Raw genomic sequence first — 57,671 nt, 5'->3', positions numbered from 1 at the left:
TGGTTTCCTCATCAGACGTGATAATAGCGGTGCTTTCCACTCCGTATTTGTTTAAAAACCATGCATTTAAGAATTGTCCTCCGAATCCATTTAATATAGCAAGAGGAAGGATCGGGATCAGAAACCATGCTTTTTTTGTCAGATAGGAGATAAGTCCAAAGAACACAAACAGCAGAATCACAGTATAAAAACCATGATGGCTGGTGAAAAACAGAATTTTTGAGATTAAAACCATGTTTTAAATATACTATTATAATCTTTTATGTAAGCGCTGAGATCGCAAAGATATCATTAATATGAATCATTATGATTAAGTAGTACTGATTCGCAGGTATTAATGCGACTGTGAAAAATAATCGTAAAGTCATTAGCTAAACGAAGCGGCCTTGCGAACCTCAATATAATTTTATCATAAAGACCTTGCGAACCCAGCGTTTAAAACTATTTAATGTACGGGTTCAGACAAAGGAATATCTGGGGTTCCACTGTAGAAAACAATAAGAGTGGCTCCTTTATCTCCGGTTTTTCCTCTGTGGGCAACGTTGACCATTTCAGGAAGTGCCTGACCTTTTCTTACCCACTGCGTTTTACCGTCTTCTTTTCTCTCGATCTGAATTTCTCCTTTTTCTACATAGGCTGCATTGATAACAGGGTGCTTATGCCAGTCCAGAGCTTTGTTGGGAGGGACCGCAATTTTCAGAATTGATATTTCAGGCTGTGCTGTGGGATAAGCCGGATATACCGTTCCATCCCACGACTTTGTTGTTTTTAAAAGCGTTACCGATTCAATTTTATCAGAATATTCTGATTGTGGCTCGTTTGAGGAATTGTCACAAGAAAAAACAAGGGAGGATAGTATAGCAACAAAAGCCGTACTTAATAAATTTTTTTTGGTCATAGGTTTCATATTTTTAGATTGATTTTGGTTGGATAATTTGTTATACAAAAATAACAACCTAATTGAAATTTCTCTAGTGTTTGAATTATTTTTTTATGATTTGATTAAAACCCTGTCCCTAAAAAATATTTATCAAAGAAAACATTTGTCATAAGTTTAAAACTTTATTTTTTATATTTTTGCTTTCAAATTAGAAAAAAATGAAAAAAGTATTAGCAATCGCATTTATCGGAGGTTTATTATTAGCAAGCTGCAAAAAAAAGCCAGATCACTCTTTACAGGACAGCAACACAATGATGGAAGAGCCAGAAACAACTACTGTTGTAGATTCTACTGCTAAAACTGCTGCTCCAGCTGCTGCAACTCCGGCTACAACTGCTCCAGAAGCTGCTAAAACAGATTCTACAGCGAAGAAATAATGAAAAAAATACTTTTGGCAGGAATGTTAGGTCTTCTGATCATTTCCTGTTCTAAAAAAGAAAATACAGCAGAAGTGGCAGCTTCTTCTGAAACAGCAGCTGTTTCAGAACCGGCAAAATCTAACCTTTCGGGTGATCAGATCATGGAAACTTTGGATTGCTCAGGATGCCACTCTGTGAATGAGAGAATGATAGGACCTTCTTATAAGGAAATTGCAGGTAAGTACTCTGAAAAGGATACCGAATTGCTGGCTTCCAAAATCATAGAAGGCGGAAGTGGAGTATGGGGAAGCGTGCCTATGGCTGCCCATCCACAGGTATCTAAAGAAGATGCCAAAAAAATGGTGGAATATATTTTAAGTCAGAAGAAATAACATATGTCCGCTGAAAAATCCAGTCTGCACACAAGAAATCTGCATCGTAATCCCTATGATTTTGATCAGCTTATTTCTTGTGTGCCGGAACTGAAACACTTTGTTTTCGTTAATGCTTATCAAACGGTAACCATTAATTTCAGCATTCCAAAAGCAGTGAAACTGCTCAACAAAGCCTTACTCTTACATTTCTATAATATTAAAGGCTGGGATATTCCCGACACCAATCTCTGTCCACCGATTCCCGGAAGAGCAGATTATGTACATTATATTGCCGATCTTTTAGCTGAACAATTGGATAAAATTCCTACAGGAAATTCTGTAAAAGGGCTTGATATAGGAACAGGAGCCAATCTTGTGTATCCTTTAATCAGTCATCAATCTTATGGCTGGGCCATGCTGGGAACAGATATCAATCAGGATTCTTTGATCAATGCCCGGCATATTTTAGATCAAAATCCGGAACTTTTATCTGCCATTCAGTTGAAAAGTCAGCCCGATGCTGATCATATCTTTACAAATATCATTAGTCCTGAAGACAGGTTCACTTTTACCATGTGTAATCCTCCTTTTCATGATTCAGAAGATGCTGCAATGAAAGGGAATATCAGGAAAACAAAGAATCTTAATAAATCAAAGAAAAATAAATCTGTTCTTAACTTTAGCGGTCAGCAGTCTGAGCTTTGGTGTGATGGAGGTGAACTGGCTTTTATTACGAAGATGATTCATGAAAGTGCATTGTTTTCATCACAGGTTCTTTGGTTCACATGTCTGGTTTCCAAAAAAGAGAATCTTAACAAACTTACCAATCTTTTAAAGAAAGTAAATGCCGTAGGGGTGAAGACCATTGATATGGCTCAGGGGCAAAAAGTAAGCAGAATACTGGTGTGGACATTTATTCCTCAAAAGGATAGGGGAAGGTGGTTTGTATAAAAGTTTAAGGTTCAAAATTCAAAGTTTTTAGTTAAGTTACTGGTTGCTGGTTTCTTTTGTTGCAAGTTTATTTCGTTGATGCTTAAAATTAAGGATAGACGTTCTAACTCTATTAAAAAATTCACCATTCACTTACAAAGCAAAATTCACTATTGACAGCATCCCGAATCTTATATCCCAATATCCCGAATCCCGAATCTCAGCACCATTCCTCATCACATTTTAAAATTTCTGAAAAAATCAATTGACGGTCAACTCAAAAATGCCTAAATTTGTACGCTTTTAGAAAAATAAGAAATGCAATTATCAGAACAAGAAATCATTAGAAGAGAAAAGCTGAATAAGCTTACTGAAATGGGGATTAATGCGTTCCCTGCGGATGAGTATACCATTACAGATACTACAGAATCTATAAAACAGGACTTTTCTGAAAGTAAACAGGTAAAGATCGCTGGTAGATTGATGTCCCGCAGAATTCAGGGGAAGGCTTCTTTCGCAGAATTGCAGGATTCTAAAGGAAAAATCCAGGTTTATTTCAACAGAGACGAGATCTGTCCGGGTGAAGATAAAGAATTATATAATGAAGTATACAAACACCTTTTGGATATCGGTGATATTATCGGTATCGAAGGAGAATTGTTTACTACACAGGTAGGAGAGATGACGGTTTTAGTAAAGAACTTTACACTTCTTACAAAGGCTTTGCGTCCTCTTCCTCAGGCTAAAACTGACGAAAACGGTGTTGTACATGACGGTTTTACAGATCCTGAATTAAGATACAGACAACGTTATGTAGATTTAACGGTAAATCCACAGGTGAAAGAAATTTTTGTGAAGAGAACAAAATTGTTCAATGCTATGAGAACTTTCTTCAACGATGCAGGATACTTTGAAGTGGAAACACCTATTCTACAGTCGATTCCTGGTGGAGCTGCTGCAAAACCATTTATCACGCACCACAATGCATTGGATATTCCATTATATTTAAGAATTGCCAACGAATTGTATCTGAAAAGACTGATCGTAGGTGGTTTTGACGGAGTATATGAGTTCTCTAAAAACTTCAGAAATGAAGGGATGGACAGAACGCATAACCCTGAGTTTACCGCTATGGAGATCTATGTAGCATACAAAGATTACAACTGGATGATGGATTTCACTGAGAAATTATTGGAATTCTGTGCTACTCAGGTGAATGGAAATTCAGAATCTACTTTTGGTGAACATTCTATCAACTGGAAAGCTCCTTATCCAAGAGTTTCCATGACAGAAGCGATCCTGAAATATACAGGATTTGATATTACAGGAAAAACTGAGAAGGAATTATATGATTTTGCCAAGTCTATCGGTATTGAAGTAAACGAAACGATGGGGAAAGGAAAATTAATCGATGAGATCTTCGGTGAGAAATGTGAAGGAAACTTCATTCAGCCGACTTTTATTACAGATTATCCGATCGAAATGTCTCCACTGACAAAGAAACACAGAAGCAAAGAAGGATTAACAGAGCGTTTTGAGTTAATGGTATGCGGTAAAGAAATTGCCAACGCGTATTCAGAGCTTAATGATCCTATTGATCAGAGAGAGCGTTTTGAAGCACAGATGACTTTATCTGAAAGAGGAGATGACGAAGCAATGTTCATCGATCAGGACTTCTTAAGAGCATTGGAATATGGTATGCCACCGACTTCAGGATTAGGAATCGGTATGGACAGATTAATCATGTTTTTAACGAATAACGCATCCATCCAGGAAGTATTATTCTTCCCTCAGATGAGACCTGAAAAAGCGGTTCCACAGATTGAGTTGGGAGAAGATGAAAAAGTAATCCTGGAGATCCTTAATTCTCAGGAAGAAGCAATGTCTTTAGCTGAAGTAAAACAAAGAAGTCAGCTATCAGGTAAAAAATGGGATAAAGCTTCCAAAACTTTGACAAAGAACAATATTGTGAAAGTAGAGAAAATTGACGAAAATATTTTGATGAAATTGGCTTAAGATTTCTCGGAAAATATAAATATAAAAGGTACAGAGCTATTCTGTACCTTTTTCTTTTTTCCATTTCCGGAGCTGTGTTCTAAAGTTTTTAAACGGAGCCACGGTATTGATGTGAATCCACTTCCAGACTGGCCACTGAGCCGGTGTAGTTGCCCATTTTCTCTGCCCGGGAGTGAATAATGTTTCATCGTCCAGGCTTTCTATCCAGTTAATGATTTCATCAACCTGATTTCGCAGAAGTTCTCTTCGTTGTTGTAAACTATGAGAACGATATTCATTGTAAAAAGATTGATATAATCCTCCCAGATTATTCCATTTGTATTCCGGAGTAGGAGTTTTTACGCCAATTCCTTTTTGTTCATCAGCTTCCCATTGCAAAAGCAGATGGGTCCAGCCCAATTGATAGGAAATATTTTGTGATGGGGTTTTGTCAACTCCGGGTTGCAGAAGATCTTTTTCGTCTTCTTTTATACCGTTAAATTCCTGATCATAGAGCAAATATCTCTTTTTAATTTCTTCAATGAGTTCTGCTTTATCCTTATAAGTCTGCATATTTTAACTATTTTCTCAGCTTACTGAAAGAAGCCATCAGATAAAATAAAAACGGAAGAATAAATAAAGAACCGAGCATCAAAGCCCATCCCAATGCAGCAATGGTTTTTTCGGGAGCCATATGTTCCAGTAATGAAAGATGTTGCCCGTTTCCTAATAAAATAATATTCGGATTATGCTGATATGTTGCAGCGACTAAAATCATTACCATTTGAAATCCTGCCAAAGCACGTACCGGAAGAAGTTTCTGTCGGTTCAGCGCTCTTAGAATAAGCAATAAGGCAATGGTAGCAAATGCAATGGACATAATACCCAAAGGCTTGGAAAATACCCACATTAGAAGAGGAATATCTGAAATGTACGCGGTCACAAACACCAATATTCCTGTAATCACCACAAAGATCATCGTCTGTTTGGATTTTCTTATCATCAGTAACAGATCTACTTTGTCACGGGTTTCTCTTAATGAAAAGATAGAAGCAAGATAAGCACACAATGCTACAGTGAATAACCCTACAGAAACCCCAAACCAGTTCAGCCAGCTGAAAATATATAAATCCACAAAAGTTACCGCATCAGGATTGATAGAGTGGGAAACCGTTGCCGCGGCGATTAATCCCAAAAAGAAAGGCGTTAAAAGACTCGCATAATAGAAAATCTGCGTATATAAAACCTGCCAGTTATCTTTCACGGCATCATAATGTCTGAAGGTAAATGCCGTTCCTCTTGCAATAATACCTACAAGCATCAAAACCAAAGGAATATGAAGATAGGTAGACATGGTGGTATAGATTTCGGGAAATCCTACAAAAAGAATTACAATCGCAATGATCAGCCACATATGATTGGCTTCCCATACAGGAGCAATAGACTCATACATGATTTCATGGGTCTTATGTCTGGCTTTTTTATTGGTGAAAAGCTCTACAATACCAGCTCCGAAATCGGCTCCTCCCAGAATAATATAAAGACAGATGGAAAGCCAGAGAAAACCTATAACAACGTAGATCATGATTTTTTGTTTTTATCGTTAAACTGAGGGTCGGTAGGATCGTAAAGTTTCGGTACCATTTGAATCTGTCTTCTTAAAAGGAAGATAAGAATCATCGATAATGATATGAAAATAGCCGTAAAGAAGTAGAATGAATATTGTATTCCAGGCATTGGGGTAACAGCATCTACTGTTCTCATAATTCCGTAAATAATCCATGGTTGTCTTCCCACTTCTGTCACTGTCCATCCCGCTTCCAGGGCAATATATCCAAAAGGTGTTGCTATTAAAAAGGTCTTTAACAGCCAGTTTTTACTCAGCCATTCTTTTCTGAAGAAAAAAGAATATAAATAAATAACTCCGATACCAATCATGACCACCCCGAAAAAGATCATGATCTGAAAAGCATAATGAACAACCGCAATCGGAGGCCATTCGTCTCTCGGAAAATCTTTAAGACCCTTTACTTCAGCATTGAAATCATTACTCACCAGAAAACTTAAAACCTTCGGAATTTTCACAGCATATTTTACTTCTTCTTTTTCTTCATCAGGAATTCCCCCGATGATAAATGAGGCTCCTTTTTCAGTTTCAAAATGAGCTTCCATAGCAGCCAGCTTTATCGGTTGCCTTTCAGCTACAGATTTCGCTGCAACATCACCACTTAAAGGTGCTCCGAATGCTCCGATAAGGGCAAAACCTACTGCAATTCTAAATGCTTTGGTATGAAATTCAATATTTCTTTTTCGCATGATCATAAAGGCATGTACTCCGGCTACAGCAAACCCTGTGGCACAAAATGCAGCAACAGTCATGTGAAGAGCCTGCGGAAACCATGCATCGTTGAACATTGCTTTGATTGGATCTATATTAAGATACTGTCCGTTTATATAATCAAAACCCGTTGGAGAATTCATCCATGAGTTGGCTGCCACTACCAGAATTCCGGAAGCAAGTCCGCTTACTCCTACAAGAAATCCACAGAACCAGTGAAACCATTTGTTGAATCTTTCCCAGCCATATAAAAAGAACCCGATGGCAATAGCTTCAATAAAAAAGGCGGTTCCCTCAAGTGAAAAAGGCATTCCGAAAATAGGACCGGCATGTTTCATAAAACCAGGCCATAAAAGCCCCAGTTCAAAAGAAAGCATTGTTCCCGAAACAGCTCCGGTAGCAAAAAGAATAGCTACTCCTTTGCTCCATGCTTTTGTAAGACCTTTATAAACTTCATTGTTGGTTTTCAGATATTTCCAATGGGCAAAAGCCATGAGAAAAGGCATCACCATACCCACACAGGAGAATATGATATGAAAGCCCAGAGAAAGTGCCATCTGGGCACGGGCAGCAATAAAATCATCCATAATATCAACTTTTCAGTAAATAAATTTACGCATAAATTATTGATGTTGAGTATGATTTAAAACAGTTGATATTTCAGGAATACCAATTAATTTTGATTCTTTTATGGATTGCTGTTCTTTATGTTTTCAATAAAAAAATGCTTACATTTTTTGACACTTTTTAACTTTCATACCTCGAAAAAAATCACGATATTTGTAAGTCTTTGCATAGAGCAAGATTTTTAATATTTAATATGAGTCAAAAACAATATACAGCTAGTAGTATTCAGGCATTGGAAGGAATGGAGCACGTTCGTATGCGTCCTTCAATGTACATTGGTGATGTAGGAACAAGAGGTCTTCACCATTTGGTTTATGAAGTAGTAGATAACTCTATTGACGAGGCGTTGGCAGGATACTGCGACACAATCTTCGTTAGCATCAAGGAAGGAAACGGAATTGAAGTAAGTGATAACGGTAGAGGTATCCCGGTTGATTTTCACGAAAAAGAGCAAAAATCAGCCCTTGAAGTTGTAATGACAAAAATTGGAGCCGGAGGTAAGTTTGATAAAGACTCTTACAAAGTTTCAGGAGGTCTTCACGGAGTTGGGGTATCATGTGTGAATGCACTTTCCAATGAAATGGTAACTACTGTTTACAGAGACGGAAATGTTTACCAGCAGATTTATTCTAAAGGAAAAGCACAGACTCAGGTTGAAGAGATCGGACATAGCGAGAAAAGAGGAACAAAGCAGTTTTTCCAGCCGGATGATACCATTTTTACGGAACTGATTTACAACTATGATACATTAGCAAGCCGTTTAAGAGAACTTTCTTACCTTAATAAAGGAATTACAATTACGCTTACTGATGAAAGAGAAAAATTGGAAGACGGTTCTTTCCGCTCAGAAATTTTTCATTCTGAAGGAGGACTGAAAGAATTTGTTGCTTATATCGATGGTAGCCGTGAATCTATCATGGAGCACGTAATTTTCATGGAAGGTGAAAGAGATGATATTCCTGTTGAAGTGGCAATGCGTTATAATACGTCATTCAACGAAAATCTTCACTCTTACGTTAATAATATTAATACTCACGAAGGAGGTACCCACCTAGCTGGTTTCAGAAGAGCTTTAACAAGAACTTTAAAGAAATATGCAGATGAACTGGGACTTCCTGCAAAAGAAAAAGTAGAAATTACGGGTGATGACTTCCGTGAAGGATTAACAGCTGTAATTTCTGTAAAAGTAATGGAACCTCAGTTTGAAGGACAGACCAAAACAAAATTAGGAAACTCTGAAGTTTCCGGAGCTGTTGATAAGATTGTAGGAGAAATGCTTACGAACTTCCTGGAAGAAAACCCCAATGAAGCGAAGATTATCGTTCAAAAAGTTGTTTTAGCTGCCAAAGCAAGACAAGCTGCGAAAAAAGCCCGTGAAATGGTTCAGAGAAAATCTCCGATGGGAGGTTCCGGTCTTCCCGGAAAACTTTCTGACTGTTCATCCAAAGATCCGGCTGAATCTGAACTTTTCCTTGTAGAGGGAGATTCCGCAGGTGGAACAGCTAAACAGGGAAGAGACAGACACTTCCAGGCTATTCTTCCTTTAAGAGGTAAAATTTTGAACGTAGAGAAATCTATGCTTCATAAAGTTTATGACAATGAAGAAATCAGAAATATCTACACTGCTCTTGGAGTTTCTGTAGGTACGGAAGAAGATAGCAAAGCATTGAACATGGCTAAGCTAAGATACCACAAGATCGTTATCATGACCGATGCCGATATTGACGGATCTCACATTTCCACACTTATCCTTACGTTCTTCTTCAGATATATGAAGGAACTTATTGAGAACGGATATATCTATATCGCTCAACCACCTTTATATCTATTAAAGAGAGGAAATAAAAAAGTGTATGCTTATAACGAAAAAGAACGTGAAGAGTTTACATTAGAAATGTCTCCAGATGGAAAAGGGGTAGAAGTACAGCGTTACAAAGGTCTTGGGGAAATGAACCCTGAGCAGCTTTGGGAAACCACACTTAATCCTGAACACAGAATTCTGAAGCAGGTAACTATTGATAATGCTGTAGAGGCTGATAGCGTTTTCTCCATGTTAATGGGAGATGAGGTTCCGCCAAGAAGAGAGTTTATCGAGAAAAATGCGAAATATGCAAAAATTGATGCATAAACCTTTTTGAAAATATAATAAAAAAGCTTCTAATTATTTAGAAGCTTTTTTTATATTTGGATAAACCAAAAAAACAAATAATATGTTAACTCTTTTACAAACAGACCCTTACAATGGGACAGATGCGGTGTCTGGTGCAGCCGCTGCAGGATTAGGGATCGGAACCATGTTCTTCGGCTTACTGTGCTATATCTTTTATGGATACTGTATGTATAAAATTTTCCAGAAAGCAGGGAGGCAGGATGCATGGGCAGCCTTTATTCCAATTTATAATGTGATTGTATTGCTGGAAATCGTGAAGAAGCCAATATGGTGGATCATCCTTTTCTTTATTCCGTTGGTTAATCTCTATGCGTATTGGGTAGTATACGATAGACTTGCCAAAGGATTCTCCAAAGAAACACCCCTTTACACTATTCTGATTTTCTTTTTAGGATTCATTTTTATTCCTGTACTGGGACTTGGAAGTGATCAGTATGATAGTAAACTGGTTCCAAATGATTAAAAAGAAAATGTAAAAACGTAAAGACTTCAGAAATGAGGTCTTTTTTATTGTAGAATTAATTGTACTTCTGTGTATTATTAATTCTACAGCTTTTGAATTACATGAATCATAATTTATTTTAAATTTGAAACGCAGACAATATGAAGTTTTATCGCTTCATGCACAGAATAAATATCTAGAATGAGTATAAATATTCTGTTTTAACTTTTCAGAATTTAATAATGAAGAGTTGATAATGTGTTCATATCCTTATAGGTACATCAAAAAAAGTACTTTTTAAGTATTAGGTTAAGGCTTCACATGTTGAAGCCTTTTTATATTTTTTTTAACAGTTATTAAGATTTTCTTATTTTTGCTTAATTTTAATAACTATGATGAAAATATTAGTTCTTGGGGCCTTCTCTGCTGCCTCATTATATTTTGCTCAAAGCTATCCTGCTTCGGCAATTCCTGAGAATTTGAAGAAAAATGCTAATGTTGTTATCCGAAAAGACTTTACAACAGCTCAGATCAATAAAGTTGATCAGATAAAATATCAGTATAATAAGGTTACTACAGTTTTAAACAAAGACGGTAATGATCAGGCTACAGCCTATATTCCTTATGATAAAGCAAGACGTATTTCAAATGTAAAAGTAACCATTTATGATGAAGCCGGAAAAAAGATCAAAAGTGTTTCAAAATCTGATTTTCAGGATATAGCAAATAATCCTCAGGGGATTTTTTATTCAGATAACAGAGTCTTGGTATATTCTTATACACCGGCTCAGTATCCTTATACCGTTGATTTTTCCTATGAAACTGATGATGAAAATACAGTTTTCATCCCTGACTTTGTGCCGTTTACTGGTATCAAAACATCACTGGAAGAAGCACAGTTTAAAATCATTAATACTTCAGGAATTGAACTTCGCTCTAAAATATACCCGTCAAAATACAATTATACTTCGGTTATAGAAAGCGGCAGTGCAAATGATAAAACCTATTCCTATAAAAACGTACCTGCTATAGATGATGCTTTTATGATACCGCAGCCAGTTAAAATTTTGCCTGCAGTGAACTTTGCGCTGGCAAAATTCAGTCTGGCAGGAAAACAGGGAACTTTAAATAACTGGACAGATTTCGGAACCTGGATCTATAATGACCTTCTGATACCCGTTTCAGCTTCTACTCCTGCAATCAAAGCAGAAGTGGCCTCTTTACAACTCCAGGGATCTGTAGAAGATAAAGTGAAGAAAATTTATCAGTACATGCAGAACAAAAGCCGGTATATTGCTGTGGCTTTAGGAATAGGAGGCTGGCAGCCTATGATGCCGGATGAGGTTCAGAAAAAAGGCTATGGAGACTGTAAAGGACTTACGAATTATATGAAAGTTCTTCTGAATGAAGCAGGAATTCCTTCCAATTATTGTATCATTACTTCCGGCCGTTCGCAGGTTTCCTTTGATCCTGAATTTCCTTCTATGGGTGGAAACCACGTTATCCTGATGGTTCCCACTGAAAAAGGAAACATCTGGCTTGAAAATACTTCTCAGCAGATGGCTTTTAACCATTTAAGTTACAGTACAACTGATAGAAATGTACTGGCAGTGACCCCAAAAGGAATTGAACTGATCAATACACCAGTGTATAAAGCCGAACAAAATAAAGAAAAACAGGTGTTGAGAATTAATCTTAACGAGGATAACAGTATTGCGGGAACAGGAAACTTTTCCTATACAGGAAATCAATATGATTATAATTTAAGGTTTGTAAATCTGAATCCAAAAGAGAAAAATGATGCGGTAAAAGCAAATTTTGACATTTTAAACTTTGAAAAAGTAGAAATGAAAAATTTTACCAATGACAGAGACAACGCTGTTATCACGTATGACCTTGATTTTAAAACGAATAATTTCTCTAAAAAAGCAGGAAGCAGCCTTTTATTCAGAGCTGTACCCATTTTTTCTGATGTGGTTTATAAGACAGACGAGAACCGTGAACTTCCTTTTGAAGTCAATATGTCCTTTGAAGATGAATATGAAATTGCTTTTATGCTTCCTATGGGCTATAAAATTGATGAAACTCCGGATAATTCAAACATCACTTCTGAATTTGGATCATATAAGCTAAGCTTTGTTAAAAATGATAATCAGATAAAAGTAACAAGAAAAATGCAGATCAATAAAGGTCTGTACCCAAAAGAAAAATACAATGACTATATCAGTTTCAGAAAAAAAATTCTGAACATGGATAATTCAAAAATTTTAATAACAAAAATATAACCATGAAAAAATTAATAGTATTGGTCCTTTGCTCTGCCAATGCAATAATGATTAATGCTCAGAAGAAATACGAATTTCTGAATCCTCCGAAATTTAATGATGCAGATTTGTCTAAAGCAAAATCTTTATTGGATGAAAATGCGCCTGCTGAAATTTTGTATAAATCGGCTTACTTTATGGTGGATGCAAGTACAGGAAATCTGCACAAAAGATATTATTACAGAGTTAAGATTTATGATAAAGATAAGGCTGAAGACTGGCTGAATCTTGAAATCCCTATTTATAATGTTGGAACCAACAGAGAATCACTGGGTAAATTCAAGGCTTTTACATACAATCTTGAAAACGGAAACACAGTTCCCGTAAAAGTGGAAAAAAGTTCACAATATAAAAGTAAGGAGAATAAATATGTTACACTGACGAAATTTGCTTTTCCGAGTGTGAAAAATGGATCGGTCTTAGAATATCAGTATGAAATTATATCTCCGTTCCGATTTATGATTCCGGAGGTATTGATAGAATCTGATACTCCTTCACTGAACACAGAATATGTTTTTGATACTCCTATCAATATGGCATACAATGTAAACTATACTGGAGGGCTTACACCTAAATACAGGGAAATGGAGGAAAGAAACCTGTACGGTGCACAATACAAAACTTTTAGATTTGCCTTTGAAAACCTAAAAGGCTTTAAAACTGAAAAATTTGTAAGAAACGATAGAAATTTCAGAACGAAAATCAGTGCAGAGTTGAATTCTACTAACTTCGGTGAGCTTAAACTCTATTCATCATCATGGGATCAGATTGGGAAAAGGCTTTATGAAAGCGATGATTTTGGTGGAGAACTGAAAAGAACAAAACTGGCAAAAGAAAACATGCCGGCAGGAGTTTCAGAAATGAAAACCGATCTTGAAAAGGCAAATGCTATTTTTTCATATGTTCAGAAAACTTTTACCTGGAATAAAGATAAAGGAATTTATACGGAAGACGGGATCAAGAAGCTGTTGGAAACTAAAGTTGGAAATGCAGCAGAAATCAACCTTTTTCTGGTAATGATGCTTCGCGAAGCCGGTCTTAAAGCTGATCCATTAGTGATTTCTACAGTGGAAAATGGATTGATTAATCTGGTGTCTCCCAATATTTCCAATATGAATTTTGTATTGGCTTCTATCAATATTGATAATCAATTGCATATCTATGATGCCACATCAAAGCAATCCTCTCTAGATGAAATACCTCTTAAAAACTGGAATCAATATGGGATTTTGGTCACTAAGGAAAAGACTTTGCAGATTCAAATGACCAATATAAAATCAAGCAATACTTTCCTTACAGTCAATGGTAAGATCAATGACGACGGAAGTATTTCCGGAACCTATTCAGACAGAGATACAGGTGCTTATGCTATGTATGTGAAAGACAGCTATGATGACAATGCTGAGAAATATAAAAAGCGGTATAAAGAAAACTTTTCTATGGACTTTACGGATATTAATTCAAAAGTTTTGGAAAATGGAGATTTTGAAAGCAGTATGAAATTCTCTTCGATGAACCTTATTGATAGAGTAGGAAAGAAAATGATCATCAATCCGATGCTGTTTTTAAACAAAAGTTCCAATGAGTTTGATCAGACGGAAGTCAGACAGTATCCCATCGATTTTGGATCACCAATCACCAAAGTGAAAAAAGTCACCCTTGAAATTCCTGAAGGTTACGTGATTGAGGAAATGCCTAAAGAAAAAAGGATCGTTACCGAAGATAAAGAAATAGCCTATACCTATTCTGTAGAACAAAAAGGAAATAAGCTGGAAGTGACTACCACAACAAAAGTGAGCAGTTCAGATTACCCGAAAGAATATTATCCTGCATTTAAACAAATCTGGGGAGTAGCATCTAAGTTTGAAAATCAGGTCATAAGCCTTGTTAAAAAGTAATATTTAAGAGAACTTAAGCAAGATTTATAAAAAAAATAAAGTTTTTTCAAAAACCATTCACCTTTTGAATGGTTTTTGTATTTGATATCAAAAATTACAATTATGAAAAATACGATTGCTGTTATAGCATTATCTTCTTTCTTAGCAGTGACTGCCTGTAAAAAAAATGAAAAGGCAGGGCCAGTAGAAAAAACAGAAAATAAAACCACCGAAGAGTTTGTGGTAGATTCTGTGAAAGTGAATGATTCTACAAAGATTACAGACTCTTTAAAAGTGAGCTACACTTCAAAACTGTTGGTTTTTCCAACATTGAAAGATAAAAAGCTATTAGACAGTATCTATTTCCAGAATGAAAAAATAAAAGACTTTTCCAAAGCAGGGCTTCAGGCTTATCTTGATAAAGAAAAGAATGATTATTTCAGTTCTATAAAAAATGATAATAAAGATTGGGTTTCAGATGTTACCTATGCTCAGAACTGGTATTCAAGCTCGCATATGAATTTGATGTCCAATGCAAACAATTATATGCATATTCAGTATGTAGGAAGCGGATATGAGGGAGGAGCCCATGACAACTATGGTTTTTCAGAAAGAGTTTTTGATCTTAAAAACAGTAAAAAATTAGAACTGAAAGATATTACTTCAATGCCTAAAAATAAAATTGAAGCAATTCTGATGAAAAATATCGATAAAATCAACAGCGGAACAATGGATGGTGACGGGGAAGTGAAAAACTCGGAAATGCTGCTTGTTGAGAAAATTCCGGCATCCGATAACTTCTATTTTGATGATAAAAACCTGTATTTCCACTACAGTCCCTATGAAATTGCCGCTTTTGCTGCAGGAGATATCACGATTCCTGTTTCATGGGAAGACCTGAAAGGAACATTAAATGCAGAATTTAAAGAAAGAATGAAAATTAAGTAAATTAATGCTTCCAGATCAGGAAGCATTTTTTAATTTTGCGGTAATGGAAAAAGTAGCTTTTATTATTAACCCTTTCTCGGCCAAAAAAAATTATCAACCGTTTTTGAACGAACTTAAAAAAAAGGTTAACAACCCGTTATATTATGTGTCAGAATCTATTCCGGGAACAGATGAATTTATTCAGGCTCATTTTGAAGAGGTAGACATTTTTGTGGCCATAGGAGGGGATGGAACAATTTCTACTGTAGCCAAAAATCTGATTAATACAGAAAAAATTCTGGCTATTTTCCCGGCTGGCTCAGGAAACGGATTTTCCAATGAAACCCAGTTTAGTAAAAATCTGGATGAACTTTTAGCAAAAATAAAAATCAAAAACTCCAGAAAGATTGATACTTTCACGGTGAACGACAGACTTTCTATCAATGTTTCGGGAACGGGATTTGACGGTAAAGTTGTCAAGGAATTTGAAAAAACGAGCCGAGGATTCAAAAACTATATCAAAGTTTCCCTGAAAACCTTCTTCAACTACAAACCTATCAAAGTAAAGTTTTTTGATGAAGAATATCAGCAGTACAACGGAAGGTACCTGATGATGAATATTGCCAATACCCGCCAGTTTGGCAACAACGCTTACATTGCTCCAAAAGCAAGCAAAAGTGATGGTTTGGTAGATATGGTTTTGGTGAAAAAGTTTCCTCTGACCTATTCTGCGCTGTTTGCTTTCAGAATGTTCACCAAAAGGCTGAAAGATGATGAATATGTCACCTATCTTCCTGTTTCCGAAATATCATTTAAAGTCAATACCAAAAACTGGCATCTGGACGGGGAATTCAATAAAATTAAATCACCTGTTCATGTTAAAGTACAGCCGGCGAGTTTAAGTATTTTGATTTAAAGTTGCTGGTTTCTGGTTGTTTTTTGTTGCTAGTTGATGATTGATGAATCTTGATTTCATATAAAATTCACCATTCACTTGCGAAGCAAAATTCACTATTGACCCTAATAAACGTCCTACGATCTGCCACCTGTTTATACTTCCAGCTTTTTCTCCACTTCAGCCGGATGATCCAGACAATATTGAAGCTGTTTTTTATCAAGCTGTTTTTCCCAGTTGGCAACTACTACGGTAGCTACAGAATTCCCGATTACATTTGTCAGCGCTCTGCATTCACTCATAAATTTATCAATCCCAAGGATTAAGGTCATTCCGGCAATTGGAATTTCCGGAACTACAGCCAGGGTTGCTGCCAGTGTTACAAATCCGGCACCGGTAACACCTGCTGCTCCTTTTGAACTCAGCATGGCTACCAGAAGAAGCATCAGCTGTTTTTCAATAGGAAGATGGATGTTTAATGCCTGTGCAATAAAGAGAGAGGCAAGTGTCATATAAATATTCGTTCCGTCAAGATTGAAGGAATACCCTGTAGGGACTACAAGTCCTACAATGGCGCGTGAGCATCCTGCTTTCTCAAGCTTTTCCATAATTCCGGGAAGAGCAGACTCTGATGAGCTGGTTCCCAAAACAAGAAGAAGCTCTTCTTTAAGATAGAAAAGGAGCTTGAAAATGTTAAATCCGTTATACCATGCTACCGCTCCTAACACCAATACCACAAAAAGAGCAGAAGTGATGTAAAATGTGCCGACTAAAAAAATAAGATTTATGACCGAATGAAGTCCGTACTTTCCGATCGTAAATGCCATTGCTCCGAATGCTCCGATAGGTGCCAGTTTCATAAGCATATGAACGATTTTAAATACCGGAGTTGACAGGTCCTGTAAAAAATCGGTTACTTTCTGACTTTTTTCTTTTGTTAAAACTAAAGCTACTCCCATTAAAATAGCAACCAAGAGAACCTGAAGAATATTATCACCCACCAAAGGACTGAATAAAGTCTCCGGAATAATATTCATAATGAATCCTGTAAGCGTTGACTCATGAGCTTTTGCCTGGTATTGCGAAACATCACCTGAAAGGGTAGCGGGATCAATATTTAAACCATGACCCGGCTGTAAGATATTTCCCACCAATAGTCCGATAATAAGAGCCAGAGTTGAAAAGGTGAAAAAGTAGATCATTGCTTTGATTGCAATTCTGCCAACTTTTTTCAAATCGGTCATGTGGGCAATTCCCAAAGTAAGAGTAATAAATATTACCGGAGCAATAATCATTTTAACCAATTTGATGAATCCGTCTCCCAAAGGCTTCATCTTTTCACCTAATTCAGGATAAAATTTTCCCAAAAGAATACCCGCAATGATCGCGATAATCACCTGGAAATAAAGCTGATTGTGTATTTTTTTTGCTTTCAAAGAACAGTCGTTTTGTTTTTTTAAGGGCGAAAATTAAGAAAATTTATCTGAAAACATGACAAAAGTCATTGAAAAGATCTGGCAGTCATTCAATCAAAAAAAGCTCCGGCTTCATTCGTAAAAAGGCAAAAGCCTTTTAGAATGAAGCCGGAGTTCTATTATAATATTGACAGATGGTGTTATTCCACTGCAACAGAATCGTCTCCACGGCCGTCTGCCACTGCATGGATGCTTCCGTTTTCGTCAAGTACAATCATTTCTGTTTTTCCGATGTATTTTATCTTTTCAATGATGTAATTCTTGCTTTTCAGCTCAGAGATTGTGCTCTCAGGAAAGTTGTTTTCTACCGTAATCGTTTCCGGAAGCCATTGGTGATGGAATTTTGGTGTATTTACAGACATATTGGCGTTCAGTTTAAAATCCACAACATTCACAATAGACTGGTACACCGAAGTAGGAATTGTAGTTCCTCCGGGAGTTCCCACTACCATATAAGGCTTTCCGTTCTTAAGGAGAATAGTTGGAGTCATGGAGGAAAGCATTCTCTTGTTAGGCTGGATAGAATTGGCTTCTCCGCCCACTGCCCCGAACATATTCGGCACACCCGGTTTAATAGAGAAATCATCCATTTCATTATTTAAGAAGAATCCGGCTCCTGAAACCAATACTTTACTTCCGTAATAACCGTTAAGAGTTGTGGTTACAGAAGCAGCATTTCCATCCTTATCCAATACGGAAATATGAGTGGTCTGCATAGATTCTTTAGGCTGTTCTATAATTTTGCCAACTTCTGCACTTGGGGTAGCTTTATCAAAACTGAAGCTTTTCCATCTTCCTTTCAGATAGTCATCAGAGATCAGATAAGAAGTTTTATCCTGTATAAAATCAGGATCTCCCATATATTCTGCTCTGTCTGCAAAAGCTCTTCGTTCTGCTTCAGTCATGATCTGGACAGCTTTTGTAGAGTTTTGCTGGTATTTTTCAAGGTTTTCAAAACTTGACATTCTCAGCATCTGGGCAAGAAGAACTCCGCCACTTGACGGCAAAGGCATGGTCACCACATTGTTTCCTTTGTATTCAAATTCCAGCGCTTTTCTCTCTGCAACTTTATAGTTTTTAAGATCTTCCAGGGTGATGATTCCGTTCCCTCTTTTCATCTCTGCTACCAGAAGATCAGCTGTTTTGCCTTCATAAAACCCTTTTGCTCCTAATTTCTGGATCAGTTTCAAGGTTTCGGCAAGGTCTTTTTGGATCAGTACATCTCCTGCTTTCCATGGAGCATCTTTTACAAAAATGATAGAAGATTTATTATGTTTCTGGAATTTTTCCCTTTGGTTATTCAGCATTTCTGCTTCCTTATCTGTAATGGCAAATCCTTTTTCTGCGAGATCAATGGCGGGTTGAATAATCTTTTCCATAGGCAGCTTGCAGTATTTCAGGGTAGCAAAAAAACCAGCTACGCTTCCGGGAATTCCCACAGCCAGTCTTCCGTTTTGGGAAAGATCTGTATCTGCTTTTCCTTTTTTATCAATATACATATCTCTGGAAGCCTTTTTCGGAGCAGTTTCCCTATAATCCAATGTGAATTTTTCCCCATTATTTTTTACGCCTACTAAAAAGCCGCCCCCACCAATATTTCCGGCCTGAGGATACACTACAGCAAGGGCATATTGTGTTGCTGTAACTGCATCGTAGGCATTTCCGCCCATCTTTAAGATTTTGGCTCCAGCTTCACTGGCTAACGGATGTGCAGATACTACAACACCTTTATTTTTTACCTGTGCTTCCTTGATGATATTGAAATTGGTAAACTGAGCCCAGCTAAGCGGACTGACCAGTAAAATCGAAGCAATTAAAATCTTCTTCATATGATTGTTTTTCTTTGAAACAAAATTATTGAATTTTAAGTTAATCATAAGCTGTTATCAATGCATTTGATTTTTTCTATTGTTTTAGGAGAATTTTACCCGTTTGAATTGAATATATCCGTATTCATTATTGGGGGCTGTTTTTAAATACACCTTTTTTATTATGGTTGGCATGTTTTTTTTACTTTTGTACAATTCTAAAAAAAATCTGAAAAATGGAATCCTATACGGAAAGAATACTGATTACAGGTGCCTTGGGACAAATTGGTACCGAACTTACGAACAGACTTGTTGAAATCCACGGAGCGGAAAACGTTGTTGCTTCAGGACTGGACAGATGGCAGGAAGGAATTACTTCTGCCGGACACTATGAAAGAATGGATGTTACCAATACACAATTGGTAAGACAGGTGATTCATGATTACGAGATTACTACAGTGTATCACTTGGCATCGCTTTTATCCGGAACTTCGGAAAAGCAGCCTATTTTCGCTTGGAAACTAAATCTTGAGCCATTGCTTCATTTTTGTGAAATGGCGAAAGAAGGGCTTCTGAAAAAGATCTTCTGGCCAAGTTCTATTGCTGTATTTGGAAAAGGAATTCCAAAACATGAGGTGGGACAAGATGTAGTGTTGAATCCTACAACGGTTTATGGAATCTCCAAAATGGCAGGGGAGAAGTGGTGTGAATATTATTTCGATAAATATGGTGTAGATGTAAGAAGTATCAGATATCCCGGATTGATCTCATGGAAAACTCCGGCAGGGGGTGGAACTACTGACTATGCTGTTGAGATTTTCTATAAGGCAATTGAAGATGGAAAGTATACAAGTTTCATTTCCGAAGATACAGGAATGCCGATGTTATATATGGATGATGCCATCAATGCGACCTTGAAATTAATGGACGCTCCGAAAGAAAGCTTATCGGTTCGCTCTTCTTATAATTTAGGGGGAATGTCATTTACTCCAAAAGAACTGGCAGCAGAAATCAAGAAAGAAATTCCAGATTTTGCTATTGATTATAACCCGGATTTCAGACAGGCAATTGCAGATTCATGGCCAGCCTCTATTGATGATTCTGTAGCTAAAAAAGACTGGGGTCTGACTTATGATTTCGGAATTTCTGAAATGACAAAGGACATGATCAAGAATCTGAAGATAAAACTAGGCAAGGATTAATAATGTAAAGTAATACTTTAATTAATAATTGTTTTAACATTTGATTTTTAGTATTTTACGTAATTTATATAAATTTTAATTTAAATGGTATTATTAACTTTTAACATCACCTGTATTGAAGCTGAAGTAAAAAACGGCTTCCGGATTACTGATGATGAGCGATTGAAAATTATAGAAAATAATACCAGAGCAATTCTTAGAATTTTAGATATTCATGATGTCAAATCAAGTTTTTTCGTAGAGGTTTCTCTTATCGGAAAACTTCAGAATTTAATAAAAGCAATTTCATCCAAAGGGCATGAAATTGCTTTTTATAATAAAGACTCCAACCCTGAAGAAATTGAAAAGGCCAAGAAGAATATTCAGGATCTTCTGGAAAAACAGATCAGGGGAATCCGTCAGAAAGATGTAAAAGTTTCGCAGGAGATTTTGAAGCTGATGGAATTTAATTACGTTTCCAATATCGACAACGCCAATATTCTTTTCCCTTTCAAAAGACTCAAAAGAGATACGGAAATTACAGAAGAGGACGGACTGAGTATTGTCCCGGAAAGTATCTCTCCATACAGTCAGCTGCCTTACAATGATTTTGTATTTCAGATTCTGCCGATGAAGTATTACCAGAATATGGTTTTGGAGACTCTGCAGAATGAGGAATTTGTGCTGATTTATCTGAATACATGGCAGTTTACAGACTTTAAGAAATATCGTTTTGATATCCCTTTTTACCGAAGTTTATTTTCGGGCAAAAAAATGGAGGACAAATTAGATGCCCTCCTTACTTTTCTTAATGACAGGGAAATGGCTACTTCCCGTATGAAAGATTATATTTTTTAGAGAGTAGGTGATAGGTGACAGGGTTACTCTGTCAAATAGTATTGAATGTCTATTGATGTCAATCGTGAATTTTGCTCTGCAAGTCAATGGTGAATTTTGATAGAAAACCAAGATTCAAGAGCCAAGAGCCAAGATAATAACAACCTAATAGAACCAGCAACAAAAAAACAAGCAACCTTAAATTTTGAATTTCAACTAGCTTAGCTCAAAAAGGGTAATCTCCGGCAATACACCCACTCTTCCGGGATATCCCAATACTCCGAATCCTCTGTTTACATACAATAGTTTTCCTTCACTTTCATATAAATCGGCCCATTTCGGGTATCGATACTGAACAGGTGACCATTTTATATTTTTAAGATCTAATCCAAACTGCATCCCATGCGTATGTCCTGAAAGGGTCAGATGGATGTTTGCAGGGTGTTTTTTCACCACATAATCAAAATGGGTAGGGTCATGGCTCATTAATATCTTTGTAGCGGATTCCGGTACGTTTTTTAAAGCGTCATCTATTTTTCCGAATTGAGGGAAAGGTTTTAATCCCCAGTTTTCAACACCCAGGATATATATTTTTTCTCCGTTTTTTTCAATGATTCTATGTTCGTTTCTCAGCATGTCAAAACCTGCTTGTTTTTCATAACTAATCAAAGTATCAAGGTTTTCTTTTTTAGCTGCAGGTGATTCCCAGGATACATAATCCCCGTAATCGTGGTTTCCTAATACGGCAAACTTACCGTCTTTAGCCTGGATTTTTGAAAACAGCGGGATGAAAGGCTTGAACTCATCCGCAACGTTATTCACCATATCTCCGGTGAATAATACCAGATCAGGTTTTTGTTCATTAATCAGATCAATGGCGTGCTGTAATTTGCTGGGATCGGAGAAACTTCCACTGTGAACGTCAGAAATCTGGATAATTTTATATCCTTTGAAGCTTTTCGGAAGATTGTTGAATTTCACCCTTACTCTTCTTACGGTGTGGCGGTATTTACCAAAAGTAATTCCATCTATGAAAAGAGCAGAAAGAACGCCTCCCATTCCTAAGCCTACAATGCTCAGGAATTTTCTTCTTTCCGGGAAGAAGTTTTCCGAAGATTGGGCAAAACCGATCAGGTATCCTCCGGTTCTGAAGATATCATCAATTAATAAAAACAGGACTACAAAAATTTTAGGAAGGATGAAAATTAAAAATAAAGAGATCATAATCTGAGCCCTTACTGTACTTTTGTCTGATCTTTGGAAGTGGGTGACTTCGTAAGCGAAAATTCCATATACGGCTAAAGAGAGTACCCAATATCCGATTCTTATCCATGAATTATCAGTGAGAGTCCTGATAGCCTGGTAAATATACACTTCCAAAAACAGGAAGATTCCGGCGATGATTAAAAAATTCTTTTGCATGTTCTGATCAAAAAAAGCACAAAGAATAAACTTCCCTGTGCTTTTATATTTTTAATGGTTTAAATATTATTTTTTAGGAAATCTATAAACGACAGCATTGATGTTCATTCCGGCACCTACCGAAGTCATTACAATGTTACCTTTTTCTTTAAACGATTGACCCTCCATTTTTCCTTTAATTATTAAATCATACATGGTAGGAATTGTTGCTACTGAAGTGTTTCCAAGATCCTGAATCGTCATAGGAGAGATCGCATGATCGTATTCTTTTACATCATAAAGCCTGTGAAGTCTTTCAATCATGGCATAATCCATTTTGGCATTTGCCTGGTGAATTAAGATTTTATCTATATCTTCAATAGAAAGACCCGCATCTGTAATGGTATCCTTGATAGCATCCGGGACATTTTTAAGAGCGTATTCGTAAATCTTTCTTCCTAACATTCTTACATAAAGGCGCTTTTGATCTGCTTCTTTATTGATAGAAGGCTGGTTTTCAAGGTAGTTTAATTCTGGTCCGTTGTCACAGATTGTGTTGTGGGCAATAATTCCTACATTCTCTTCGTCTGTTGCTTTTACCACTACTGCTCCGGCACCATCGGCAAAGATCATTCTGTTTCTGTCATAAGGATCTGTTACTCTGCTTAAAGTTTCAGCGCCGATGACAAGAATGGTTTTGGCAACCTTAGCTTTAATTAAATTATCAGACAAAATCATTGCTTCCACCCATCCAGGACATCCGAAAACCATATCATACGTTACGCATTTTCTGTTTTTGATCCCCAGTTTATTCTTTACTCTTGCTGCCATTGTTGGCATAAAATCAGCATATCCGTTTTCGGTAACTTCCCCGAAATTGCTTGCGTAGATGATATAATCCAATTCTTCGCCGTCTACTTTTGCATCCTCAAGGGCAATTTTTGCTGCTTCATAACCGATTTGTGAGTTGGAAAGATCATCTTCAATGAATCTCCTGTTTTCGATTTCTGTAATCTCTACAAATTTCGCAATGGTCTCTTCCACAGGCTTTTCAATCTTTACTCCATCCTCTGCATAGAACTCGGAATTCATGAAGTAATCTCTACCAATAACTCTGTTCGGAATATAAGATCCAGAGCCAATAATGATCGTATTCGGCATTCGTTTATATGATTTTTTTAAAGATGCAAAGTTAATAATTAATATTAATAACGGAGAATTAAAAATATTATTAAATTTGCAGAAATTGTACTTTACAATCTATGAAAAACAACTCGTCCTTAAAAGGCTTACTTATTGCAGCTGTGGCATTTATCGTTGCCTTTGGGATCTACTTCCTTTTTTTAGCCAAGAAGAATTATTATGTTGTAGATAATCCTACCCCGAATACGTATTACTTTAAGATCAATAACGGATCTGAAGGAATTATCTCCGCCGGGCAGTATGTGCATGTGGATTTGAATAAAGGGAAAAACTCTATTCAGGTATTTGATCAGAACAAGAAAATGCTTTATGATTCAGCATTTGAAGTAAATAAACTTCGTGGTCTGATTAATATTACCCATCAGGATTACTACGTAAATGATCAGTACTACGGATACAATCTTAAAAAAGATTCGTTACTGGCAAACCTTGATAAAACGGTCATTGACGGAAAGGATTATTACGGAGGAGCGAAACGCTTCAATAAGCTTTACACAGAAGATTTTTATTACAATGTAGATGAAGATTATGATAAAGTGATCAAGAATATCCAGAAAGTGGAATCCCGATCTAAAATCTTCAGAAAGCAGGATTACCTAAATTATTATAAAGAATATTACAAGTTTTAAGTTTTGACAAAAGATATCACCAAAGTTACTCCCTACAATTCAGAGGCTACAAAAAAAAGCCAGGTAGAGGATATGTTCGACAATATTGCACCGAAGTATGACCTTCTGAACCGTGTTTTATCCATGAAAATTGATATTTTGTGGAGAAATAAACTGGTAAAATGGATGAAAAATGATAATCCGCAGGAAGTGCTGGATGTGGCTACAGGAACGGGAGATCTGGCAATTACCATTGAAAAAGGAACCAGTTCTAAAGTAGTTGGATTAGATTTATCACAACAAATGCTGAATGTTGGCGTTATTAAAATAAAAAAACTTAAATTAGACGGCAAAATTTCCATGCAAAAAGGGGATGCAGAAAATTTACCTTTCGAGGACAATAGATTTGATGCTGTTTCCGTTGCATTTGGAGTAAGGAATTTTGAGAATCTTACCAAAGGTTTAGCAGAGTTAAGAAGAGTAGTTAAAGATAACAAAAGTGTTTATATACTGGAGTTTTCAAAGGTTGAGGGTTTCATGGGGCCATTTTATATGTTTTATTTCAAAAATATATTGCCTGCCATCGGCAGATTGGTTTCTAAGGATAATAGGGCGTATACATACCTTCCGGATTCTGTAAATGCTTTTCCTTTCGGGGAGAAGATGAAGCAAATTCTTTTAGATACGGGATTTAAGAAAGTAGAATATAAAAAATTAAGTTTAGGTATAGCCACAATTTATAAAGCAACAAAGTAACCTATGAATAAATTTCTATTAAAAGCACTGGTTTTAACCTCAGTAAATGTTGCCGTTTTTGCAAACGCGCAATTCAGAACCCGAAACAGAATGGATAAGTTGGAAGATTTCGACGAGCAGAAATTCAGCTGGGGGTTTTATTTGAACGGGAACAGACTGGATTACCGCATTGTTTTGCATCCGAAATACGGGATGAATGATAATGAAAACCTTGTTACCTCCAAGGAAAGCTATAGTTTCGGTGCCGGGCTTATTGCAAAATGGAGACTGAATGATTATCTTGATGTAAGAATAGAACCAGGTTTACAGTTTGCTCAAAGACAGTTGACTTTTAATACTCAATCCAATGACATTTATGCAGGCGGTTCTTTAACCAATCCTCCTTTTATGCCATTCCCTTTACAGGAAAAGGATAAAGTAAGAGAAATTAAATCTACATTAATAGACATTCCTGTAATGTTGGAACTTCACGGACAAAGATGGTACAATTCAAGGCCTTACGTTGCAGCAGGGGTAAACTATGTTGTAAACCTTCAGTCTAACTCAAGTTCCACAGATGATAACATGCAGGGGATCTACAGATCAACTACCCACAACTTTGCATGGTCTGCAGAAATGGGAATCCAGTTTTATTTCAACAAATTTAAACTGACTCCAGCCGTAAGAGGAACATTCTTCATGAACAACGAGAAAGTGGCTGATAATGCTACTACACCTCCTTACTGGGCATCTGCAATTTCTACATTACAGACAAGAGCCATAATGTTTGTTCTGAAATTTGAATAAAAAATATTTCATTGAAAAATAGACGGGAGGTGCATTAGCACCTCCTTTTTTGTTGTTATATCAAAATATAGAGTGTTTTATTTTTGTTAGTGTTATTATTTTTTTATTTTTGCTTTTAGTTAGAATATACAAACCTGAAATGCTTCAAGATTTAGAAAACAATTTTTCAGAATTAGAGAGAAAGATTTCGACTCTGCAAAAGAACTATAAAAATCTTACGGAAAATTTAAAAGAATTAAATATTGAGCATGAAGAGTTGAAGAAGAAGTATGATGAGGAAAGAAGAAAGAATCAGGTATTAGCAGAAGAACAAAAAAATATAAAACTTTATTCAGCAATATCAGGAAATCCTGAACACAATAGATTAATGAAAAACCATATCAACAGATTGGTGAAAGAAATTGATTTCTGTATTGCTCAGCTTCAAAACAGTGGATTATAATGGAGGTAAGGAGAATAACCGTCAACATTGCAGGAAGAGTGTATCCGCTGAACGTACCGGCAGCAGAGGAAGAAACTTTGCGTAAAGTAGGGAAGCAGATCGAGAATATGATTAAAGATTTTGAACAGAACTTCGATGTAAGAGATAAACAGGATGCTTTGGCAATGTGTGCCCTGAAACTGGGAACCAATGCAGAAGTAGTTTCTCTGAACTACGAAAAAAATATTAATTCTACCAACGAAAGATTAACGCAGATTAATCAGTCGTTGAATGAAATCGGGAAATAGATTTTTTTTCCTGAAAAATTACTGCCTACAATAATTCTAACACATTAAAGGTAAACTCAACGCTAAACAATTACCGAACAAATGTCCATCGAATGGCGTGCCGGATTTCCGGATTACAGACAGTGGAAATCAGTTCAAATCGTGTTGATTAGGAGTTTACTCTCAATCTCTGGATTATTGTGGGCTTTTTTTATTTAACAAGGATATGAATACAATTAAAACTCAATATAAATTATGATAGAAGTTATAGTCGGTGTTGTTTGTTTAGTAATCGGGGCTGTAGTGGGAATGTTTTTCTCAAAAAGCTCTCTGAATACTAAGGCAAAATTCATCATAGATGATGCTAAGAAAAACGCCGAAAACCTTATAGAAAAAGCTAATGTACAAGCTGAATCCATAAAGAAAGAAAAGAACCTTCAGGCAAAAGAAAAATTCCTGGAACTGAAATCTCAGCATGATGCAGACATTCAGTCCCGTGAAAAGAAAATGCAGGAAGTTGAAAAGAGAACGAAAGACAAGGAGCATAAGCTGAATGATGAACTTAGCAAGACCGGAAAACTTGAAAAAGATCTGGACAAGCAGATTGCAGACTATGCTAAGAAGACCGAAATCCTTGAAAGAAAGCAGCAGGAATTAGATACAGCTAACGCTAAGAAAGTAGAAATACTTGAAAAAATCTCTAATTATACTGCTGATGAAGCTAAAGCAGAATTGGTAGAAACCATGAGAGCAGAAGCAAAAACAAGAGCGCAGGCACATGTTCAGAGCATCATGGAAGAAGCTCAGATGAATGCCAAAAACGAAGCGAGAAAAATTGTTATTCAAACGATTCAGAGAATCGGAACAGAGCAGGCTATCGAAAACTCAGTATCCGTTTTCAATATTGAATCTGATGAAGTAAAAGGTAGAATTATCGGTAGAGAAGGTAGAAATATCCGTGCTCTAGAAGCGGTAACAGGAGTTGAAATCATCGTTGATGATACCCCGGAAGCTATCCTTCTTTCATGTTTTGATCCGGTAAGAAGAGAAATTGCAAGACTATCCCTTCACAGATTGGTAACCGATGGTAGAATTCACCCGGCAAGAATCGAAGAAGTAGTTGAAAAAACCAGAAAACAGATCGAAGAGGAAATCATTGAAGTAGGTAAGAGAACCATCATTGATTTAGGAATCCACGGATTGCACCCTGAACTGATCAAAATCGTAGGTAGAATGAAATACCGTTCTTCTTACGGACAAAACTTACTGCAGCACTCAAGAGAAGTAGCAAATATCGCTGCAACTATGGCTGCTGAGTTAGGATTAAACGTAAAATTAGCAAAAAGAGCAGGTCTTTTACACGATATCGGTAAAGTTCCTGAGCAGGAATCAGAATTGCCACACGCCCTTTTAGGAATGCAGTGGGCTGAGAAATATGGTGAAAACCCTGAAGTAGTAAATGCTATTGGAGCTCACCACGACGAGATTGAAATGAAGTCTTTATTATCTCCGATCATTCAGGTTGCCGATGCGATCTCAGGAGCAAGACCGGGAGCAAGAAGACAGGTATTGGAATCTTATATCCAGAGATTAAAAGACCTTGAATCTGCAGCATTAAGCTTCGATGGAGTATCCAGTGCATATGCGATTCAGGCGGGTAGAGAACTGAGAGTAATGGTAGAGAGCGGAAAAGTGAACGATGAAGTAGCTTCTCAGCTTTCCTACGACATCTCTGAGAAAATCCAGAATGAACTGACTTATCCGGGACAGGTAAAAGTAACAGTAATCAGAGAAACGAGAGCTGTGAATATTGCCAGATAATAATCAGAAAAAGATATTTGATAAAAACCTTTCAAGAAATTGAAAGGTTTTTTATTTTTATCAAAACTTAAAAATGCAAGAACTGTCCATGTCTTCAAAACTGAAGTACATTTTTTCAATTCCCGTTATTATTTCTGCCTTAGGCTATTTTGTAGATATTTATGATCTCCTTTTATTCGGAATCGTAAGAATACCAAGTTTAAAAGCTCTGGGACTTAATCCGGATGCCGACGGAACCTTTATTCTCAACTGTCAGATGGTAGGGCTTCTTATCGGAGGTGTTTTCTGGGGTATTTTCGGAGATAAAAAAGGAAGGCTTTCTGTACTCTTCGGATCTATTTTAGTGTATTCCTTAGCTAATATTGCCTGCGGTTTTCTTCCTTATTTCCCCAAAGAACATTTATTATACCAATATGCCGGTCTGAGGTTTATTGCAGGTATTGGCCTTGCCGGGGAGCTTGGAGCAGGAATTACGCTGGTTTCTGAAAGCCTGCCGAAGAGTTTGAGAGCAATAGGAACCTCGGTTGTTGCCGGTTTTGGATTAATGGGAGCTGTAGTGGCTCAGCTTACGGTAGAACTGGCCGGTGGCTGGAATATCTCTTACATTATCGGTGGAGTCATGGGAATTATGTTGTTGATACTGAGAATAAGTGTATCCGAATCCGGAATTTATAAGAATATTGAGCATAAAAACGTTTCAAAAGGTAATTTTCTATCCTTTTTTACCAATAAAGACAGATTAACTAGGTATTTAAAATGTATTGCTGTAGGATTGCCTACATGGTATTGTATAGGGATTCTGGCTGTTTTGGCCAATCAGTTTGCCCCTGAATTAGGAATTAAAGAGATCAATCCCGGAAAAGCAATTATGTGGGCATATGTAGGGATTTCTGTGGGTGACCTATTGAGCGGATTTATTTCCCATGCTTTAAAATCCCGTAAAATGGCCATCTTCTATATGCTGATCTTTACCCTGATCGGAGTAGCTGTGATGCTGTTCGGTAATACCAATACAGAAACAAAATACTATCTGTTTTGTGTATGGCTTGGTTTCGGAACAGGATATTGGGCCATGTTTGTAACACTGGCTGCAGAGCAGTTCGGGACCAATATCAGAAATACAGCAACGACAACCGTTCCTAATATGGTAAGAGGGCTTGTACCCGTTATGATTTTTGCTTTTGATTCTCTTAAAGGTCATTTTCCGGTGGTGGAAAGCGCAGCCATAGTGGGAGTGGTGGTATTTGGACTTGCATTTTATTCCTCGCTTACTATTTCTGAAACCCACGACCGGGATCTTGAATTTACAGAATAATTTAAACTGTTTAAAAAAATAAAAACAATATTGCTTATTTTAAATATAATAATAACGTTATAATCAATAAATTATTAATTTTTACATTGATTTTTGTTGCACGTAATTAATATTTGTTTAACTTTGGAAGGTAACTAAAACTATATTGTTTAATCAAACTAAATCTCATGAACATTATGAAAAATGCTAAAAAATTAAGAAAGCAAGATCTAAAAAACATCTCAGGAGGAATAAGCGGAAACCCTGATTTATCTCTTTGCGGATGCAGCTGCTCTGGATCAGTAACAGGACCATGGTATTGCGTACAGTATATAGGTTGTCCACAGGTTTATACTTGTGGTGAAGCCGCAATCTAAAGAAAATTATTTCAATACGAAATAAACATTTCCACATTTAATATGCAGAACCCTTTTGATATCAAAAGGGTTCTGCTCATTTTAATGAAGAATGTAAAGAAGGCTGCCAATACTTATCGTAATCCAAAGGAGTACAGCAGTTAGTAAAGGTTTTAGTCCTATTGATTTCAGGGTTTGAAGAGAAAGGGTAGAACCTATGAAAAACAAGGTCAGATTCAGTCCGGATTTTGCTAAAACAGTTATGGAAGTACTGAAACGGTCAAGAAACGGGAAATACGTATTCAGAAGAATGGCTGCAATAAAATACCCAATGAACCAGGGAATTTTTATTTTAGAATCTTTACTTTTGAAAATGAACATCGTAATCAGTGAAACCGGAATGATCCAAAGGGCACGGGCCAATTTTACAGTCGTTGCAATTTTCAGAGCCTCGTCTCCATATTTACTGGCAGCACCCACAACAGAACTGGTGTCATGAATTCCCACTGCACACCAAAGTCCAAACTGTTCCTGTGAAAGATTCAGCAGATGTCCTATGGCAGGGTAAACAAATAATGCAATAGAATTTAATGTAAAAACAATAGCCAATGCAAGGGAAATCTGTTTCGTACTCGGTTTGATAATGGGAGATACTGCGGCAATAGCACTTCCCCCGCAAATGGCCGTTCCTGCGGATAAAAGATAAGATAAAGGCTTTTCCAGTTTAAAGAGTTTTCCAAGGAAATATCCCAATACCATTACGGTAACAATACTTACAACTGTTAACATCAATCCCGTTTTTCCGGCGTGGAGGGCTTCATCCAGCTTCAATCCGAATCCCAGACCGACAATAGAAATCTGCAGCAACAAGTGAATATAATGATGAAGGTGTTTCTCAAATGGATTCCCTATAAAAACAGCCAGACCAAATCCCAATGCAAGAGCTATTGGGGAAGATATAAGCGGAGTAAGGCATAGCAGTGCCAATACAATAAAAAATACTTTCCGTGTCATTTCATTTTGAATGAAATTTTTCATAATGCGAACTTTTAAAATCTGCATCAAAATTCCGGAAAATAGTATTACAAAGTAAATCGTATTTTGTTATATTGAATAACTAAAAGTTATAACTAATGAAAGATGAAAGATGAAAGATGAAAGATCTTGTCGTTAAATTTTACTATTTGCTTGACTATATCAATAGGGTTGGGCTTTAGCCCAGCCAAATAAATTTTAAAAATTCCATTGGCTTTAGCCAAAACTTAAAAAGCTTTATATATTTTTAAAAAATAATAGGATTTTTCTATTGTTAATAGATTTTACATCATAAAGGGATTATTCTGCAAACCTCAAAAAAAGTTTAATCAGTTCAGATTGCTCTCCTTTAGGCAGAATAAAATGAAAATCTCTTTCAATGCTGAAGTTTTTGATGTCAATGACAGTCAGTACATTGTTTTTAAGTTCATTCAGGATCGTGCTGATCGATAGAAATGCCATACAATCCGAGTGAATAAGGTAGTTTTTGATACTCTCACTGCTTCCCAGCTGTATGACGGTATTCAATTCATGAATGCTGATGTCTTTGTCTCTGAGTCTGTTTTGTATAAACTCCAGGGTTCCGGAGCCTTGTTCTCTGAAAATCAGATCCAGATGATAGAGATCTTTTAAATTTAATGTTTTATGAGCAAGAGGGTGATCTGATTTTGCTGCCAAAACAATTTCATCAGGCTTAAAAGTCCTGTATTCAAAATAAGAAGACTGTGATTCTCCTTCAATAATACCCAGATCTATTTTTTCTTCCTTTAAAAGTGTTGAGATCGTTTCGGTATTTCCCGTGAGAAGTTCAATCTTAATATCTTTATAATAAGAATTGAATTTGGCTAAAATTTCAGGTAAAATATACTGTGCAACGGTTGTACTGGCACCGATAATCAGCTTTCCTTTATGCTGCTGGCTGATCTGGCTGATTTCAAATTCCATGTCACGGTAGATACTTCTGATCTTTTCTGCATGTTCGTACAGAATCTTTCCGCTATGAGTCAGTTGGATAGAAGTTCCTTTACGGTCAAATAGCTTGGCGCCTATTTGAGTTTCAATTTCTTTAATGTGTTTGGTAACAGCGGGTTGTGAAATATGAAGCTCTTCTGAAGCCTTAGTGAAGCTTAAACGGGAAGCTACCGTATGGAAAACTTTTAATCTGTAATCGAACATGGGGTAAAATTACGAATTATAGTTGGAAACGGAGAAGGAGGTATTAATGAGTTTGCGGGTGGGAGGGCTTGAGTGCAGCTGGATTTATGTTTTGAGATGCAGGATTCGAGGGTTTTAAGCTGTAGGTAACCAGTAACTATCAACAAAAACAACTAGAAACTAGAAACAAAAAATAACCAGCAACCAAAAACAACCTATAAAAAATCCGAAACCGACTTATCCTGTTGATTCTCGTACCTTCTGTTTTTCGCTTCTCCGATTTTCTGTTGGGTATAAATACTGTTGTGCCCCGAAAGAAGATAAGATACAACACAGGAAATGGCTATGTATACGCCGCATTCTGCCCCGAATAATTCAATTCCCATCAGCATACAGGCCAAAGGAGTATTGGTGGCTCCGGCAAATACAGCTACAAACCCCATTCCCGCCAGTAATCCATATGGTAAAGGAATAAAAAGCGATAAAGCACTCCCTAATGTTGCCCCGATAAAGAACAAAGGAGTAACTTCTCCGCCCTTGAATCCTGCTGAAAGCGTAACAATGGTAAAGATCATTTTTAAAGCAAAATCATACAAAGGAAGCTGCTTCTCAAAAGATTCTACAATCACAGGAATTCCTAATCCGATATATCGGGTAGTACCCATTGCAAAAACCGCCAGAGCAACAGTAATTCCTCCAATAACCGGACGAAGGGGTGGGTATTTAATTTTTGATTTGAACACAGAACCCATCCAGTGGATAATTCTGCTGAAAGCAGCAGCACAGATTCCGAAAATTATTCCTGCCAGAATACTGTATAGAATTGGTAAAAACTCAGTTTTTGGGATAAAATCAATATGATAATGGGTATGTTTTACATTCCAGAGACTGGTAGCCCAGTCCGCCAGAATAGCTGAAGCAAAAGCAGGAAAAATGGCATTGTAACGAATTCTTCCGATCAGAAAAACCTCAAGGCCAAACACTGCTCCCGCCAGTGGCGTCCCGAAAACAGAACCAAATCCGGCAGCAATAGCGGCAATAATCAATATTTTTCTTTCATTTCTGTCAAGTTTAAAAGGTTTGGTAAGCTGATCAGCAATAGCACCTGCCATCTGAAGCGCTGTTCCTTCACGGCCTGCAGATCCTCCGAAGAAATGGGTTGCCATCGTTCCGAGATAAACAAAAGGTGCCATTTTAAACGGAATAATCCCTTTCGGCTCATGAATGGTATCAATCAGCAGGTTGTTTCCCGCTTCCACATCTTTTCCGAAGTAATGATAGAGTAGCCCTATCAGAAATCCTGCCACAGGAAGCAAAGCAATCAGCCAGAGATGACTTTCCCTGAAATTTGTTGCCCATTCCAATGATTGCAGAAATCCTGCAGAAGCTGTTCCTTCTAAAGCTCCAATAATGATACTGATACACAGCCACTTTAAAATATAGGGCAGAGCAGGGAATTTTCTGAAGAAAAAATGCGTGTGGAAAACAACTTTTTTGCCTAATGTTCTTTGGTTTTTTGACATAATAATCCTGATTAGTTATTTGTTAATAATCTTTTAATCAGGCGTCATCAGCTTTTGTAAAGCGGTTGGGTAAGGAAGAACACCATTTCCTTTTGTTCATGCAAATATATGAATAAAGATAAAAGATAAAAGATAAAAGATAAAAGATAAAAGATAAAAGATCTTGTCGTTAAAATTCAATAGAGGTGGGCTTTAGCCCGCCAACATCAATTTAACATTTTGCACTGGCTTTAGCCCAAACTTAAAGATAAATCAGAGTTTTAATAGATTGAATAATGAACAGCCTTATCAATCTCAAGCGGGTTATTGTATTTTCTTATCACTTCCTGCATGCTTTTGGTCTGTGTATTCAGCTCATCTAGGGTACGGATTTCTTTTCCGTTGATGTTAATTTTCAGGTCGGTATTGGATTTGCTGAAATTGTTTCTTTCAAAGGCAAAAGGATCATTGTAAAACTCCATGATCAGTTTATATTTCTGCTTTTCATTGATAGAAATGGCTTTATTTCCGAAATTCGATTCAATAAAATTATCGGTAGGATAGGTCTCTTTCAGCTCCTGACTTTTGATAAGATGATAAATGAAATTTTTCTTGGTATCATAAATTTCAAATACCAAACCGGGAAGTCCTGAAAATTTAAAAGGACCTTCATTAAATGGGATCTCTTTATTGAACCAGGCAATCCAGCTTCTTCCACCAAACTGAGCTGTTGCTTTTTGTAATGTATATTGCTGAACCTGTCTGGTTTCATTGGAAATATTCCATTTTATTTTATCGTTGGTTGTAAAGGAGTAATATCCAAATTTTATATTGATAAAGTTTTCATTTTCAGTAGTGTTTATCTTTCTTTTTACAATCTGTCCGGTCATGTCAACATGTTTGTTGTCCATATTTCCGAATTTTTTATTCAAAGAATCTGCGATGAGAAGGTTTCTCCCGTAAAATCTCACCTCTTTTGAATTAATATCTAAAATCATGTTGAATTTCTGATATTCAGATTCAGTAGAGTCCATTTTTAATTGAAGCTCATAAATAAACCGATGGGTTTGTGAGCTCAAAGAAGTAATAATCAATAAACAAAAGAGTTGAAGAGCTTTTCTCATGATTAAATATTTTCAGATTTCAGGTTTCATTAAAAATAAGAATTTTCAAGAATATACTTTTTACTGATCTTTATGCTGTCAAAAATATCTTTATCGCTGGAATCCTGTTCCAAAAACCAATGTTTCAGTCCTGCTTTTTCTCTGGCTTCAAAAATTTTTTCAAAATCAAGGGTTCCGTTTCCGATTTCTGCAAAGTCTTTGGTTCCTGCTTTCATATCTTTCACATGCCACAATGGAAATCTTTTCGGATATTTTTCAAAATAAAGTAACGGATCTAGACCTGCTTTTGAAATCCAATATAAATCTAACTCCATCTTAACTCTATCTGATGAAGTATTTTCTAAAATGAAATCATAAAAATTATTCTTTTCATCCATCTTTAGAAATTCAAAATCATGATTATGATAAGCCAGCTGAATTCCGTTCTGTTTGGAAAAATCTCCTGCATTTTCAAGAATACCAGGAAGCTTTTTATAATTTTCAAAGGTTCTTTCCGCTTCGGGAAGGTAGGAGCAAACGGCATATGTTGAACCAATAATGTTAAGATCGTCCAATGTTCTATTCCAGTTTTTCAAAAGAGTTCCATCTTTAAGGTCTGTAATTCCGGTTTGATGATGTGAACTGATCACCTTTAAACCATGAGCAGACAAAATCTGTTTAAATTCTTTTGCAGTTTTTCCGAAAAATTTTCCGTCATAACCATAAATTTCAAATGATGTAAAACCAAGTTCTGCCAGTTTCTCAAAAGTCTTCTCGAGATTGTTTGAAATGGAATCACGAACAGTGTACAATTGAATGGCTAATGGTTTTTTATTCATATTGAAATTTGAAATTCCACAGGAATACAATCCCAAAAATCCCAATGAAGAAAGTCTAATGAAATCTTTTCTTTCCATTATAAAAAAGGTTTCATCTCATCCTCAATCTGTGTTCTTAGTTCCATCAGACGTTTTGCATATATTTCCTGCTGTTTTTCCTCTTCGGTTGTTGGAATCCACTTGGGTACAGGCAGTTTTTTACCATTTTCATCTACGGCCACAAAAACGATGATACAGTGGGTTTTTTTCTCAAAATTCGGCTGTTTCAGATTTCTTGAAAAAACATTGATGGCGATATGCATACTTGAAGTTCCGGTGTAGATTACCTGGGCATCTACTTTTACCACCTCACCAATTTTAATAGGGTCATAAAAACGGATTCCGCCGACATATACTGTGACAGAATAATTACCACTCCAGGTTGTCGCACATGCATAACCGGCCTGGTCAATCCACTTCATCACACTTCCTCCATGTACATTTCCTCCGTAATTCACGTCTGAAGGCTCCGAAATAAACTGAAAAGTAATAGGCTTGTTCTGCATCTTTATAAAATTTGAATAAAGTTATTTAATAATTTCCAAAGTTTTAGATTAAATCCTACTTTTGAAAGACGAAACCTTTCAATGAATAGGAATTTTAACAAATAACAGATTTAGAAACCGTAATGAAGAAAGTATTTTATCTCAACACATGTGATACCTGCAGGAAAATTTTAGCCCAATTTGATCTTACAGACTGGGAACTTCGCGAAATCAAAAAAGTGCCGATCGCGAAAGAAGAATTGGCAGAAATGTATAAAAAGACAAAATCATACGAAGCCCTGTTCAGTAAAAAATCTACTCAGATCAAATTAAGAGGATTAGATGTAAAATCTTTAACAGAAAAAGATTTTAAAGATCTTTTATTGGACCATTATACTTTTCTGAAAAGACCAGTTTTTATTACAGATAAAGAGATCTTTGTAGGAAATGATAAGAAAAATGTTGAAGAATTGCAAAAGTTCTTTGGGGTAAACGAATAAATAAGACTTTAAATAGTTGATCTATCCGGCTCAATAATGAATTCATTATTGAGCCGGATATTTTATTATATGTGTTGTAAGTATTTGATTTTTAATGCTATTTATTGCTATATTTATAATTGCCAAAAATTTATAATATGAAAACAAACTTTTCAAAAACAAAAAAACTGACCAGATCAGAATTAAAAGAGGTGAGTGGAGGAATTGCTTTCATCCCGCCTTGCAGTATTTTATGTGGACCTGCAGGCGGAGTGATTTCCAATACACCAGGCGTAGGAGATGCCTGTAGCCCGGACAGAAAAGTCTGCTGTATCTGTTATTAAATGTAAAAAAGAGGCTGTGATGGTCTCTTTTTTTGTTTTTAAAGGTTAAATCCTAACTTTACCATTCTTAATTTTACTATTTAAATGAAACAGATCCGGACCTATTTTGAGAAATCCGTTACAATGTCTGATCAGGATTGGGAGTTATTTTCATCAAAACTTGAAAGACACAAGTTTTCCCGGAAACAACATCTGATCACTGCCGGAAAAACGGAAAATTATCTTGCTTTTATAGAAAAGGGAAGTGTAAGGTTTTATATTCCGGGGGAAGAGGATGATTTTACATTTTCCTTTTCGTTTGCCGGTGAGTTTGTAAGTGCTTACGACTCTTTTCTTACACGGAAACCATGCAGTTATCATATTCAGGCGCTTGAAGAATCTGTGCTTTGGCGTATTTCATATCAGGATCTCAATACAGTCTACGAGAAAACAGCAATAGGAAATAAGATCGGAAGACTTGCCAGTGAAGGACTTTATCTGGATAATTTTAAAAGAGAAATATCATTGCTGACACAAACCGCCGAAGAACGGTACCTTGCCTTGTTTTCTGAACAGCCGGATATTTTAAAGTACATCCCCTTGAAATATATTGCCTCTTATATTGGCATCACTCCACAAGCCCTCAGCAGAATCAGGCGTAGAATTTCTTAACCTGGGTTCATTGTTTTGCCTGAACGGATGGCAGAACTTTGCAAAAAAAAGAAATGCCTGAAGCTATTTTACCAATCGTTCTGATTATCTCTATGATCATTTTTAAACTGACCCGTAAAGAGTATGAGTTTGCTCTTTCGGCAAGAATCGCTATGGCGGTGATGCTTTTAACTGCCGGAATTGCCCACTTTGTATATACGCAGGGAATGGCTTTGATGATTCCTGGAATAATACCTTATAAAAAAGAAATGGTTTATGTAACCGGTGTTCTGGAAATTATCGGAGCTGTAACCCTGTTGATTCCTGGATTTCAGAAAACCATAGGCTGGCTGCTCATTGTGTTTTTTGTTCTCATTCTTCCGGCTAACCTATATGCTGCATCGGAACATGTGAATATGAAATCGGGTGACTTTTCAGGAAGCGGACTGTCTTATTTATGGTACAGAATTCCACTTCAGCTGGTTTTTATAAGCTGGGTTTATTTTTCCTGTATCAGAATTCCTGTAAGGATGAAATCTGGATTTGATGTATAAAGAAAAAAGGATGTCTCAAAGCAGAGAACATCCTTTTTTGTCAATATTTTTTGAACAATTATACAAAAGGAGCTTTTACCACTTTTGCAGGAATGTTCTTGTTTCTTACCTGAATAAAGATCTCAGATCCTAATTTAAAATGAGGTTTGTCCACATAAGCAAGACCCAAACCGATCTTTTTCATTGGAGACTGTGTTCCCGAAGTTACTTTTCCGATTACATTTCCTTCAGCATCTACTACAGGATAATCATGTCTTGGAACTCCTTTGTCTGTCAATTCGAAACCAACTAATTTTCTTCCAACACCTTCTTCTTTCTGTTTTGCGAAAACATCTTTAGAAACGAAATCTTTATCAAACTTAGTGATCCATCCTAGACCAGCTTCAATAGGAGATGTAGTATCATCAATGTCATTTCCGTAAAGACAGAATCCTTTTTCTAATCTTAAAGTATCTCTGGAAGCCAATCCACAAGGAATAATTCCTTCTTCTTTACCGGCATCCATTACCGCGTCCCAAAGTTTTTCGGCACTTCCGTTATTGAAATAGATCTCAAAACCACCGCTTCCAGTATATCCGGTATTTGAAATGATCACATTATTTTCTCCTGCAACACTTCCCACTGTAAAATGGTAGTAAGGGATTTCTGAAAGATTTACCTCTGTAAGCTTTTGAAGAATTTCAGTGGCTTTAGGCCCCTGAACTGCCAATAATGACATCTCATCAGAAGCATTGGTCATTGTAGCCCCGAAAGTATTGTATTTTGAAATATGATTCCAGTCTTTGTCAATATTGGATGCATTTACAACCACGAAATATTTGTCATCTTCCATTTTGTAAACGATAAGGTCATCTACAATTCCTCCGTTTTCATTCGGAAGACAAGAATACTGAGCTTTTCCATTTTCAAGAGCATCTACATTATTAGTAGTTACAAACTGTAATAGATCTTTTGAACCCGGCCCTTCGATGAAAAACTGTCCCATGTGGGAAACATCAAATAATCCTGCTTTTTCTCTTACTGCAAAGTGCTCTTCTGTAACCCCTGAATATTGAACAGGCATTTCAAAACCTGCGAAAGGTACGATCTTAGCTCCCAAAGAAACATGTTTGTCGTACAAGGCTGTTTTCTTCATATTTAATTTTTATTTCTTTATTTTAAAACTGTTAAAAGTCTCATTGAATTGGGTCATGTAGTTTCCGTTCCAGAATTTCTGGCCACAGTTGATGGAAACTAAATATAAGTTTTTGTCTTTTTGAAAAACTTTGGTTATCCAGAACAGCTTCTCTTTTTCATCAAAGTGTTCATATAGATATTCTGTATATCCTTTCTGGCCCCTTTTATCTTTTACTTTGTCCTCCTGATCTTGTGAATGATAAAGTGCCAGAATGAATTTTTTAACTTCTTCTTTTGAAAGTGCTAAATCATGATATTCCGAAATAGTAATAGCCCCGATCTGGCTGGTAGGAAAAATATTGATGATCTCACTGTCATTCGTAGATTTCCAGCCGTCAGGAACGTTAATAGAGTAGTTGGAATTCTCATATATTTTTGCTTTTTGGGCAAAAAACAGACTTCCCGTTACAATTGCAGAAAAAAGCAATATTTTTTTCATCATTAAAAATGGTGTTTATATTCTTCGAGGATGATTTTGAACCATTCTGTAAAGTCTTCGGGATGTTCCGAGATTTCTCTATCCAGATTTTCCGGAGAAATAAATCTTACCTCTTGCACTTCTTCTTTATTCAGATTGAAATCAGCTTCATGGTTTCCCACAAACACATGATCCAGTTCGTGCTCCCAAAGGCCACCACCCACATCTGCTTTATAAATAAAATTGAATTTTTCTGAAAGTTCTGTTTCAATTCCGAGTTCTTCCTTTAATCTGCGTATTGCACCTTCCTTATAAGTTTCCCCATCTCTTGGGTGTGAGCATACGGCATTGGTCCACTGATTGGGAGAATGATATTTTCCCGAAGCCCTTTTCTGAAGAAGCATTTCTCCTTTACTGTTGAAAAGAAATACAGAAAAAGCACGGTGCAACAGGCCATTGATGTGAGCCTGCTGTTTTTCCATCAGCCCTAAAACTTCATCTTCAGGATTTACTAAAACGACAAATTCTTCCATTCCTACAAATGTAAGAGTAATAAATGTATTTTGGAAATTTTTAGATAAACATCATGCTTTTTGTAAATCATGTTGAAAAGACAGAGAATATTAATGAGCAAATCTGCAAATTACTTTTACTTTTTTTATGTGTTCCTATATATTACTCATAAAAAGAAATATCAAAACGAAAAATTTTAACTATTTGTATTGAAATGGTTGATAAAATATTGATATTATTCTTTAAATAGTAGTTTTTATAGTATATTTTTAACATAAACTAAGATTAATGTGCCGGATAGTTGTAAAAACGCTAACTTTGTTACTTAATATTTAGTAATGGAATTAGAATACATTGAACACATTAGCCCTATTCTAAAGGATGGCGTAAAAAATTACTTAATAGATATCGACGGAACCATTACTGATGACGTTCCCAACGAAGAACCGGAAAGAATGGTTACCTGCGAACCTTATCCCGATGCATTGGAAACTATCAACCGATGGTATGATGAAGGGCATCAGATCTGCTTTTTTACTTCAAGAACCGAAAATCTGAAACAAATTACCATAGACTGGCTGGATAAGCATGGTTTCAAATACCACAGCGTACTTTGCGGAAAACCAAGAGGGGGGAATTATCACTGGATAGACAATCACCTGGTAAGAGCTACAAGGTACAAAGGAAGATTTACAGATTTGGTAGAAAAGCAAGTAACCATTGAAGTATTCAAAGAAGACGGCGAATAAAAATATAATTCAAAGATTTAAAGATTAAATGGGAACCCGTTCCTTTAATTTTTAAATCTTTCATTTTTTAATATACTCGATATTTTATGAAAGTTTTAGCAAACGACGGCCTGGATCAATCCGGAATAGATGCATTGACAGAAAAAGGCTTTGAGGTGATTACTGCAAAAGTTCCACAGGAATTTTTGGTAGATTATATTAACGAGCACAAAATCCGCACTCTGTTGGTGAGAAGTGCTACGCAGGTAAGAAAAGATATTATTGACGGATGCCCGTCTCTCGACATTATTGGAAGAGGTGGAGTGGGTATGGATAATATTGATGTTGATTATGCAAGAGAAAAAGGAATCCACGTGATCAATACTCCTTCAGCTTCTTCGGAATCGGTGGCTGAACTTGTTTTTGCCCATTTATTTTCCGGAGCAAGATTTCTTCAGGATTCCAACAGAAAAATGCCTTTGGTAGGAGATACCGAATTTGCAGGCCTTAAAAAAGCATATGCTGCCGGTATCGAGCTGAGAGGAAAGACCATTGGTATTGTAGGAATGGGAAGAATCGGGCAGGAAGTGGCAAGAATAGCTTTAGGACTTGGGATGAGAGTGGTTGCAGCTGATAATAATGTAGGAAAAGCCAGCATCAAAGTCAAGTTTTATAACAACCAGTTTATCAATGTTGATATAGAAACAGAGCCCTTACAGGAGGTTTTAAAACATTCAGACTTTATTACGCTGCATGTTCCGGCTCAGAAAGACGGCTATATGATTGGTAAGAATGAATTTGAAATCATGAAAGACGGAGTGGCTGTTGTCAACTGTTCCAGAGGTGGAGTTATTGATGAAGCTGCTTTAATTCAGGCATTGGATTCAGGTAAAGTAAGATTTGCAGGATTAGATGTTTTCATTAATGAGCCAACACCTTCTAAAGAGATCCTGGGTCATTCTAAAATCTCTCTTACCCCTCACACGGGAGCTTCTACTCTTGAAGCACAAGACAGGATAGGACTTTCCCTGGCTGAGCAGATTTCAAGTATTTTACAGATTCAATAATCTGGAATGATATAGCAAAAGCACCTCCATGGAGGTGCTTTTTTATTTTTAAACTGTTGTGAGAGTATAGATTATATATTCTTGCTTTTCAACAAATCTCTGATCTCTGTCAGTAATTTTTGATCTTCAGTAGGTCCTGCAGCTGCCGGAGCTTCTTTTTTGTTCACTTTATTGGCGAATTTAATGATCCAGAAAAGAACCATGGCAATACAAAGGAAACTGATTACGGCTGAAATAAAATTCCCATAAGCAACCCCATTCCATGAAAGTTTTGCAATGTTTTCTGCACCTGCTGCTTTCAATGCAGGATTCAGTATCAGAGGAGTGATTACATCTTCTACCAAAGACGAAACAATTTTACCGAAAGCTGCCCCAATGATCACACCGACAGCCAGATCGAGAACATTCCCCTTAAAGGCAAATTCTTTAAATTCTTTTACAAATCCCATAATTTATATTTTTTTTTAATTAGTATATACACAAAAATATAATTTAAAAATGTAAAAAACACTACTTTTTATAGTTTTTTATTCCCAAAACATTGAGTTTTATGATGAATTCATAGAATGAGGTTTAATGAATATTTTAGCATTATACAGATACTTTATTTCATTCATGAGGTCTTCATGTTTTTATTATTGAGGTGGCATCATAATGAAAAATCTTTTGTAATTTGCTTAAAAGATTGTTTTACTTATGAAAATTTTTACTGCAGAACAGATTCGCAGCTGGGATCAGTTTACGATTTCCCATGAGCCGGTTTCATCCATACAACTGATGGAACGAGCTTCGATGGCGGTGGCGCACTGGATTTCGGAACATTGTAAAAATCATAAAAAACTGGCTGTATTTTGTGGGAACGGAAACAATGGAGGAGATGGCCTGGCGGTAGCAAGAATACTATACCTGAAAGGTTTTGATGTAGATGTATTTGTAGGGGAGTCCAAACGGAAATTTTCGGAAGATGCTTTGGTGAACCTGAAAAGACTTCGTGATATATCAGGAATTTCGGTCAGAAAATATGATCCGGGCGAGCACTATAATTTTGATGATAAAACAATCATCATTGATGCTCTTTTCGGAACAGGTTTGTCCAGACCGTTAGAAGGAGAGTACAAAGAACTTGCAGAGCAGCTGAACGCTCAAAAAAATATTAAAATATCCATCGATGTTCCTTCCGGGTTATCTGCAGATGAAATATTTGACAATGATCCTGTTATTCTGAAGTCTGATTATACCCTGACTTTCCAATGCTGGAAAAGAACATTCCTTCATCCCGAAACCGGAAAATATACCGGAAAAGTAGAAGTACTGGATATTGATTTAAGCAAAACCTATTCTGATACGACGGATGCAGAATACTTTATTATCAGTGATCAGTTGATAGAATCCATATTCAAGCCCAGACATGAGTTTTCCCATAAAGGAAGCTTTGGAAAGGCTGCAGTTATAGGAGGGAGTTACGGAAAAATGGGAGCCGCTGTTCTGGCTACACAATCAGCTTTGAAAACAGGCGCAGGCCTGACCTTTACGCTGGCACCGGAGTGTGGATATGAGATACTGCAGACCTCATGTCCGGAGGCTATGTTTATAGCAGGTGGAAAGCGGTTTGTAACAAACTTTGAGGTACACCAAGACTTTACCTGTGGCATAGGACCGGGATTGGGAACTCATTCGGATACTGAAAAAAGTTTTTTAAGCTTTCTGAAAAATTATACTAACCCATTGATTCTGGATGCCGACGCATTGAATATTATTTCTGAAAAATCAGAAAATCTGAAATTGATCCCCAAAAAATCAATCATTACTCCCCATCCCAAAGAGTTTGAAAGGCTTTTCGGAAGTACAGAAAATTCTTTTAAAAGGCTAGACCTCGCCAGAGAAAAAGCAGAAGAGCATCATATTTATATTGTATTGAAAGATCATCATACACAGGTTGTTACTCCGGAAGGAAATGTATTTTACAATATAACCGGGAATGCAGGTCTTGCGAAAGGAGGCAGCGGAGATATCCTTACCGGAATTCTGACCTCACTTTTAGCGCAGGGGTATTCTGAAGAAGAAGCCTGTATTTTAGGGGTGTGGCTCCATGGAAGATCGGCTGATCTTGCTTCGGAAAGACATTCAAAAGAATCTATGCTTCCTACAGATGTTATTGGTGAATTCGGAAATGTTTTCGGGGAGCTGAACAGGAAAGTTGTGAAGAGTTTGTAAAAGAATGAGCTGAATGGCTTTTAAGATAAACCTAAAAGGAAAAGGCAAATCTGTACTACTACAGATTTGCCTTTTTATCTTTAAAACTAGAGTTTTTCGATTTCCAGTGTGTGCTTACGCTTTTTCAATATATTCAGGTTTTTCATTTTCTTCAGGAGTGATCTTAAATTTCTTAGAAATGATCATGATAACAACTCCTGCAATCATAAACGGAATAGAAAGTACCTGGCCTGTATTCAGACCTCCAATCTGGATGAATTCGTCACCTTGCGGCTCTTTAAGGAACTCAACAAAAAATCTGATGGCCCAGAGAATAATAAAGAACAAACCGAATAACCATCCCTGCTGATATTTTTTATCTGTTTTTCTGTAAAGTGTCCATAATAAAATGAAAAGAAGAACATATCCTGCGGCTTCAAATAGCTGGCTTGGATAACGGGGTACGGTAAGACCATATTCACTGCTCTGTTGTGGGAAAAGCAGGGCAAAAGGTGAGTTTGGATCTGCAGGCTTACCAACGATTTCAGAATTGAAAAAGTTCCCCATTCTTACAAATGCGCCTCCCAGAGCAACTACAATTCCTAATCTGTCATATACCCAGAACGGATTTTTTTTGATGATTTTAAACGAATAATAAAGGGTAGTAAAAATCAAAGCGATAGTAGCGCCATGACTTGCCAGTCCTGAAAATCCAGTGAATTTAAAACCGTTTTTTGTGCTTATGGGTAAAAATACACTCCAGAAATCTTCTTTAAATAATTCCGGCTGATAAAAAATAACATGTCCTAATCTTGCGCCGAGGATCGTCCCGATTAAAGTCCATGTGAAAAGAGGTTCCAGGTATCTTTGGTTAATATTGTCAATCTTAAAGATTCGGGTCATTAAAACATATCCGAAACCAAATGCAAATACAAACATCAAACTATAAAAATGAAGGGTAAATGACCCAATATGAATTCCTTTGGAAGGATCCCATATTTTAAAAGAAGTTTCAAGCTCTACTTTATCAGAATCTGTGATAGGTTTTGCAGATTTTACCGCATATTTGAACGTTGTAACATTCTCTTGGTTAGCAGGAACATTAATCAGCTTAAAGTTTTTATCAAAAAACTGGTATTTGGAATCTTTGAATCTTGCCAATGCTGAAGCTGCATAATTATAATAAGAAGGTTCAAGGCTGGATCCGTTAAGGATAACCACAACGTTATTATTAATGGCTCTGTCCGGAAAAGCGGTCAGGTCTCCCATTTCTGTGGTAGAATAGATTTTTACCGGAACATTGCTTCCGTTGATATCTAAAGTTCCGTCTGATAAACCTCCAGGGTATTCCTGTGCAAAAAGAAGCTGCGTTGTAAACGCAAACAGCACAAGATAAATTCTGAAAAAAATAGTATTCATTATTCTATTGATTTAATAGTTTTATTATTGACATTTATGTTTGGGTGGAACGGGATCATAACCGCTGCCTCCCCATGGATGGCATCTCAGAATTCTTTTAAATCCCAGCCAGAAACCTTTAAATATCCCATGAACACGAAGCGACTCGATCATATAATGAGAACAGGTAGGTTCGTAACGGCAGTTTTTGGGAAGTAAGGGCGAGATGAACCATTGGTAAAATTTTATCAAAATTACCAGCGGAAATGTAATGATTTTATTGAATGTAAGTTTCAAAACAATGCAAAAATAGGGTAAAAAAATGAAAATTAGTTTAATTTTGTTATAAGTTTCGGAGATCAAAAATCCGGAACATTGATCTTAAAAATAGAATTACTTTGAATCAAAATATCCCATTAGCTGAAAAATTAAGACCCAAAACCCTGAACGATGTGTTGGGGCAGGAACACCTTACCGGCGATAAAGGAACAATCAGAAAAATGATTGAAAATAACACCCTGAATTCGCTGATTCTCTGGGGACCTCCCGGAACCGGGAAAACAACATTGGCTGAAATTATTTCAGAACAGTCGGGAAGGAAATTCTACAAACTTTCTGCTGTTTCTTCCGGAGTAAAAGATGTTCGTGATGTGATTGATGATGCCAAGAAGCAGAATCTGTTTTCGGGGAAATCTCCCATCCTGTTTATTGATGAGATTCACCGTTTCAATAAATCCCAGCAGGATTCATTGCTGCATGCCGTAGAAAAAGGCTGGATTGTTCTGATAGGAGCAACTACAGAAAATCCGAGCTTTGAAGTGGTTTCTGCTTTGCTTTCAAGGAGCCAGGTCTATATTTTAAAAGCCTTGAGCTATGAAAAGCTTGAGGAATTGATTGATATTGCTTCTGAAAGATATAATAAAGATGAAGAGACTGATTTTAAAATCCTTGAGAAAGAAGCTTTCATTCAGTATTCGGGAGGTGATGCCAGAAAGCTAATCAATTCTGTAGAATTGGTTCTGAATCAATATAAAAATTCAAATACCACGGAAATCATCAATACTGATGTTCTTGAAGTTCTTCAGGAAACAATGGCGCTGTATGATAAAAACGGTGAGCAGCATTATGATATTATTTCAGCCTTTATCAAGTCAATGCGTGGAGGTGATCCTAACGGGGCTGTTTATTGGCTGGCAAGGATGATTGCCGGAGGAGAAGATATTAAGTTTATTGCCCGTAGAATGCTTATTCTGGCTGCTGAAGATGTGGGACTGGCCAATCCGAATGCGCTGGTGGTTGCCAACAATTGTTTTCAGGCAATCAATGTAATTGGGAATCCTGAAGCGAGGATTATATTAAGTGAAACAGCCGTATATCTTGCGGTTTCTCCTAAAAGCAATTCTGCTTATATGGCCATTAATGATGCGCTGGCTTTGGTGAAGCAAACCGGAAATCTGCCTGTACCGCTTCATTTGAGAAATGCTCCTACAAAACTGATGAAAGATCTGGACTATGGAAAAGAATATAAATATGCCCATTCTTACGAAGGGAATTTTGTAGAACAGGATTTTCTACCTGAGGAAATCAGGGATGTGAAATTGTATGAACCCGGTAACAATTCTACGGAAAAGAAGATTTACGAGGAACTTAAGAAAAAATGGAACAATAAATATTAAAAATAAAGAAGGATGCTGAAAAACGGCATCCTTTTTATATTATTCAGGTTATTCGGTAGTGTAAATAAATAGTGTTTTCTTACCGTTATGATCTTTTGTTTCTGCTCTTTTCTTGATCTCGGGATAGATCACTGTGCTGGTATCTGTAAATTCATAACCTTCAATAAATACCGGATTGTCTGCCGGAATATTATATTGTATGTTGATGTCGGATAATGGCATTCTGTCAAATATATTTTCTCCGTTTTTGAATTTGTACTCAGTCACCCCTTTTGTAAAAACAGAACTGTATTTTTTTAAACTTTGGGGAAAACTTGCCGGAGTATTGTATACTTTAGAAACCTGCAATACGTTCTTTTTCGCATTGAACAATTCTACTGTTCCGACAGCGTTGTCAGCAACTGCAAACTTCACGGCAGGATTTTTTTGCTGTGCAAATAAAGTGGCAGATGAGAGTAATAAAAAAGAATAGAGTAATTTTTTCATAATCAGAATATGTAACTGTTAAAAACGTGATAAATATAGTTATTTTTTATAAAATGTGAATGAAATCTTAGTTTGTTTTACATTTTATTTATAATAAAAACTTTTATCTTGATTATCAGTCTGTAGTTTCCTCGCTTTTGCCTTTTTTATCAACCATATTTCTGATGATATTTTTCAGCCGTTGGAAGGCAAAAGAACTTAATAATAAGATAATTCCCAGGGCAATAAAGGCACTGATTCTGGAAATATTATCCATTTGCCATACATCATAACCATAAAGTTTTAAAACCATGAGGCCTATCAATGCAAAACCAACCTTGTTATATTCCTGAATATTCTTTTTCAATCCCATATAAATAAAGATACTGGCAAGAACAGTCCATATAATTGGAAGGTAAAGAATATTGAAATGTGCGCTTGCTTCATAAGAATGAGGAATATCATTGGAAACCATTAAAACATAGGAATGATGGAGCTCACAGCTTACGGAAATGATAAGTGCCAAAGATAAGATCCAGTAAGAAATTCGTGCTTTGTGAAATTCTGATGAAGGAATAATCCTGGAACATACATATATAAAAGGAATCCACTGAAGCAGATGCAGTACGTAAAAACTTAAATGGAGCTTTTTTGTTAAAACAGCCGTAATAACTGGTAGTGTAGAAACTGATGTATTAAGGGTTATCAGAACGAAAAACAGATAGATCAGAATGGCCTGAATATCACCTCTGATAGACAGTGGTTTTCTGAAAAGCAATAATACAAAAAGATAAAAAATACTGAATAGCAGTCCTATGCTGACAATTGCTGACCAGGGCATTTCTGAAACATGATACGTGATCTCAAGAAGAAAACTGATATAAATAACTCCATAACTGATCACGGTAATGAGATCTTCAAAAAAGGTATTGACTTTCTCCTGTGAATCTATTCCTTTATTCCTTAATAAATATAAATTGATCATTATGGAAATGATGGTAAACGAACTGGTAATAAATGGAGGATTGAATATGATATTAAAATTTGTTGCTCCCAGATACTCTGTCCAGGTAACAATCTGAGCAATCATAACCAATGGAAAAAGGATATAAAAGAAAGTCTTGAAAATTTTATGACCTGTTTTTTTCCAGATGAAAAGCAGCAGGGTAGTTTCTATTGCCCAGATACTGGTGATGAGGTGGGTTTTAAACTGAATGGCTACGGCAATGGTGATAAGGCTGGTAACCAGTCCGGCAAATACAGAATATGCAGCGCCGGAGTTTTTCCGTCCATATTCTCTGAAAAGCAGAATAGAATTGACTGCGGCAAAAATAAGGGGAAAAATAATTGGAGGTTCATACCCTAAAGTATCAAAAATGTAGAGCAGTCCCAGAACACTCGAAAAATTAGCAAAAGCAAGTATTAAAATATCAGATGTTGAAAGTATACCTTTCCTGATGTAATCATGCAGGGCAAAAAGATAGAAAATTACATAACTGATCATGTAAAAAGTAATGCTTAAAAGTTCCGGGCTCTCATTCGTCCAATAAAAGAGATAGGCAGTTGTAAAAATATAGGCAGCCCAGCCCACGCTTTTCCAGTGCTGAAGAAAAGAGACGACCAGCATTCCAATATTTAAAAGAGTCAGGTAAATAAAAAGGAAAGGGTAGTTACTTTGCCCGGTACTGATCATTAAAGGGGCACTAAAGCCTCCTATTAACGAGAAAATAATTAAAACTTCACTTTTATAATAGTAGGATAGAATAATAGAGGCGGCCGTAATGAGTGCGGTGGTAACAAAGGCTGTATTCTGTGTAAAGAGATGATATTCCCGGAAAGCAATGGTGGCTGTAAAATATAACACAGTAATTCCGCCTCCGGTAATAATAGATGCAAATGCTGTATAGTTCTTTCTGAGGAAGTGCCCTATAATAATAATTCCTGCTCCGGTACAAAAACCTATACCTGCTCTTGCTGTTTTTCCGATCCAGTTTTTATCAATAGCGTACTTTACAAAATAACCGATTCCCAAAACAAGGGTAAAAATACCAATGATGGTAAGTGCATTTTGTTTTAAAAAATCAAAAACAGGAGTCAGCCAGTCTTTTTGAGCTGGTGTTGGGATTTCTTCATTTTCTCCTCCATTTTTTATTGCTTCAGGAACAGTTTGATGAGATTGTACTTGCTGAGGTACGATAGTTTCTTCTGCTGAAATCTTTTGATGAATCACTTCAGATTGAGCCGGGGCCTTATTGATTTTATGATTAAGGTCCGAGATTTCCTTTTCAAGTCTTCTGATTTTAGTATTCAGATTGTTGAAAATGATGAAGATTACTATAAGGATGATGACAGCAACAAGTTCATTCATTTCATTAGTTTTATCAAATATAAAGAAATGTTTGAGAAGCTAATTAAAAAATTAACCCATCACAGTATAAGTGATGGGTTAAATGGTATAGATAACTAACAATATGTTTTACTAGTTTGATATTTTGTAAATGGAGAATGAAGCAATACTGGATCCTAATAAGCCTACGTCCAATGCTGTTGATCCTACAAGACCAAATGAAACTTTGTCTCCTGCCTGGAAGGAATAGATTGAATTAATAGAAGTTTCGGCAATCGTCAGGCTTAATAAAATTAGGTTAGCACCACTGAACGGACGGCTATCTATAGTAGTTGCTACGCCAGCTCTTGTTCTTACAATACCAACTCCTGGGCTATTGGCCAGTATTGAAGCTTGTAATCCGGATCCATAACGAAATGCAAAGCCTACGGCATAAACACCTGTGGATGGAATTGTATAGGTATTATCTGTGTCGCTGAATAAGCTTGCAGATCCTAAGGATCTTTCTGCTGCTAAGAAGTTAACAGCTCTGAATCCTGAAGGAAAAAGGCCAAGGCTTAGAAGGCTGATTCCTGCTGTCTTCTTTGCAGCATAAACAGTGGTGTTTGTATCAGATGCTGCGATTAATAATGCTGGGTCTACGGAGTAAACCTGAGTGCTTCCCTGGTTAATTGCTAAAACCTGATAGCCAGGTAATGCTGTAGCTGCGGGCGTATCTCTAACTTTCAGTGTTCCATTAACATCTAAAGTTGCAGTTGGAGCAGATGTGTTGATACCAACTTGTGAAAATAAAGGTAAGGTTGCACATGCCAACATTAAGCTGTAAAGTTTAGTTTTCATGATCAAGATTTTTAATTAGTTGCTTAGCAAATATACAACAAAAATCGCTTCCAGCATTGTGAAATTTATAATTTTAATATTAATATGATGTAATATATTTAAACATATGTTTATATTTTCAATAATATTATTACATAATTTAATTACGAGTTATTATATTTATACGGTTATTAACCGTCTGTTTATAAGGGATTTAAGGAATCGTATTTATCTCCGTTGTGTGGGTTATTTTTATGGTAAAAGAAAGGTCTCGGAGACCGGATATTTCTTTGTAAAAATTGTTTTTTTTCCGGATTTTAGTAGGTTTAAAAGCAAAAACACTGCTTTAATGGCAGTGTTTTTTAGTGTATTTATTGACTTTTTTTAACTTTCCAAGAGGAATTCTTTGTAGTTTCCAAGAAAATCAACATTCGCATTGATAGATTCAAGCTCTTTGAGAGCATTTCCATGTAAGACTTCTTCCCAAGGTCCTTCCACATTGATAAAGAAGAAATAATTACCCAGCCCGGTTTTTAATGTTCTGGATTCAATTTTGCTGAGGTTCATCTTTCGCCATGCAAAAACCGATAAAACCTGATGTAAACCACCGGGATGATCTTCCGGAAGAGTGATCAGCATGCCTGCTTTTTCTCCTAAAGTTTCAAGATTGTTATTTTGGTACGTGCTTTTTTGTTTGGAGATAATGATAAACCGGGTATGGTTCTGTTCGAAATCCTGAATATTGCGGTTGATGATTTTCAGTCCATATAAATTGGCCGCGAACTGGTTGGCAACTGCAGCAATGGCAGTTTCTCTGTTCTCTGAAACAAATTTTGCGGCAGCAGCTGTAGAAGAGAAATCCTGCTTCGGGATCTCCTTATAATTCGTATCCAGAAAATGGAAGCTCTGTGCCAGAGCCTGTGGATGTGAATATATTCTTTCAATATTCTCTATAGAGTTTTCCGGGTGAATCATCAGGTGATGTGCAATAGGCATTACCGCTTCTGCTTCAATCTTAATAGACGGGGTTTTATATAAATAGTCCAGCGTCATAGAAACTGTTCCTTCAATAGAGTTTTCCAATGGTACAACAGCTTTTACTGCTTCTCCGTTTTCAACAGCCTTAAAACAATCCAGAATACTGGCTTGTGGTAATAGCTCTTCATCAGGAAACAGCTGCGCTGCGGCAAGCTGGGTGAAACTGGCATGAGGTCCCAAAAATGCAATCTTCATAATATAATATATAAGGGATGATTAAAATAAAGGTACAAAGGTATTCATAAATAGAGTTCAAAGTTTAAGGTTTTGGGTTTTATGTTGCTGGTTGCTTGTTTTTTTGTTACAGGTTGTCCGTTTTTGGTTGAACCGTTATTCCCGTTATTGACTGAATGTCTTTAGCCTTGGTTTTTATTATGTTGTCTTTATTAAAAATTCACCATTCACTTGCGAAGCAAAATTCACTATTGATTTTTCCTTTATAACTGCTCACTAAAAATTCCTTCTTCCTGCAAGCTAATCCTTACCATGTTATTCTTTCCAATTCTTCTCTATCATTTCCATCAGAAAATCTGGACACTTAATGATCTTATTGGTTTTTGCATCCAAAAAGAATAGAGTAGTAGACGCTTCTGTTATTTTAATATGCTCTTCATTGTAAATTTCATATTCAAACTCGATCCTTACTCCCGGAATTTTTTTAACATAAGTATGAATTTCTAATTTTTGATCATACAAAGCCGGTCGGATATACTTAATTTTATAGTCGGAAACAGGAAGCCAAATTCCTTGGTTTTCAATTTCATCGTATGAAATTCCTATGCTTCTGAAGAGCTCAACTCTCCCCACTTCGAAGTATGTAGCATAGTTGCCGTAGTATACGTATTTCATGGGGTCTGTTTCTGCGTAACGTACTCGTATTGAGTGTGTTGTGTGTATCATTTTAGGGCCTAAATTATACATACAAATATATTTTTAAATAATCAATACCTGCAATATTTTTTTTTGAAAAGAAAAAATTGGACCTTTGTCTTCCTTCTAAACACAGTACAAACAAAGAATAATCGGGGCATAAAAAATGGATGACAATTTAATGATGATTTGGCAGAAATGCCTTCAGTTTATGCGTGATAACCTGAACGCAGCTGAAGACAATTCTGACCTGAAAAAACTTGAAAAATCTTTCGATATGTTATTCGATAAGGTTCAGCCGCTTTCATTAGTAGCCAACAACCTTACGTTGATCGTACCGAGTGATTTTTACAAGGAATATATAGAGGACAATTACCTGTCCTTACTTTCTGCTGCCCTGAAGAAAAATATTGGAAAAGGAGTGAAATTATGGTATTCTGTGATGGAAAACAGACCAAAAGGTGAAGAAAAACCAGTTACCATGAACATCAAGGGACAAAGTGTTCCTACTCCAAAAACACAGGAAACAATGCCACAAGGATTCTCTGCTAATATTGTAAATCCTTTCGTAGTTCCTGGAATAAGAAAAGTAAATATAGATTCTAACCTTAAGCCTGACTACTCTTTTGATAGTTATGTAGAAGGAGAAAGCAATAAATTTGCAGCCACTGTTGCCAGATCCATTGCGAAAAGACCTGGAGCAACTGCCTTCAACCCGTTATTCTTATATGGAGGTTACGGAGTTGGAAAAACACACTTAGGACAAGCGGTGGGGCTTGAAGTAAAAAATCAATTCCCTGATAAAGTAGTCCTTTATCTGTCTTCTGAAAAGTTTATCCAGCAGTTTATCTCTGCTGCCAAGGCGCATAAGCAGACAGAATTTGCGAATTTCTACCAAATGGTGGACGTACTGATTATTGATGATATTCAGTTCTTATCAGGAAAATCAGCAACTCAGGATAGTTTCTTCCATATTTTTGATCATTTACATCAGAACGGAAAACAGATCATCCTTACTTCAGATAAAGCTCCTGCTGATATTATGGATATTCAGGACAGAATTGTTTCCCGTTTCAAATGGGGACTTTCTGCAGAAATCAAATCTCCGGATCTATCTACAAGAAGGCAAATCATTGAGGATAAACTAAGCAGAGACGGAATCGTTCTTCCGGGAGATATGCTTGACTTTCTTGCTGTGGAAACGAAAACCAATGTAAGAGAACTTATCGGAGTAATTAACTCTGTGATCGCTTACTCTACCGTATACAAAAGAGACCTGAGTCTTGAATTGCTTAAAGAGACCATCAACAGAATTGCTGCCAACCAGAAAAAGATCATCAATATTCCTTATATCCAGGAAGTTGTATGTGATTATTTTGGAATCAAAAAAGAACAACTGCTGTCGAAAACAAGAAAAAGAGAGATTGCGTTGCCAAGACAGCTTGCCATGTACTTCTCTAAAGAATTTACCAATTCCACATTCACTAAAATTGGTGAAGAAATGGGAGGTAAAGACCACTCTACAGTAATGTATGCTTGTGATACGATTAAAGACGTATCAAAAATTGATAAAGAAATCAAAAAGTACGTAAAAGACCTTACAGAAAGAATCAAACAATAACATTGTTGAACAAAATAAATTGAAATGAAGGATAGTTTTATTCTTCATTTTTTATTTAGTTTTGTTGGGACAAAAGACTCTTTTAAATAGATTGAATATGAAAATATTAATGGTTTGTCTGGGAAATATATGCAGAAGCCCTTTAGCAGAGGGAATTATGAAAACAAAGGTGCCGGGAAGCTTTGTGGTAGATTCAGCCGGAACCATTTCAATGCATGAAGGGGAGCATCCAGACAAAAGAGCCGTTAAAATTGCCGCCAACCATAATATTGACATCTCAAAACAAAGATCTAGGCCCATTACCAGAAAAGATTTTGAAACCTTTGATAAGATCTACTGCATGGATATTGATGTATTGCAGGATGTGGTTTCTAAAACCAGGAATGAAGAAGAACGACAGAAAATATCTTTATTTCTGGAAGTGTTGGGAGACCATGAAAACGCTGAGGTTCCGGACCCTTATTGGGGAGATATGAGCGATTTCGAAAAGGTCTTTCAGCTTTTGGATCGGGGATGTGACGCTATTAAGAACCAAATACCCAAATCATAATCATGAAAAAATTGCTGTTACTGCTATTAGTAAGTTTTAATTTCTCTTTTGCCCAAACCAAAGATGAAACAGAGATCCGTAAAGTAATGGATGACTTTATGGGGTGCATTAAGTCCAGAGATGAAGCCAAATACCTCTCGTTATTTCAGGAACCCGTACTTTGGACCGGAATTTACAAAGACAGGACACAGGCCAAACGCCTTGAGAAAAATCCTAAGGCAGATTACTACTTTGCAGATAATTATAAAGATTTTATCAAAAGTTTTAAAGATGAAAAATCTGAAGAAAGATTTGACAATATTAAGATCATTGAAGATGGAGCAGTAGCTTCTGCCAATTTCGACTACAGCTTTTGGTACGATGGTAAAATGGAAAACTGGGGAAAGGAGATCTGGACACTCATGAAGATCAACGGAACCTGGAAAATTACCTCCGTTACCTTTTCCATGGACCTTACAAAATATTTCCCGCAGCCTTCATTAAACGAAAGAACTAAAAAATAATACAATGCTTTTTTTACTCCCTGCTTATTTATCAGAAAACACTTCTATCAACCACTTTTCACCTGTTTTGAAGGATTATATCATGCAAACGGATTATTTCTTCGTGGAAAATGAGAAAACAGCAAGAAAGGTTGTTAAATTTTTTGCCCCGGAAAAAAAGCAGGCCGATCTGAAATTGTTTTTATTAGACAAATACACAGAAAATGCAGATATCAAAGAAGCTCAGGAGCTGATGCTGAAAGGGCAGGACTTCGGATTATTGTCAGAGGCTGGATTGCCTTGTATTGCTGATCCGGGAAATCTTATTGTGAAATGGTGTCATGAGAAAAACATCAGAGTAATCCCTATCTCAGGTCCTTCATCTATTATACTTGCCTTGATCTCCAGTGGATTCAACGGGCAGGAATTTACCTTCCATGGATATCTTCCTATTGATAAAGGAGAGAAAAAGAAACAGATTATGAATCTTGAAAGCCTTGTTCAGAAAACCGGATACTCCCAGATTTTCATGGAAACACCATACAGAAATAACCAGCTTTTTGAAGATTTATGCAAATTCTTATCACCGAATACAAAGCTTTGTATTGCTGCCAATATCAATGATCCGGAACATGAGTTCATCAAAACAAAATCAATAAAGGACTGGCAAAAACAAAAGCCGGAACTTCATAAAATTCCTGCGGTATTTGTGTTGGGTAAATAAATTTTAAGCATAACAAATCTGTTATATTGAACCGGCTGGAAGTCGATTATTATAATCAATTTCCAGCCGGTTTTCTTTCTTTTGATTGTTCACTCATTACTCAAATTGAATATATTTCAATAATTTGTGATTAATATCATCTTATTTTTCGTATTTTATGGTGAAGAATATTCTAAATTTATATTTAAATATAATGTTTTATTGGTTTTTATTTCATATGTAGATTAATAATATTAACTAATTTGTTTTATTTAATTTAAATTTTGTTTAAAAATTTATAATTTAAACTGTTTTCATAAATTTAAACTAATAACTTTTGTATTTATATTATTATTGAGAATACAATAGGTTAAAAATTCAGTTTTATATAAAATTGATTCAGTAAACTCAACACCAAATATTTAAATATGATTACACGTAAAATTTTTTTTCCGGTATTGCTGATGCTGGCCATACTGGTACCTTCTTTACTTCATCTGTCTGCACACGGATATGTACTAAGTCCTGCTTCAAGAGGATATCAGGGCAGTTTGGATAAGGCTGCACTCGGCTATTCTGTAGCATTTGGAAAATATGGCTCAGTAATTAATGAGCCCGGATCTCTGGAAGCGCCAAAAGGTTTTCCTGTATCCGGACCTATAGACGGAAAGATTGCTTCTGCTAATGGAAGTATTGGCGGAGACACTACACTGGATATTCAAACAGCTGACCGATGGAAGAAAACCAATATCACCACCGGTGTGAATGCCTTTATCTGGAAATATCTGGCGTATCATGCAACCGCAAAATGGCATTATTACATGACAAAGCAAGGCTGGGATCCTAATCAGCCTCTTTCTCGTCAGAATCTTGAACTCATTGGTACAGTTGTACATAATGGTACACCGCCGCAGGATAATGTTTCTCATCAGATTACAGTTCCTGCCAACCGTACAGGTTACCATATCATTTTAGCAGTTTGGGATGTAGCAGATACCACTAATGCATTT

Annotated in this window: 59 protein-coding genes and 1 riboswitch (2 of these 60 running past the window's edge); of the genes, 33 read left to right on the top strand and 26 right to left on the bottom strand. The window is 36.4% G+C overall.

Annotated features, from left to right (window positions below; genetic code table 11):
- Both FW781_RS14170 and FW781_RS14165 read right to left on the bottom strand, forming a co-directional pair.
- A protein-coding gene (locus tag FW781_RS14170; RefSeq protein WP_149388018.1) for a hypothetical protein crosses the window boundary here: on the bottom strand, positions 1–235 show its 5' end (the start). It extends 407 nt beyond the left edge of the window; the window shows 235 of its 642 coding nt (coding positions 1–235); its start codon is at positions 233–235; the stop codon falls past the left edge of the window.
- A gap of 210 nt (positions 236–445) precedes the next feature.
- A complete protein-coding gene (locus FW781_RS14165) occupies positions 446–898 on the bottom strand; it encodes a cupin domain-containing protein (RefSeq protein ID WP_149388017.1) in 453 nt (150 codons plus the stop codon).
- Between the two features lie 200 nt (positions 899–1,098).
- Here FW781_RS14165 and FW781_RS14160 point away from each other — a divergent pair, with 200 nt between their 5' ends.
- The 4 genes from FW781_RS14160 to lysS all read left to right on the top strand — a co-directional run bounded on the left by FW781_RS14160 (position 1,099) and on the right by lysS (position 4,619).
- A complete protein-coding gene (locus tag FW781_RS14160) occupies positions 1,099–1,317 on the top strand; it encodes a hypothetical protein (protein WP_149388016.1) in 219 nt (72 codons plus the stop codon).
- Positions 1,317–1,691, top strand: coding sequence for a c-type cytochrome (locus FW781_RS14155; RefSeq protein ID WP_149388015.1), 375 nt, complete (start codon positions 1,317–1,319; stop codon positions 1,689–1,691). The genes FW781_RS14160 and FW781_RS14155 overlap by 1 nt, the downstream gene beginning before the upstream one ends.
- Positions 1,692–1,694: 3 nt before the next feature.
- Positions 1,695–2,624, top strand: coding sequence for a 23S rRNA (adenine(1618)-N(6))-methyltransferase RlmF (gene rlmF / locus FW781_RS14150; RefSeq protein ID WP_149388014.1), 930 nt, complete (start codon positions 1,695–1,697; stop codon positions 2,622–2,624).
- A 297-nt stretch (positions 2,625–2,921) separates the two neighbouring features.
- Complete coding sequence (lysS, locus tag FW781_RS14145; RefSeq protein ID WP_149388013.1) at positions 2,922–4,619, top strand: lysine--tRNA ligase; 1,698 nt, start codon at positions 2,922–2,924, stop codon at positions 4,617–4,619.
- Between the two features lie 36 nt (positions 4,620–4,655).
- Here lysS and FW781_RS14140 read toward each other — a convergent pair whose 3' ends face one another.
- Genes FW781_RS14140 through FW781_RS14130 form a run of 3 tightly spaced genes read right to left on the bottom strand, consistent with a single transcriptional unit; the run spans position 4,656 to position 7,523 of the window.
- Positions 4,656–5,171, bottom strand: a complete 516-nt coding sequence (locus tag FW781_RS14140) for a ClbS/DfsB family four-helix bundle protein (RefSeq protein WP_149388012.1) — start codon at positions 5,169–5,171, stop codon at positions 4,656–4,658.
- Positions 5,172–5,178: 7 nt separating this feature from the next.
- Complete coding sequence (locus FW781_RS14135) at positions 5,179–6,183, bottom strand: cytochrome d ubiquinol oxidase subunit II (protein ID WP_149388011.1); 1,005 nt, start codon at positions 6,181–6,183, stop codon at positions 5,179–5,181.
- Positions 6,180–7,523 (bottom strand): cytochrome ubiquinol oxidase subunit I, encoded by a 1,344-nt coding sequence (locus tag FW781_RS14130; RefSeq protein ID WP_149388010.1) that lies wholly within the window; start codon positions 7,521–7,523, stop codon positions 6,180–6,182. Before FW781_RS14130 ends, FW781_RS14135 begins: the two co-directional genes overlap by 4 nt.
- A gap of 233 nt (positions 7,524–7,756) precedes the next feature.
- Between FW781_RS14130 and gyrB the strand changes: the two genes are divergently transcribed.
- The 6 genes from gyrB (at position 7,757) to FW781_RS14100 (ending at position 16,219) form a co-directional block, all read left to right on the top strand.
- On the top strand, positions 7,757–9,691 hold the full coding sequence (gene gyrB, locus FW781_RS14125) for a DNA topoisomerase (ATP-hydrolyzing) subunit B (RefSeq protein ID WP_149388009.1): 1,935 nt from the start codon (positions 7,757–7,759) through the stop codon (positions 9,689–9,691).
- A gap of 82 nt (positions 9,692–9,773) precedes the next feature.
- Positions 9,774–10,196, top strand: coding sequence for a DUF5684 domain-containing protein (locus FW781_RS14120; RefSeq protein WP_149388008.1), 423 nt, complete (start codon positions 9,774–9,776; stop codon positions 10,194–10,196).
- 371 nt (positions 10,197–10,567) lie between these two features.
- On the top strand, positions 10,568–12,460 hold the full coding sequence (locus FW781_RS14115; protein WP_149388007.1) for a DUF3857 domain-containing protein: 1,893 nt from the start codon (positions 10,568–10,570) through the stop codon (positions 12,458–12,460).
- Positions 12,461–12,462: 2 nt separating this feature from the next.
- Positions 12,463–14,397: a transglutaminase-like domain-containing protein gene (locus FW781_RS14110; RefSeq protein WP_149388006.1), complete on the top strand. Its 1,935-nt coding sequence runs from the start codon at positions 12,463–12,465 to the stop codon at positions 14,395–14,397.
- Between the two features lie 102 nt (positions 14,398–14,499).
- On the top strand, positions 14,500–15,324 hold the full coding sequence (locus FW781_RS14105; protein WP_149388005.1) for an RsiV family protein: 825 nt from the start codon (positions 14,500–14,502) through the stop codon (positions 15,322–15,324).
- A 4-nt stretch (positions 15,325–15,328) separates the two neighbouring features.
- The gene (locus tag FW781_RS14100; RefSeq protein ID WP_394349730.1) at positions 15,329–16,219 is read left to right on the top strand and encodes a diacylglycerol/lipid kinase family protein; all 891 of its coding nucleotides are present in this window, start codon (positions 15,329–15,331) and stop codon (positions 16,217–16,219) included.
- 134 nt (positions 16,220–16,353) lie between these two features.
- Here the strand turns inward: FW781_RS14100 and FW781_RS14095 are convergent, their stop codons facing one another.
- Entirely contained in the window at positions 16,354–17,634 is a 1,281-nt protein-coding gene (locus FW781_RS14095) for a dicarboxylate/amino acid:cation symporter (protein WP_149388004.1), read from the bottom strand.
- A 179-nt stretch (positions 17,635–17,813) separates the two neighbouring features.
- Positions 17,814–19,502 carry a gamma-glutamyltransferase gene (gene ggt, locus FW781_RS14090; RefSeq protein WP_149388003.1) on the bottom strand — a complete coding sequence of 563 codons (1,689 nt, stop codon included), beginning with the start codon at positions 19,500–19,502 and terminating at the stop codon, positions 17,814–17,816.
- 215 nt (positions 19,503–19,717) lie between these two features.
- Here ggt and FW781_RS14085 point away from each other — a divergent pair, with 215 nt between their 5' ends.
- Both FW781_RS14085 and FW781_RS14080 read left to right on the top strand, forming a co-directional pair.
- On the top strand, positions 19,718–20,683 hold the full coding sequence (locus tag FW781_RS14085) for an NAD-dependent epimerase/dehydratase family protein (RefSeq protein ID WP_149388002.1): 966 nt from the start codon (positions 19,718–19,720) through the stop codon (positions 20,681–20,683).
- 84 nt (positions 20,684–20,767) lie between these two features.
- Entirely contained in the window at positions 20,768–21,520 is a 753-nt protein-coding gene (locus tag FW781_RS14080) for a polysaccharide deacetylase family protein (protein WP_149388001.1), read from the top strand.
- Between the two features lie 195 nt (positions 21,521–21,715).
- On the opposite strand, the gene FW781_RS14075 is transcribed toward FW781_RS14080, so the two are convergent.
- The gene (locus tag FW781_RS14075) at positions 21,716–22,921 is read right to left on the bottom strand and encodes a metallophosphoesterase (RefSeq protein ID WP_149388000.1); all 1,206 of its coding nucleotides are present in this window, start codon (positions 22,919–22,921) and stop codon (positions 21,716–21,718) included.
- A gap of 66 nt (positions 22,922–22,987) precedes the next feature.
- Positions 22,988–24,061 carry a 3-oxoacyl-ACP synthase III family protein gene (locus FW781_RS14070; protein WP_149387999.1) on the bottom strand — a complete coding sequence of 358 codons (1,074 nt, stop codon included), beginning with the start codon at positions 24,059–24,061 and terminating at the stop codon, positions 22,988–22,990.
- Between the two features lie 101 nt (positions 24,062–24,162).
- Between FW781_RS14070 and FW781_RS14065 the strand changes: the two genes are divergently transcribed.
- The 8 genes from FW781_RS14065 to FW781_RS14030 all read left to right on the top strand — a co-directional run bounded on the left by FW781_RS14065 (position 24,163) and on the right by FW781_RS14030 (position 30,453).
- A complete protein-coding gene (locus tag FW781_RS14065) occupies positions 24,163–24,732 on the top strand; it encodes a hypothetical protein (RefSeq protein WP_047376865.1) in 570 nt (189 codons plus the stop codon).
- 3 nt (positions 24,733–24,735) lie between these two features.
- Complete coding sequence (gene ubiE / locus FW781_RS14060) at positions 24,736–25,467, top strand: bifunctional demethylmenaquinone methyltransferase/2-methoxy-6-polyprenyl-1,4-benzoquinol methylase UbiE (RefSeq protein WP_149387998.1); 732 nt, start codon at positions 24,736–24,738, stop codon at positions 25,465–25,467.
- 3 nt (positions 25,468–25,470) lie between these two features.
- A complete protein-coding gene (gene porT / locus FW781_RS14055) occupies positions 25,471–26,253 on the top strand; it encodes a type IX secretion/gliding motility protein PorT/SprT (protein WP_149387997.1) in 783 nt (260 codons plus the stop codon).
- Between the two features lie 139 nt (positions 26,254–26,392).
- Positions 26,393–26,695: a hypothetical protein gene (locus FW781_RS14050; protein ID WP_047376863.1), complete on the top strand. Its 303-nt coding sequence runs from the start codon at positions 26,393–26,395 to the stop codon at positions 26,693–26,695.
- Complete coding sequence (locus FW781_RS14045) at positions 26,695–26,982, top strand: cell division protein ZapA (RefSeq protein ID WP_034695967.1); 288 nt, start codon at positions 26,695–26,697, stop codon at positions 26,980–26,982. The genes FW781_RS14050 and FW781_RS14045 overlap by 1 nt, the downstream gene beginning before the upstream one ends.
- A 234-nt stretch (positions 26,983–27,216) precedes the next feature.
- Positions 27,217–28,782 (top strand): ribonuclease Y, encoded by a 1,566-nt coding sequence (rny, locus tag FW781_RS14040; RefSeq protein WP_047376862.1) that lies wholly within the window; start codon positions 27,217–27,219, stop codon positions 28,780–28,782.
- A 73-nt stretch (positions 28,783–28,855) separates the two neighbouring features.
- A complete protein-coding gene (locus tag FW781_RS14035) occupies positions 28,856–30,097 on the top strand; it encodes an MFS transporter (RefSeq protein ID WP_149387996.1) in 1,242 nt (413 codons plus the stop codon).
- 167 nt (positions 30,098–30,264) lie between these two features.
- Entirely contained in the window at positions 30,265–30,453 is a 189-nt protein-coding gene (locus FW781_RS14030) for a hypothetical protein (RefSeq protein ID WP_149387995.1), read from the top strand.
- Between the two features lie 81 nt (positions 30,454–30,534).
- Here FW781_RS14030 and FW781_RS14025 read toward each other — a convergent pair whose 3' ends face one another.
- The 6 genes from FW781_RS14025 to FW781_RS14000 all read right to left on the bottom strand — a co-directional run bounded on the left by FW781_RS14025 (position 30,535) and on the right by FW781_RS14000 (position 36,611).
- Positions 30,535–31,470, bottom strand: a complete 936-nt coding sequence (locus tag FW781_RS14025) for a YeiH family protein (protein WP_149387994.1) — start codon at positions 31,468–31,470, stop codon at positions 30,535–30,537.
- Between the two features lie 297 nt (positions 31,471–31,767).
- Positions 31,768–32,643 (bottom strand): LysR family transcriptional regulator, encoded by an 876-nt coding sequence (locus tag FW781_RS14020; RefSeq protein ID WP_149387993.1) that lies wholly within the window; start codon positions 32,641–32,643, stop codon positions 31,768–31,770.
- Between the two features lie 194 nt (positions 32,644–32,837).
- Positions 32,838–34,145 (bottom strand): voltage-gated chloride channel family protein, encoded by a 1,308-nt coding sequence (locus FW781_RS14015; protein WP_172625728.1) that lies wholly within the window; start codon positions 34,143–34,145, stop codon positions 32,838–32,840.
- Between the two features lie 31 nt (positions 34,146–34,176).
- A riboswitch (Fluoride riboswitch) is annotated at positions 34,177–34,244 on the bottom strand.
- 161 nt (positions 34,245–34,405) lie between these two features.
- Positions 34,406–35,248 carry a GLPGLI family protein gene (locus tag FW781_RS14010; RefSeq protein ID WP_149387992.1) on the bottom strand — a complete coding sequence of 281 codons (843 nt, stop codon included), beginning with the start codon at positions 35,246–35,248 and terminating at the stop codon, positions 34,406–34,408.
- A gap of 29 nt (positions 35,249–35,277) precedes the next feature.
- Positions 35,278–36,144 (bottom strand): sugar phosphate isomerase/epimerase family protein, encoded by an 867-nt coding sequence (locus FW781_RS14005; RefSeq protein ID WP_149387991.1) that lies wholly within the window; start codon positions 36,142–36,144, stop codon positions 35,278–35,280.
- Positions 36,144–36,611, bottom strand: a complete 468-nt coding sequence (locus FW781_RS14000) for an acyl-CoA thioesterase (RefSeq protein ID WP_047383407.1) — start codon at positions 36,609–36,611, stop codon at positions 36,144–36,146. The genes FW781_RS14005 and FW781_RS14000 overlap by 1 nt, the downstream gene beginning before the upstream one ends.
- A 122-nt stretch (positions 36,612–36,733) precedes the next feature.
- Between FW781_RS14000 and FW781_RS13995 the strand changes: the two genes are divergently transcribed.
- The 4 genes from FW781_RS13995 to FW781_RS13980 all read left to right on the top strand — a co-directional run bounded on the left by FW781_RS13995 (position 36,734) and on the right by FW781_RS13980 (position 38,597).
- Positions 36,734–37,090 (top strand): arsenate reductase family protein, encoded by a 357-nt coding sequence (locus FW781_RS13995; RefSeq protein ID WP_149387990.1) that lies wholly within the window; start codon positions 36,734–36,736, stop codon positions 37,088–37,090.
- Positions 37,091–37,227: 137 nt separating this feature from the next.
- Entirely contained in the window at positions 37,228–37,413 is a 186-nt protein-coding gene (locus tag FW781_RS13990) for a hypothetical protein (RefSeq protein WP_149387989.1), read from the top strand.
- Positions 37,414–37,497: 84 nt separating this feature from the next.
- A complete protein-coding gene (locus tag FW781_RS13985; protein ID WP_149387988.1) occupies positions 37,498–38,064 on the top strand; it encodes a Crp/Fnr family transcriptional regulator in 567 nt (188 codons plus the stop codon).
- Between the two features lie 53 nt (positions 38,065–38,117).
- Positions 38,118–38,597, top strand: coding sequence for a DoxX family protein (locus tag FW781_RS13980; RefSeq protein ID WP_149387987.1), 480 nt, complete (start codon positions 38,118–38,120; stop codon positions 38,595–38,597).
- Between the two features lie 58 nt (positions 38,598–38,655).
- Here the strand turns inward: FW781_RS13980 and gcvT are convergent, their stop codons facing one another.
- The 3 genes from gcvT to idi are packed head-to-tail and all read right to left on the bottom strand — an operon-like array spanning position 38,656 to position 40,724.
- Positions 38,656–39,732 carry a glycine cleavage system aminomethyltransferase GcvT gene (gene gcvT / locus FW781_RS13975; protein WP_149387986.1) on the bottom strand — a complete coding sequence of 359 codons (1,077 nt, stop codon included), beginning with the start codon at positions 39,730–39,732 and terminating at the stop codon, positions 38,656–38,658.
- A gap of 9 nt (positions 39,733–39,741) precedes the next feature.
- A complete protein-coding gene (locus FW781_RS13970; protein ID WP_149387985.1) occupies positions 39,742–40,215 on the bottom strand; it encodes a hypothetical protein in 474 nt (157 codons plus the stop codon).
- The gene (gene idi, locus FW781_RS13965) at positions 40,215–40,724 is read right to left on the bottom strand and encodes an isopentenyl-diphosphate Delta-isomerase (protein WP_149387984.1); all 510 of its coding nucleotides are present in this window, start codon (positions 40,722–40,724) and stop codon (positions 40,215–40,217) included. Before idi ends, FW781_RS13970 begins: the two co-directional genes overlap by 1 nt.
- Positions 40,725–41,042: 318 nt before the next feature.
- Here idi and FW781_RS13960 point away from each other — a divergent pair, with 318 nt between their 5' ends.
- Entirely contained in the window at positions 41,043–41,453 is a 411-nt protein-coding gene (locus FW781_RS13960) for an LNS2 domain-containing protein (RefSeq protein WP_149387983.1), read from the top strand.
- 86 nt (positions 41,454–41,539) lie between these two features.
- Positions 41,540–42,499 (top strand): D-2-hydroxyacid dehydrogenase, encoded by a 960-nt coding sequence (locus tag FW781_RS13955; RefSeq protein ID WP_149387982.1) that lies wholly within the window; start codon positions 41,540–41,542, stop codon positions 42,497–42,499.
- A 71-nt stretch (positions 42,500–42,570) separates the two neighbouring features.
- On the opposite strand, the gene mscL is transcribed toward FW781_RS13955, so the two are convergent.
- Positions 42,571–42,948 carry a large conductance mechanosensitive channel protein MscL gene (gene mscL, locus FW781_RS13950; protein ID WP_149387981.1) on the bottom strand — a complete coding sequence of 126 codons (378 nt, stop codon included), beginning with the start codon at positions 42,946–42,948 and terminating at the stop codon, positions 42,571–42,573.
- 247 nt (positions 42,949–43,195) lie between these two features.
- On the opposite strand from mscL, the gene FW781_RS13945 reads away from it, so the two are divergent.
- The gene (locus tag FW781_RS13945) at positions 43,196–44,713 is read left to right on the top strand and encodes an NAD(P)H-hydrate dehydratase (RefSeq protein ID WP_149387980.1); all 1,518 of its coding nucleotides are present in this window, start codon (positions 43,196–43,198) and stop codon (positions 44,711–44,713) included.
- Positions 44,714–44,827: 114 nt separating this feature from the next.
- Here FW781_RS13945 and lgt read toward each other — a convergent pair whose 3' ends face one another.
- Both lgt and yidD read right to left on the bottom strand, forming a co-directional pair.
- Positions 44,828–45,691, bottom strand: a complete 864-nt coding sequence (lgt, locus tag FW781_RS13940) for a prolipoprotein diacylglyceryl transferase (RefSeq protein WP_149388279.1) — start codon at positions 45,689–45,691, stop codon at positions 44,828–44,830.
- Between the two features lie 444 nt (positions 45,692–46,135).
- Entirely contained in the window at positions 46,136–46,387 is a 252-nt protein-coding gene (yidD, locus tag FW781_RS13935) for a membrane protein insertion efficiency factor YidD (protein WP_047423501.1), read from the bottom strand.
- A 101-nt stretch (positions 46,388–46,488) separates the two neighbouring features.
- Between yidD and FW781_RS13930 the strand changes: the two genes are divergently transcribed.
- The gene (locus FW781_RS13930; protein WP_149387979.1) at positions 46,489–47,766 is read left to right on the top strand and encodes a replication-associated recombination protein A; all 1,278 of its coding nucleotides are present in this window, start codon (positions 46,489–46,491) and stop codon (positions 47,764–47,766) included.
- Between the two features lie 48 nt (positions 47,767–47,814).
- On the opposite strand, the gene FW781_RS13925 is transcribed toward FW781_RS13930, so the two are convergent.
- From FW781_RS13925 to FW781_RS13905, 5 genes are all read right to left on the bottom strand, one after another.
- Positions 47,815–48,252, bottom strand: coding sequence for a hypothetical protein (locus FW781_RS13925; protein WP_149387978.1), 438 nt, complete (start codon positions 48,250–48,252; stop codon positions 47,815–47,817).
- Between the two features lie 115 nt (positions 48,253–48,367).
- Positions 48,368–50,599, bottom strand: a complete 2,232-nt coding sequence (locus FW781_RS13920; protein WP_149387977.1) for a DUF2339 domain-containing protein — start codon at positions 50,597–50,599, stop codon at positions 48,368–48,370.
- 111 nt (positions 50,600–50,710) lie between these two features.
- Complete coding sequence (locus FW781_RS13915) at positions 50,711–51,418, bottom strand: hypothetical protein (RefSeq protein ID WP_149387976.1); 708 nt, start codon at positions 51,416–51,418, stop codon at positions 50,711–50,713.
- 363 nt (positions 51,419–51,781) lie between these two features.
- Positions 51,782–52,630 carry a prephenate dehydratase gene (gene pheA / locus FW781_RS13910; RefSeq protein WP_149387975.1) on the bottom strand — a complete coding sequence of 283 codons (849 nt, stop codon included), beginning with the start codon at positions 52,628–52,630 and terminating at the stop codon, positions 51,782–51,784.
- Positions 52,631–52,924: 294 nt separating this feature from the next.
- Positions 52,925–53,335, bottom strand: a complete 411-nt coding sequence (locus FW781_RS13905) for an acyl-CoA thioesterase (RefSeq protein ID WP_149388278.1) — start codon at positions 53,333–53,335, stop codon at positions 52,925–52,927.
- Positions 53,336–53,471: 136 nt separating this feature from the next.
- Between FW781_RS13905 and dnaA the strand changes: the two genes are divergently transcribed.
- From dnaA to FW781_RS13880, 5 genes are all read left to right on the top strand, one after another.
- Positions 53,472–54,926, top strand: a complete 1,455-nt coding sequence (dnaA, locus tag FW781_RS13900; RefSeq protein WP_047376841.1) for a chromosomal replication initiator protein DnaA — start codon at positions 53,472–53,474, stop codon at positions 54,924–54,926.
- Between the two features lie 97 nt (positions 54,927–55,023).
- Positions 55,024–55,476 (top strand): low molecular weight protein-tyrosine-phosphatase, encoded by a 453-nt coding sequence (locus FW781_RS13895; protein ID WP_149387974.1) that lies wholly within the window; start codon positions 55,024–55,026, stop codon positions 55,474–55,476.
- Positions 55,477–55,478: 2 nt separating this feature from the next.
- Positions 55,479–55,979 (top strand): Cif family virulence factor, encoded by a 501-nt coding sequence (locus FW781_RS13890; RefSeq protein ID WP_149387973.1) that lies wholly within the window; start codon positions 55,479–55,481, stop codon positions 55,977–55,979.
- 4 nt (positions 55,980–55,983) lie between these two features.
- The gene (locus tag FW781_RS13885) at positions 55,984–56,682 is read left to right on the top strand and encodes an SAM-dependent methyltransferase (protein ID WP_149387972.1); all 699 of its coding nucleotides are present in this window, start codon (positions 55,984–55,986) and stop codon (positions 56,680–56,682) included.
- A gap of 407 nt (positions 56,683–57,089) precedes the next feature.
- A protein-coding gene (locus tag FW781_RS13880; protein WP_149387971.1) for a lytic polysaccharide monooxygenase crosses the window boundary here: on the top strand, positions 57,090–57,671 show its beginning. The gene runs 1,218 nt beyond the window's last position; only the first 582 of its 1,800 coding nucleotides appear in the window; its start codon is at positions 57,090–57,092; its stop codon lies beyond the right edge, outside the window.

Origin of the sequence: Chryseobacterium panacisoli (assembly GCF_008274625.1) — a bacterium.
GTDB classification, from domain to species: Bacteria; Bacteroidota; Bacteroidia; order Flavobacteriales; family Weeksellaceae; genus Chryseobacterium; species Chryseobacterium panacisoli.
This window is presented reverse-complemented; position numbering and strand designations above follow the sequence as displayed.

What these genes read in the sequence shown, in the direction of transcription:
- FW781_RS14165 (WP_149388017.1), bottom strand. Translation starts at nt 898, where the DNA reads ATGACCAAAAAAAATTTATTAAGTACGGCTTTTGTTGCTATACTATCC.
- FW781_RS14160 (WP_149388016.1), top strand. Translation starts at nt 1,099, where the DNA reads ATGAAAAAAGTATTAGCAATCGCATTTATCGGAGGTTTATTATTAGCA.
- FW781_RS14155 (WP_149388015.1), top strand. Translation starts at nt 1,317, where the DNA reads ATGAAAAAAATACTTTTGGCAGGAATGTTAGGTCTTCTGATCATTTCC.
- rlmF (WP_149388014.1), top strand. Translation starts at nt 1,695, where the DNA reads ATGTCCGCTGAAAAATCCAGTCTGCACACAAGAAATCTGCATCGTAAT.
- lysS (WP_149388013.1), top strand. Translation starts at nt 2,922, where the DNA reads ATGCAATTATCAGAACAAGAAATCATTAGAAGAGAAAAGCTGAATAAG.
- FW781_RS14140 (WP_149388012.1), bottom strand. Translation starts at nt 5,171, where the DNA reads ATGCAGACTTATAAGGATAAAGCAGAACTCATTGAAGAAATTAAAAAG.
- FW781_RS14135 (WP_149388011.1), bottom strand. Translation starts at nt 6,183, where the DNA reads ATGATCTACGTTGTTATAGGTTTTCTCTGGCTTTCCATCTGTCTTTAT.
- FW781_RS14130 (WP_149388010.1), bottom strand. Translation starts at nt 7,523, where the DNA reads ATGGATGATTTTATTGCTGCCCGTGCCCAGATGGCACTTTCTCTGGGC.
- gyrB (WP_149388009.1), top strand. Translation starts at nt 7,757, where the DNA reads ATGAGTCAAAAACAATATACAGCTAGTAGTATTCAGGCATTGGAAGGA.
- FW781_RS14120 (WP_149388008.1), top strand. Translation starts at nt 9,774, where the DNA reads ATGTTAACTCTTTTACAAACAGACCCTTACAATGGGACAGATGCGGTG.
- FW781_RS14115 (WP_149388007.1), top strand. Translation starts at nt 10,568, where the DNA reads ATGATGAAAATATTAGTTCTTGGGGCCTTCTCTGCTGCCTCATTATAT.
- FW781_RS14110 (WP_149388006.1), top strand. Translation starts at nt 12,463, where the DNA reads ATGAAAAAATTAATAGTATTGGTCCTTTGCTCTGCCAATGCAATAATG.
- FW781_RS14105 (WP_149388005.1), top strand. Translation starts at nt 14,500, where the DNA reads ATGAAAAATACGATTGCTGTTATAGCATTATCTTCTTTCTTAGCAGTG.
- FW781_RS14100 (WP_394349730.1), top strand. Translation starts at nt 15,329, where the DNA reads ATGCTTCCAGATCAGGAAGCATTTTTTAATTTTGCGGTAATGGAAAAA.
- ggt (WP_149388003.1), bottom strand. Translation starts at nt 19,502, where the DNA reads ATGAAGAAGATTTTAATTGCTTCGATTTTACTGGTCAGTCCGCTTAGC.
- FW781_RS14085 (WP_149388002.1), top strand. Translation starts at nt 19,718, where the DNA reads ATGGAATCCTATACGGAAAGAATACTGATTACAGGTGCCTTGGGACAA.
- FW781_RS14080 (WP_149388001.1), top strand. Translation starts at nt 20,768, where the DNA reads ATGGTATTATTAACTTTTAACATCACCTGTATTGAAGCTGAAGTAAAA.
- FW781_RS14075 (WP_149388000.1), bottom strand. Translation starts at nt 22,921, where the DNA reads ATGCAAAAGAATTTTTTAATCATCGCCGGAATCTTCCTGTTTTTGGAA.
- FW781_RS14070 (WP_149387999.1), bottom strand. Translation starts at nt 24,061, where the DNA reads ATGCCGAATACGATCATTATTGGCTCTGGATCTTATATTCCGAACAGA.
- FW781_RS14065 (WP_047376865.1), top strand. Translation starts at nt 24,163, where the DNA reads ATGAAAAACAACTCGTCCTTAAAAGGCTTACTTATTGCAGCTGTGGCA.
- porT (WP_149387997.1), top strand. Translation starts at nt 25,471, where the DNA reads ATGAATAAATTTCTATTAAAAGCACTGGTTTTAACCTCAGTAAATGTT.
- FW781_RS14050 (WP_047376863.1), top strand. Translation starts at nt 26,393, where the DNA reads ATGCTTCAAGATTTAGAAAACAATTTTTCAGAATTAGAGAGAAAGATT.
- FW781_RS14045 (WP_034695967.1), top strand. Translation starts at nt 26,695, where the DNA reads ATGGAGGTAAGGAGAATAACCGTCAACATTGCAGGAAGAGTGTATCCG.
- rny (WP_047376862.1), top strand. Translation starts at nt 27,217, where the DNA reads ATGATAGAAGTTATAGTCGGTGTTGTTTGTTTAGTAATCGGGGCTGTA.
- FW781_RS14035 (WP_149387996.1), top strand. Translation starts at nt 28,856, where the DNA reads ATGCAAGAACTGTCCATGTCTTCAAAACTGAAGTACATTTTTTCAATT.
- FW781_RS14030 (WP_149387995.1), top strand. Translation starts at nt 30,265, where the DNA reads ATGAACATTATGAAAAATGCTAAAAAATTAAGAAAGCAAGATCTAAAA.
- FW781_RS14025 (WP_149387994.1), bottom strand. Translation starts at nt 31,470, where the DNA reads ATGAAAAATTTCATTCAAAATGAAATGACACGGAAAGTATTTTTTATT.
- FW781_RS14020 (WP_149387993.1), bottom strand. Translation starts at nt 32,643, where the DNA reads ATGTTCGATTACAGATTAAAAGTTTTCCATACGGTAGCTTCCCGTTTA.
- FW781_RS14015 (WP_172625728.1), bottom strand. Translation starts at nt 34,145, where the DNA reads ATGTCAAAAAACCAAAGAACATTAGGCAAAAAAGTTGTTTTCCACACG.
- FW781_RS14010 (WP_149387992.1), bottom strand. Translation starts at nt 35,248, where the DNA reads ATGAGAAAAGCTCTTCAACTCTTTTGTTTATTGATTATTACTTCTTTG.
- FW781_RS14005 (WP_149387991.1), bottom strand. Translation starts at nt 36,144, where the DNA reads ATGGAAAGAAAAGATTTCATTAGACTTTCTTCATTGGGATTTTTGGGA.
- FW781_RS14000 (WP_047383407.1), bottom strand. Translation starts at nt 36,611, where the DNA reads ATGCAGAACAAGCCTATTACTTTTCAGTTTATTTCGGAGCCTTCAGAC.
- FW781_RS13995 (WP_149387990.1), top strand. Translation starts at nt 36,734, where the DNA reads ATGAAGAAAGTATTTTATCTCAACACATGTGATACCTGCAGGAAAATT.
- FW781_RS13990 (WP_149387989.1), top strand. Translation starts at nt 37,228, where the DNA reads ATGAAAACAAACTTTTCAAAAACAAAAAAACTGACCAGATCAGAATTA.
- FW781_RS13985 (WP_149387988.1), top strand. Translation starts at nt 37,498, where the DNA reads ATGAAACAGATCCGGACCTATTTTGAGAAATCCGTTACAATGTCTGAT.
- FW781_RS13980 (WP_149387987.1), top strand. Translation starts at nt 38,118, where the DNA reads ATGCCTGAAGCTATTTTACCAATCGTTCTGATTATCTCTATGATCATT.
- gcvT (WP_149387986.1), bottom strand. Translation starts at nt 39,732, where the DNA reads ATGAAGAAAACAGCCTTGTACGACAAACATGTTTCTTTGGGAGCTAAG.
- FW781_RS13970 (WP_149387985.1), bottom strand. Translation starts at nt 40,215, where the DNA reads ATGATGAAAAAAATATTGCTTTTTTCTGCAATTGTAACGGGAAGTCTG.
- idi (WP_149387984.1), bottom strand. Translation starts at nt 40,724, where the DNA reads ATGGAAGAATTTGTCGTTTTAGTAAATCCTGAAGATGAAGTTTTAGGG.
- FW781_RS13960 (WP_149387983.1), top strand. Translation starts at nt 41,043, where the DNA reads ATGGAATTAGAATACATTGAACACATTAGCCCTATTCTAAAGGATGGC.
- FW781_RS13955 (WP_149387982.1), top strand. Translation starts at nt 41,540, where the DNA reads ATGAAAGTTTTAGCAAACGACGGCCTGGATCAATCCGGAATAGATGCA.
- mscL (WP_149387981.1), bottom strand. Translation starts at nt 42,948, where the DNA reads ATGGGATTTGTAAAAGAATTTAAAGAATTTGCCTTTAAGGGGAATGTT.
- FW781_RS13945 (WP_149387980.1), top strand. Translation starts at nt 43,196, where the DNA reads ATGAAAATTTTTACTGCAGAACAGATTCGCAGCTGGGATCAGTTTACG.
- FW781_RS13925 (WP_149387978.1), bottom strand. Translation starts at nt 48,252, where the DNA reads ATGAAAAAATTACTCTATTCTTTTTTATTACTCTCATCTGCCACTTTA.
- FW781_RS13920 (WP_149387977.1), bottom strand. Translation starts at nt 50,599, where the DNA reads ATGAATGAACTTGTTGCTGTCATCATCCTTATAGTAATCTTCATCATT.
- FW781_RS13915 (WP_149387976.1), bottom strand. Translation starts at nt 51,418, where the DNA reads ATGAAAACTAAACTTTACAGCTTAATGTTGGCATGTGCAACCTTACCT.
- pheA (WP_149387975.1), bottom strand. Translation starts at nt 52,630, where the DNA reads ATGAAGATTGCATTTTTGGGACCTCATGCCAGTTTCACCCAGCTTGCC.
- FW781_RS13905 (WP_149388278.1), bottom strand. Translation starts at nt 53,335, where the DNA reads ATGATACACACAACACACTCAATACGAGTACGTTACGCAGAAACAGAC.
- dnaA (WP_047376841.1), top strand. Translation starts at nt 53,472, where the DNA reads ATGGATGACAATTTAATGATGATTTGGCAGAAATGCCTTCAGTTTATG.
- FW781_RS13895 (WP_149387974.1), top strand. Translation starts at nt 55,024, where the DNA reads ATGAAAATATTAATGGTTTGTCTGGGAAATATATGCAGAAGCCCTTTA.
- FW781_RS13890 (WP_149387973.1), top strand. Translation starts at nt 55,479, where the DNA reads ATGAAAAAATTGCTGTTACTGCTATTAGTAAGTTTTAATTTCTCTTTT.
- FW781_RS13885 (WP_149387972.1), top strand. Translation starts at nt 55,984, where the DNA reads ATGCTTTTTTTACTCCCTGCTTATTTATCAGAAAACACTTCTATCAAC.